Origin of the sequence: Pedobacter sp. UYP1 (genome assembly GCF_040547305.1) — a bacterium.
In the GTDB taxonomy this organism is placed as follows: domain Bacteria; phylum Bacteroidota; class Bacteroidia; order Sphingobacteriales; family Sphingobacteriaceae; genus Pedobacter.
In genome coordinates, this window is the sequence record NZ_JBEPPL010000004.1 from 230,686 (window position 1) to 288,356 (window position 57,671).

Consider the following 57,671-nt stretch of genomic DNA (forward strand, 5'->3'; position numbering starts at 1 on the left):
ACCTTCAGGAACTTCCATGTTTAAGTGTTCAAAGTACACTTTCCATACCGGAAAATAGGCACCCGACCCAGGTTCTTTATAAGTCATCGGGAATAATCTGAAAAAAGGTTTGTTCTTATTCGCCGCCTTGAATGCATCATATATCAATTCAGAACAATAGTATTTTCCATTATTATATAAATACTGATCATCATACAACACACCCATTTGTGCCATTGAAAATGCCAGTGCTGTAGGGATTATTTTCTGATAAGCTGGTTTTAATCTTCCAACATAGTGCGGATGAGTTGATTTAGATAAAAATATTTGGAGCGGCGTAAGGTGCACGTTTTTGCCTGAGGCCTCAATGACCAGAACACTATCATTTCTAAGCATGACCATTCCCATATGACTGAATTTATTACCCTGATAACCTTGTGTAACTGCATTGATTGCATCACACAAAGGGCCACAATCTAAATTCTGGAAAATCAGATCGCCAGATTTTAGTTGAATATTTTCCTGTGCTTTAGCATAAAAAGATAAAAGCACAGCTGATAAAACACAAATCAATAATTTACGCATAGTGGATTTTAGTAAGACATTTCTTCATTAATTGTATATTCCGGCGGAGGGATGAAAAAGCTTTCCGTTAAAGTTATCTGCTCAATCAGGTTCGCTTTGATGCCGATGTTCAGGCCCCTTGATAAGGTTCCGATAGCTAATGCACAACCCGGTATACTTTTTAAATAACTGTATTGTTGCCAATATAAACGGGGAAGTTCAGGAGCATACCAAACTGTAATCACATTTTCCGGAGAATGCGGATTAACAAAAATTGCTTTCTTGCAGGCTTTTCCTGCAATTACCATTGTACCTTCTTTCAATTGCATCACAAAGTCAGCAGAACTGATGACCATCATAGAATCTCCTGCCATGGCAGTTTGTATGTTAGGCATTGCTGCTGGATATTTCATGGCCGTTTTAGCCACGGTATCTAATAAATAGCTTACAGTATCTCTTTTATCGGCTATGGTGATTCCTCCGCCTAAACCTCTTTGCTCAACCCTGATATATTCAGGACTCAGGTAACAAATAAGAGGTGGGCTGTCATCTGAGGATCCGGATAGAGACATGGCTAATTCCATCATGGCCAGCTCTCCCTGGTCTTTTTTTGAAGAAGTCTCTTTTTGCTGCGGCTCACCGAAGTCCAGCGCATAGCTTATTTTCCATGCGGCAACATCTTTTACTTTCTTTAACTGCTGCCCATTAGCGAAAAATGCCAATAATAGAAGGAGCAGTGCGAGGTAGCTCTTTTTGTAGTTCAAAATAAGGTGTATTTATTATACAATGGTACAAAAAAAAGAGGTACTGTTTGATATTCACCAGGATCGGTTGAATGAAATCCGGATTTTTTACATTGTATTGTTTCTTTTTCAGTAGTGTACTGCAATTTCTATTCTAAAAAAGATTAATCTGAATAAAATATAGTTGCGTATTTTTAGATTACTTTTCTAAATACGCTCAAGCTGGATAGTTATTCTGTCTGTTTATGATGTTTTTATAGTTGTGGATTATTTTTTCTATGAATATTCTTAATTAATAGATTTTAATTAGGTTTACTTATAGTGTTTGGCTAATGTTAGCTGTTTTTTAAAAGAAAAGGTCTTCAATTGAATCCTTCAGATGAAATTTGTTGTATTTATTGTCGGATTATTATAAATTCATAGTTTATGGGAATGTATAGTGAGTATTCAGATAGTGAACTGATTGAATTATTGAAATCTGGTGACCGCTTTGCATTTACTGAAATCTATAATCGATACTGGAGTGTCCTTTATGCACAAGTTTATAAGATGCTCAGGGATGAAGATGAGGCTAAAGATGTCATTCAGGAAATATTCAGTAAACTGTGGATCAATGCAGCAGCTATTAAATCCAGCCATAATTTGGGTGGCCTGTTATACACTGCTGCAAGAAATAAAGTACTGAATAGTATTGAAAAAAGCAGAGTCCGCCATGACTACGCCAAATCCATCACTGCTTTTATCTCAGAAACAGATCCTGATACCATTGATAAACTGGATGAAAAGCGGCTCAGTAAAATTATTGAGCGTGAAATTCAGAGCCTGCCGCCAAAAATGCGGGAGATCTTTGAACTCAGCCGTAAAGAAAACCTTTCTCACAAAGAGATTGCTGAAAAGCTGAATCTATCAGATCAGACCGTCAAAAAACAAGTGCAGAATGCACTTAAAATTATCCGGCCAAGAATTGAGCAAATAGGTTTTAGTCTTGCTATTTTAATTATTTTCAGATAATTACTAATTCGTCTACCCCCTGATTTATCCTGAACGGTTATTGTTATAAATAAGCACTTCAGATGATGAATGAGAAAGAAGCACTAAATCTTCTTAGTAAATATAATTCAGGCACAGCTACAGCTACGGAAATCAAACTGTTGGAAAGCTGGTATAGTGCAGAAATTCTTAAACAAAATCTTTCTGAAGCTGAAGAAGATTTCAGCCACCTGAAAGACGAAATCTGGGCAGGAACATTGCATCGCGCAAATCTGACTGCAGAACAAGAGCCGGTTTCTGAGAAAAAAACAACCAGATCAATCAAACGCTGGTATCAATTCGCTGTGGCAGCGGCAGTACTCCTGGTAGGGATCAGTTATTTGCTGAACAAACACTCACAGGAACAGCAAAGCTTTTCAAAAACTCTTGAAATAGCGAACCAGATTACCGCAGGTAAAAATATGGCGACCCTGACACTCGCTAACGGACACCGGATTATCTTATCTGATGGCCTTAAAGGAAAATTGGCAGAAGAGGCTGGGACTATTATTACCAAAACAAATGATGGAGAATTGATATACACCATAGTCTCAAAACCCGGTAAAGCAACTTCGTCCAGCTCCGGATATAATACAATTTCGACTGCCGCCGGGGAAAACTACCAGGTGATTTTGCCAGATGGCTCAAAAATCATACTCAATGCGATATCCTCTTTAAAATATCCTGTATCGTTTGCTGCTCAGGCAGACCGCAGAGTTGAACTCAGCGGAGAAGCCTATTTTGAAGTGGCGAAAGACAAAAATCATCCTTTTAAAGTTAAGACCAGCTCCCAGGAAGTTGAAGTATTGGGCACCCACTTTAACATCTGCAGTTATGCAGATCATGTAAGTACTCAGACCACTTTACTAGAGGGATCAGTAAAAGTATCCCCATTGAACTATGCTGATGGAAAAGAAAGAGCTGCACATACAATTTTATTAAAACCAGGAGAACAAGCGATACAGAAAGCAAACAGCATTACGATGGTGCCTGCTGATATAGAAGAGGCTGTTGCCTGGAAAGAGGGCTGGTTCTACTTTAAAAGCACCAATCTTCATGAGGTATTAAGTGAAGCAGCAAAATGGTATGACCTGGAAATTATTTACCGGGGCGCTGTACCAACTGACCGTTTTACGGGGAAAATCCCAAAAAATGCCAGTCTTGGCAAGTTCATCAAACTATTACAGCTCAGCGATATCAAGTTTAATATCGAAGGCAGAAAAATGATAATCAACTAATCAATCAACCACAAACCAAATTTTACATGAAAAAATTCTACAGAGACGACGGGTTATATTAAACAACTGGGTACCCTGTGAAAAACAGAAACTCCGATGGCGATCGGAGCTTCTGAAATGACCGGGCCAACCCTTTAACAATTTCTGCAAACAGTTTAATCATCAACCCAATCCAAACAAAAATATGAATAATATTATTCATTGCCCCCTGCTGTCCAAAAATTGGCAGGGCCGTAACCTAATTTGGCGAACCATGAAGGTAACCTTCGTTCTTCTATTCTCGGTATTAATGCACGTAAGTGCAGCCGGATTAGCCCAAAAGATCAATCTCAATAAAAAAAATACCGCATTAACACAGGTCTTCACTGATTTAGGTAAACAAAGCGGTTATCAGTTTTTTTATAATGAACGTTTGCTGGAAAAAGCAAGTAAAGTTGACATTACCATTCTGAACGGAACCTTAGACGAAGCCCTAAAGCTTTGCTTTAAAAATCAGCCTTTTTCTTATGAAATCGTTGATAAAACTGTTGTAGTCAAAGAAAAGGAAAAATCTATCTTAGATAAGATTGCTGATTACCTGGCTATAATCGAAGTTAAAGGGCGGGTAACCGATAAGGACGGCCAGCCTGTTCCCGGAGTAATTATTAAAGAAAACGGGAAAACAACTTCTGTTACAACTGATGCAAATGGAGAATACCGTCTTAAAGTAGATGAAAATGCTACGTTGAAATTTTCTTATGTGGGATATAAAACAGAAGAGATTGCTGTTAACGGAAAAAACCAGATCAATTTAAGTTTAAAAGAGGATGTAAATTCATTGAAAGAAGTTGGGATCACTACAGGATATCAGACCATTAACAAAAAACTATTTACCGGCTCTTCAGTAACGCTAAAGGGAACGGATATTAAACAAGATGGTATTACTGATGTAAGCCGGATGTTGGAAGGACGTGTAGCTGGGGTATCTGTACAAAATGTATCGGGTACTTTCGGAGCTGCACCAAAAATAAGAGTAAGAGGGGCAACTTCTATTACCGGAGACAATAAACCTTTATGGGTAGTTGATGGGGTCGTATTAGAAGATGTCGTTAATATCTCTAACGAACAATTATCTTCAGGTGATGTCAATACCCTGATTGGTTCTTCAGTAGCAGGGCTGAATGCTGATGATATAGAGAGTTTTACTATTCTGAAAGATGCAGCTGCGACTGCTCAGTATGGTGCAAGAGCGATGAATGGTGTAGTTGTGATTACCACTAAAAAAGGACATATAGGTAAAACCAAGGTTTCTTATACAGGCAATTTTTCTACCAGTTTAAAGCCAAGCTATAGCAATTATAATATTTTGAACTCTGCAGATCAGATGTCAGTTTATTCTGAACTTGAACGTAAAGGATGGCTTAACCTGGGTAAAACGTCAAGGAATGCTGATGGTGGCGTTTTTACCAAAATGTACCAGGAAATTAATACTTACGATGCAAGTTCGGGGAAATTTGGATTAGAGAATACTCCTGCTGCTAAAAATGCATTTCTGCAGCGTTATGCAATGGCGAATACAGATTGGTTTGATCTTTTATTTAAGAATTCACTTCAACAGGAACATTCCTTAAGTATATCCACAGGAACAGAAAAATCACAATTGTATTTCTCTACCAGTTACCTGAATGATAACGGGTGGGCTATGGGAAATAAAGTAGACCGCTTCACCACAAATATGAATGCGAACTTTAACCTGTCTGATAAGCTGACCATAAATTTTATCACCACCTCATCTATCCGTGAGCAGAAAGCACCGGGTACTGTTGGCCGGGTAAGTAACCCGGTAGAAGGAAAATATTCCAGAGATTTTGATATCAATCCTTTCAGTTATTCCCTGAATACCAGCAGGACAATGACTGCTTTTGACCAAAATGGAAACAGAGAGTACTTTCCCAGAAACTTTGCACCATTCAATATCTTGTCAGAGCTGGAAAACAATACGCTGGATGTGAATTTATTGGATTTTAAACTACAGGGTGGTTTGAATTATAAGATTAATCCACATTTGAAATATGATTTTATGGCGTCAATGCGCTATGTGAAAAGTGGAAACGAACATAAAGTAAGAGAAGATTCCAATATGGCCAATGCCTACAGAGCTGCGGGAGATTCTTATATTCAGGAGAATAACCGTTTTCTTTACCGTGATCCTGAACATCCTGAATTGCAGCCGGTCGTTGTATTGCCTTATGGTGGTTTCTATGATACCCAGGACGACTATTTAAAAGCTTATATGGTCAGAAACTCCCTGGAATATAACAATACATTTAATGAAAATCATTTGATTAACGTTTATGTAGCCCAGGAAACCAGGATTGCTAATCGTCAATCCCGTAGTAATATAGGTTATGGTTATCAGTACAGTAAAGGGGGAGAACCTTTTATTGACCCGGATATCCTTAAACAAGCCATTTTAGGTAATTCCAATTACTATTCTATGGGGCATATCTATGATCGTTTTGCTGCTTTTATGGGTAGAGCCGCTTACTCCTACAAAGGAAAATATTCTTTAAACGCGACAGCCAGGTACGACGGTTCTAATCAGCTTGGTAAATCGGCTAATGCACGTTGGTTACCTACCTGGAATGTTTCGGGAGCCTGGAACGTGGATACAGAAGATTTTATGCAAAAACAAAGTCTGATCAGCCGTTTAACACTTAGAGCTACCTATGGCTTAACCGCAAGTTTAGGAAGTGCAACCAACTCTGCTTTAGTACTGAAAAATGCAAGTGCAATAAGACCCTATATCAATGACAAGGAATCTGTGATGAATATCAATTATATACAGAACGATGAACTGACCTGGGAAAAGCAATATGAAACAAATATTGGCGTAGATGTGGGACTGTTTAAAGACAGGTTAAACCTGACCGTTGATGTCTATAAAAGAAACGGTTTTGATCTGATCAGTCCAATCAGGACTTCTGGAATAGGTGGTCAGTATTTGACGACTGCAAATTATGCAAATATGCAAACTAAGGGACTTGAAGTTAGTTTAAGTGGCAAAATTATTGATCAAAAAGATTGGAAATGGAGAAGTAATTTCAATTTTGCTATCAATACCAATAAAGTTACCAATTTAAAAAGTCCTCAGAATATATTCAGCCTGGTTACCGCTGATGGTGGCCCTCAACAAGGATTTCCTTACAGAGGATTGTATTCTATAGATTTTCAAGGGCTCAACCACGACACTGGAATACCAACGTTTATTGATCAGGACGGGAAATTAAGCAATGATGTTTATCTTCAAAGTGATGTGACCAAGTACCTGAAATATGAAGGGCCTACAGATCCTAAATTAATGGGTGGGTTTATGAATACAGTCTCTTATAAAGGATTTACATTGAATACCTTGTTCACATTTTCTGCAGGTAACAAAATCAGGCTGAATCCATTCTTTGCCACTTCTTACTCGGATCTGGATGCCTTGCCAACAGAATTTAAAGATCGCTGGATTTTACCAGGGGATGAAGCTTTCACCAATGTGCCTTCTATACCTGATGTAAGCCAGGCTTCATCAATTTCTGGTAAATATCCATATAACGCTTATAATTATTCAAGTGCAAGAGTAGCTGATGGTGGATTTATCCGCTTAAAACAAGTCTCTCTGAGTTATAGCTTTAAAGATAGAATTGCTAAAATCATCGGTGCAAATAATGCCTCACTGAGTTTAGTAGCCAATAACTTCTGGTTGATCTATTCTGATAAAAAGCTAAGAGGACAGGATCCTGAATTTTTTGCTTCTGGAGGGGTGGCCTTACCAATTCCAAAACAATATACTGTTTCCTTAAAAGTTGGATTTTAATTTAAAAGAACCAAAATGAAATTACGTCAAATCTCTATATATACCCTGTTTTTTACTACACTGTCAATGAGCAGTTGTAAAAAAATGCTGGATCACCAGCCAGATGACCGGACTGAGTTGAACTCTCCTGTTAAAGTATCCGAATTACTAGCTAATGCTTATCCGCACCTCAACTATATCCCATTTGCAGAAGCAATGAGTGATAATTCGTTTGATAAAGGGACAACTACATTGGACAGAGTAAACGAGTATCCCTGGAAGTACATGGATCAGGTAGATGCCAATACCACAGATAACCCGCCTTCTTATTGGATGGCCTGTTATAAAGCTATATCTTCAGCCAATTACGCCCTGGATGCAATTAATACGGCAGGTGATCAGTCGGCAGCCGCCTATTCGGCCAGTAAAGGAGAAGCTCTTGTTGCCCGTGCCTATGCCCATTTTATGCTGGTTACTTTTTTCGCAAAAACATATGATCCTGCTACGGCATCGTCAGACCCTGGAATTCCATACGTTACCCAGGCGCAAAAAATAGTGGAGGGTAAATACGAGCGTGGTACAGTAGCGAGTGTTTACGATCAGATTCAAAAAGATCTGGAAACCGGGTTACCTTTAATTCAAAACAATAGCTACCGCATTCCTAAGTTTCACTTTACTACTGAAGCCGCACATGCTTTTGCCACCCGTTTTTTCTTATTCAAAAAGGATTATGCAAAAGTAATTGAACATGCAAATGCTGTATTTCCTGGTAGCACTATAAAGGATAATTTAAGACAGTGGAATACTGTTTATAATCTTTTAGGCTATTACGAGCTTCAGGCAACTTATACCAAATCGACTGAGCCTGCCAATCTCTTATTACAGGAAGCGGCTACTTCATGGGGAAGAAATTATGCGGGTTATAACTATGGTTTAGCCGGGGCTAATCTCTTACAAGTAATCGGAGCCTCAGGAAATGCTTCTGGTGCAACGTTAGCTATGGGTGATAAAGTTTTTGGTGATGACACGCATTATAACGTTCCTAAGTTTACAGAGAACTTTGTGAAACAGACATTGAGCGCTACTATTGGTGAACCTTATAACACAATCCCTTTGCTTACAGCAGAAGAGGTTCTGTTCAACCGTGCTGAAGCTAATATTATGCTGAACAAAAACCCGGAAGCAATTACCGATCTGGATACTTACTTATCAACCAGGATCATTAGCTACAGCGCAAGTGTTCACAAGTTTACAGAAGCAAAAGCGAAGGCCTTCTCGCCAACAGTTAGTCTTCAGAATGCTATGGTAAATGCAGTATTAAGCTTTAAGAAATTGGAGTATTTACATGAAGGTATGAGATGGCTGGATATTGTTCGTTTGAAAATTCCAGTTGTACACACTTCAGTTGATGGCAGAACCACTATTACTTTAGCTGCTGATGATCCAAGAAGAGTATGTCAGCTTCCGCAAGAAGCTATTGCATCAGGCCTTGCACCAAATCCACGTTAATTTTTTAAACCTAAGAACATGAAAAAGAATTTAATAGTAATTGTGGCTGCTTTACTGATCACCGGATATTTTACTGGCTGCAAAAAGAAAGAAGATTTAAATACGCCTCTAGTTGGACTGGGTGGTGATACCTGGGTAAAAGGACCTCTGGATGATTGGATCAGTACCAATTATACGACTCCTTATAATATGGAAATTAAATATAAATGGGATAGGTCTGAATTGGGTGAAATCAATAAAGATGTTGTGCCCATTTTGGAATCAAAAGTTATTCCGGTACTGGAAACCATTAAATCTGGTTGGATTGATCCATACGTTGCGATAAAGGGAGGCGATTTTTTCAAAAAATATGTGCAGAAACAAATCTATATGGTAGGTAGTGCTCAATACAATAGTAATGGGTCTATCACATTAGGGGTGGCAGAATCAGGCCGCAAGGTCACATTAATGGTTTTAAACGATTTTCAAAAAGGGAACAGGAGCTCGGTTGAAAGAATATTGCATACGATGCACCATGAATTTGGTCATATCCTGAATCAGAATATTGCAGTGACCTCAGACTATCAGCGTATTACTGCTGGTAGTTATTCGGCGACCTGGTTTAATATTGCTGAGGAAGATGCAAATTCTATGGGCTTTATTTCTTCTTATGCGATGGCGAGTAAAGATGAGGATTTTGTAGAAATGCTATCTATCATGCTGGTTGATGGAGAAGATAGATTTCAAGCGTTGCTTGCTACGCTGGAACCTGATGCTCAGGCAAAATTGCTAAAGAAAAAATCTATTGTGATTTCCTATTTGAAAAGTGCTTTTGGAATTGATTTCATTGCCTTGCAAAATAAAGTGCAAGCAGAAATCAATACCATGGCGCCGTTAAAAAAATAATGCTTTCTAATCCTTTAATTTCATAGAACGATGAAGAACTTAATATACATATTTTTATTGGCAGCGGTTTTTACTGCTTGCCGGAAAGACGATTCCAAGCCTGCCAACGGCACAGTTGATGAGCGGGTAGAGGCATCCATGACAGCGTATCAGACACAATTGGCCTCAGCCAAATTTGGCTGGAAAGGATTTTTAAACACAGGTTCAAATGGTGTTTATACTTTCCTGTTTAATTTTAATGATAAAAACAGGGTAACTATGTCTTCAGACTATGACCCTGCAGCGCAGGAGAGCTCTTATCGTTTAAAAGCTTTGCAACAACCGAGTTTATTATTTGATACTTATTCTACACTGCACAAATTGCAAGATCCTGATCCTTCAAAGTTTAACGGTGCTCCGGGAGCCGGCAAAGGTGCAGACTTTGAGTTTAGATTTGTTTCCGCAACTGCGGATACCATTAAACTGGAAGGTTTGTTTAACCAGACTCCGCTTATTTTGGTAAGATCAGTTTCTGAAGAAGAAAATAAAGCTGTCTTTCCTGGAATTACCCGGATGAAAACAGTATTAGCCAATCTTAAAACTTATTTTAAAAGAGTTACGATAGCTGGAACAGCTTACGAAGTGAGATTTGATATTCCAACCAGCACTATTTCATTTTCAAGTTATGAAAACGGGGCCCGTAAAACGGTAACCAGTGGATTTTATACTGATGGAACCAGAATTGCATTTTTTAAACCTCTGGTATTAGGCAGTATTATACTGAGTGAATTGAAAGATGTAAATATGGATTCAGGAGCTGGAATAGTGAATGCAACTGCTTTAGGAACTAAAGTTCAGTTTACGCAAGCGATAGCACCCCTGGTATATGATAAGACCGTGGTAGATTTTTTCATGAATAATCCTTCTAGTCTGGGTTTATACTGGGATGGAAGTGATGGATTTACAATTTCGGGCATACAGGACGCTTATAATTTAAAAGGAAGTATTCCAGGTTTTGCAGGATTATACTTCTTTCCAAAACTTAATGTGGGAGGGACCCCGACTCAGTCTTTTAGATTTTATAGTGCAGTTGGTTATGTGGGGTACGTTCTTGCTTACCCTGCAGTGAAAATTCAGGACGGTAAAATATTGTTTAGTGCTACAGCGCTTTATAGCAGTACTACGAATGCGAAGATAAGGACAGCTCAGGTAAATACAGCACTTATACTTCAGCAGCCAGAAGGCTTTTATTTAATCAATACAGGTTTACAAAAATATGATTTGGTGAATGTAAAAGATGCAACTGCATGGATGTCATTTAAGTAATGATCTTTGGCCCTATACCTACCTGTAATAGTTGCCAACCCTCCCGGGAAACCGGGATTTAATAAAAAAGGCTGATCATTTAATAATGGTTCAGCCTTTTTTTATGCGCAGATTATCTCAGTGTTTACATTCCTTTGGCATTTTGCATTGGATTACCACCTACAGATTGTCCACGTGTAGTAATCGATTTTTGTTTAAACAACTGGAATTTAGAAGTCTCTGCTTTTCCTCCCCAGGTATTATTACTTTCATCAATATCGGCGGTTTCACGCATCGGATCTAATTTTATAGCCGTTACTTCTTTATCCTGTACATAGAATTTAGATGCCTTCAATTCATTGTGTCTCCAAATCTGAGCTGGTATTCTGTCTGTTTTTTTACTGCCATCTGCAAAAGTGAACTCAACGATAACAGGCATAATCAAACCACCCTTATTGCTGAATGAAAGTTCGTAAAAGAATTTGCCTGCATATTTTGCCTGATCTTCCGAAGATAAAGCTTCCATCTGTTCGGGAATTTCCTGCTTGTGCTCTTTGTTATCATATTTTTCAATTCCACGATCATATCTCCAGTAAAAATCCTGCGTTGACTTGTCCTGGTCAGTATAAAAATGGATATTTTTATCAGCTCTGTTTCTTACTTTAGAAATATCATCGAAATCATTCACCAGGGGCGGAGTAAGTTTAACCATCGCTACCCTTGAAACCGGAACTTTAGAATTTACATCTGCCTTAGCGAATTTTACAGCATCCAATGAGATATCACAAGGATCTGTGGTATAAAACCAACCTCTCCAGAACCAGTCCAGATCTTCACCACTCGCATCTTCCATTGTTCTGAATAAATCTGCCGGAGTAGGGTGTTTAAAAGCCCATCTTCTGGCATATTCTTTAAAGGCATAATCAAATAACTCTCTGCCCATAATGGTTTCTCTCAGGATATTCAAAGCCGTAGCAGGTTTAGAATAAGCATTAGGGCCAAAACGTTCAATGTTTTCAGAGTTGGTCATAATCGGCTCCAGTTGGTCTTTCGGTAATTTCATGTAGTCCACTATCGTATAAGCAGGCCCTTTTTTTACCGGGAACTTATTGTCCCAAAGCTCTTCAGTCAGGTATTCCAGGAATGAATTTAATCCCTCATCCATCCACGTCCATTGCCGTTCATCACTATTCACAATCATCGGGAAGAAATTATGTCCCACTTCATGAATAATTACACCGATCATTCCATTTTTAGAACTTTCACTATAAGTACCGTCTTTTTCAGCACGTCCGTAATTGAAACAGATCATTGGATATTCCATTCCATTGGCCGCTTCTACACTTTGTGCAACAGGATAAGGGTAGGGTATGGTAAAATGCGAATAGGTTTTAACAGTATGCGCAACAGCTTTGGTAGAGTAAGGTCTGTATAAATTATAAGCCTCCTTACCATAAAAGCTCATACACATAATTGATTTGTCTTCGACTTTTTGTGCCATAGCATCCCAGATAAATTTCCGGGAAGAAGTCCAGGCGAAGTCACGGACATTGTTTGCCTGGAAAACCCAGGTTTTTGTTGCATTACTTTTTGAAACCTCTGCTTTTTTAGCTTCGTCCAGCGTAACAATTTCAACTGGTTCGGTAGCTGTTTTCGCTTTGTTATATCTGGCCAGTTCTGCCGGAGAAAGTACAGCGCTATAATTAATACATTCTCCTGTTCCGCCAATTACATGGTCTGCAGGAACTGTCATCTGTACTTTAAAATTTCCAAAGGTCAGTGCAAACTCACCTCTGCCAGTAAACTGGTGGTTCTGCCAGCCCTGGAAATCACTGTACACACATAATCTTGGATACCATTGCGCCATAGTAAACAGGTAATTGCCATCTTCAGGGAAGAATTCGTAGCCACCACGGCCTCCGCCAACAATACGATCTGTAATCTTATATTTCCAGGTTACATTAAAGATAAACTGCTGTCCTGATTTTAAAGGGGCAGGTATTTCTACACGCATCATGGTTTTGTTGATCGTATATTTTAATTCTTTTCCTGCAGCATCAGTGATTTTCTGAATAGCAACACCGTTTCCATTGTCAGGCTGATCCATTACAGCTTTATCTATTTCGTGGGTTGTTGTAGTTGCAGGGATTGTAGTACTGGTCTGGTAACCCGCATTCCTGATGTTACTGTGCTCATTTTCATCCAGCTGAAGCCAGATATAAGTTAGTACATCTGGCGAGTTATTGAAATAAGTTACTTTTTCTGAGCCGGTAAGTTCGAGTTTCTTTTCATCCAGCGAACACTTAATATCATAATCTGCCCGCTGTTGCCAATACTTTACACCAGGCGCACCACTTGCGGTCCGCTGTTCGTTAGGGGTAGAAAGGATAGTACCCAGCTGTTCAAATTTATTTCCGTGATTACTACCCGGATTATATTGAATGTTTTGAGCATAGGAGACCTGCAGGCCGGAGCACAGCAGCAGGGTAGCGGTTAATAATTTAGTCATTTAGCTTTTATAGTAGGAAGTCTAAATTTAAACCGTTTTTTTGTAAAGCAAAAATTATATTAGCACCATGTTATCCTTCCTTCACCATTCTCTATTAATTTGTTACGCAATTACCGGTATGTTTAAACCATTGGCAGCAGCTGATGCCGGGAATAGTCTTAAACATCCTTTACATCTGAGCGCTACAGAATTAAATTATAACCTCAAAGAGAGTACAATGGAAGTGAGCTGCCGGATATTTACAGATGATTTTGAAGATATCCTCAGCAAAAAATATAAAGTTAAAGCAGATTTGTCTCTGGAGTCCAAACATAAAGAAATGGATCAGCTGGTGCGTAAATACATTGGAGCTCATTTACAACTGGCGGCGAACGGAAAGGTCTTACCGCTAAACTATATTGGTTTTGAAAAAGATAATGAAGCCGTAGTCGTTTATCTGGAATCAGCAAAAGTTAAGAATATTGTTAAACTGGAAACCACCAGTACCGTATTATATGATCTTTTTGATGATCAAACTAATATCTTTCATTTAACCTTTAAAGGCAACAGACACAGTTTTAAACTGACTTATCCAGATAAAAGAGTTGCCTCTTCACTATAGAATCCTTAAAGTTATACTCTTTTACTGAACGTCTTCAACAGCTGTTTAAGGACGTCTTTGGCTATATTGTGCTGGACATTGATACGTACTTTAAGCGGGGTTGATACGGGTCGGGGCGTTTCAACTCCGTATCAACCCCGCTTGAAGTACGTTACAACCTGCAATAGAACACAGCCAGAAACGTTTGTGAAACTTGTTTAGATATTTACTCAAACAATTCTTATCATCATTTTAAACCTTCGTTTAACCGCCAATTTCAGCCCTTTTCGGAGTTGTGACAATACGCTGATATAGATTTTTAAAACTAGTTATACATTTGTCTAACAGTGTTAGATTATTTACACAGTAGCAAGATTACCATGGGTAGTAAAGAAAGAATTCAAAGGGTTAAGGAAGAAACAAGAGCTAACATACTTGATGCTGCCTTAGAAATCGTCAAAGAAGACGGTTGGCAGGCCTTAAGTATGCGCAAAATCGCAGATAAAATTGAATACACTGCGCCGATTATTTATGAATATTTTGCCAATAAAGAAGGCATTCTGCTGGAACTAACGCGAAAAGGAAATTTATTCCTGCTAATCGATCTGAAGAATGCAAAAGCAAAACACAACGATCCTAAAGAGCAACTGGCAGCCATGTGGATTGCTTACTGGGATTTCGCATTTGAACATACACATTTATATCAGGTGATGTTTGGTGTAGACATGATGTGTTGTGAACAGCAAAAAGCATTACCAGAGGCAGAAGCTTCACGTAAACTCATTACAGATACCATTGTAGAAATAATGAATGCTGAAAGTATCTGTGAAGATAGGGTTTGTAGAAAGTATTATACTTTCTGGTCTGTTATCCACGGATTGATTTCTATTAACCTGGTTAGAAGAGGCACTAACGATGAAATGAATCAGCACATTTTAAAAGATGCGATTCACGGAATTATACAAACAATCAACGATTAAAAATTTTTTTATGGAGTACTTAACACTGTTAGATTATTTATTTGTAATTAGCTCACCGCTAAGGAGAAAATCTGTCCGGACTATTTCGTTTTTTTTGCCTCATAACTTAACAGTGTTAAATAACCTATTTACGTTAAAAAAGCATTACCCTAATATTAATAAATAATACATTTTACCTATATCACACACAACAAGTTAAACAACAGATTAACGTTATGAAAATTTCAATTTTACTTCTCGCCGCATTATTTATTGGCTGTTCCAGCGATAAAGTTCAGGTAGCTGCTCCCGTAATACAATCACTTCCGGTTATTGCCTTACACAATAGTTCAGAAACCACTTTTACCGAATATCCAGCTTCCATTCAGGGAGCCGTTGATTTGGAAATACGCCCACAGGTATCGGGTTCATTAGATAAGATCTACGTGAACGAAGGCGCTCTTGTCCAAAAAGGACAACCACTTTTTAAAATTAATGAACTTCCATTCAAGGAAGCAGTAAACAACGCTAAAGCTTTATTACATGCAGCGCAGGCAGCAGTAACCAATGCACAGCTCGAAGTAGATAAACTTACCCCTTTGGTCGCGAACAAAGTTGTATCTGATTTCCAGCTTAAAAGCGCTAAAGCTACCCTTCAATCTGCACAAGCTAGCGTAGAGCAGGCAAGAGCAGGTGTAGCTACGGCAAATATCAACCTGGGTTATACGCTGATTAAAGCACCAGTAACAGGCTATGTAGGCAGGTTACCAAGAAAACAAGGAAGTTTAGTAGGTACTACTGATGCAGTTCCGCTTACGCAACTTTCAGATGCACACGAAGTTCATGTTTACTTTTCTTTAGGAGAGGATGACTTTATCAATTTCAATGCAACTTATCCTGGTAAAACAATCGCAGACAGACTTAAAAAATTACCTGGTGTTGCTTTAGTTTTAGCAGACCGTACAGTTTACGGACAAGAAGGTAAAATAGACATGGTTGACGGCCAGTTTGATAAACAAACAGGTTCCATTGCTTTAAGAGCTACTTTTCCAAATACTCAGGGATTGCTAAGATCGGGTAATACAGGTAAATTAAGACTGAGCATCAGTCACCCGGATGCGATCCTTGTTCCACAATCATCAACGATAGAAGTTCAGGACAAAATGTTCGTTTACACTGTGGATGCTGGAAATAAAGTGAGCAAAACTCCAATTACTATTCTTGGAACTACAGGTATCAATTACTTGGTTAAAGAGGGCGTAAAAGCAGGAGACAAAATTGTTTTTGATGGTATTGATAAATTAAAAGAAGGTGAAGTTATCAAACCTGAAAAACTAAAAGAAGAACCTATTAAAACTGCATTAAGATAATTTAACATATCATGTTTAAGAAATTTATAGACAGACCTGTCTTAGCCACTGTTATTTCCATATTATTGGTGATTCTGGGGGTATTGGGACTAACTAAATTGCCCTTACAGCAATTTCCAGATATCGCGCCTCCTGCTGTTCAGGTAACTGCGCTTTATCCCGGTGCAAATGCCGAAACTGTATTACGTTCTGTAGCGCCATCTCTGGAAGAATCAATCAACGGGGTTGAAAACATGAGCTACATGAGCTCAACAGCGAGTAATGATGGTTCACTGGTAATCTCGGTTTACTTTAAACTAGGTACTGACCCGGATCAGGCGGCAGTAAACGTACAAAATCGTGTAGCACAAGCTACAAGTCAGTTGCCTGCTGAGGTTGTACAAGCAGGGGTAACCACTGCAAAACAACAAAACAGCTTAATCATGGTGGTAGATTTACACACCGATAATGAGAAAAGCTATGATCAGACGTTCTTAGCCAACTATGCGCAGATCAACTTAATTCCTGAGTTAAAAAGGATTCAAGGGGTAGGTCAGGCAAATATATTTGGTGGTAGCAGGGATTATTCGATGCGTGTATGGTTAAACCCTGCACAAATGGCAACTTATAATTTAACGCCAAATGAAGTAATGGCGGTTATTAAAGATAAAAACTTAGAAGCTGCTCCGGGTAAATTCGGGGAGAGCAGTAAGAACGCTTTTGAATACGTACTGAAATATAAAGGTAAATTAACCAAACCAGAAGAGTATCAGAACATGATTATCCGTTCTAATGCTGATGGGTCATTTTTACGTCTTAAAGACGTAGCAAGAGTGGAGTTAGGTTCTTATACCTATTCGAATTTGACCCGTGTAAATGGTAAAGCAGGTCTGAATATTGCGGTTCAGCAGTTAAGTGGATCAAATGCAAATGAGATTCAGATAGCGATCACTAAATTCATGAAAAAAGCTGAAAAGGAATTTCCTAAAGGCGTATCTTATGATGTGGTTTACAGCACTAAAACTTCTCTGGATCAGTCTATTGATCAGGTAATCCATACACTGATTGAGGCATTTATCCTGGTATTTATTGTTGTATTTATCTTCTTACAAGATTTCCGTTCTACACTGATTCCAGCGATTGCTGTTCCGGTAGCGATTTTAGGTACTTTCTTTTTCATGAAGCTTTTTGGTTTCTCGATTAACTTGTTAACCTTATTTGCATTGGTACTGGCCATTGGTATTGTGGTCGATGACGCGATTGTGGTTGTTGAGGCTGTCCATGCGAAAATGGAGCATAAAAAAATGGGTCCAAAACCAGCAACGGCTGCGGCGATGCATGAGATTACAGGAGCGATCATCTCGATTACCCTGGTCATGAGTGCGGTGTTCCTGCCTGTTGGTTTTATGGAAGGCTCTACCGGAGTATTCTACAGACAGTTCGCCTTTACACTGGCAATTGCGATTGTAATTTCGGCTGTGAACGCGTTAACATTGAGTCCTGCATTATGTGCCCTGTTCTTAAAAGAAACACATACAGCGGATCATGGTACTGCTGCGGCTCCAACTAGTTTTAAACAACGTTTCTTTAAAGGATTTAACACTAGTTTTGAATCTTTAACTAACAGATATGTAGGTAGCTTGAAATTCCTGATCCGTACTAAATGGGTAGGTTTAGCTGGTTTATTAATCGTTATCCTTGCTACAGTATGGATGGTGAAAAGAACACCTACAGGATTTATTCCGTCAGAAGATCAAGGCTTCATCGCGATTTCGATGTCATTGCCAGCTGGTGCTTCGCTGGAAAGAAGTACACAGGTATTGAAAGAAACAGAGGTCTTATTAAGACCGTTAGCTTTTACCAAATTGTTTAACGTACTGGGTGGTTTTAACTTGCTTACACAGTCAAACAGTCCATCTGCTGGTGCGATGTTCGTATTATTGAAACCTACTGCAGAACGTGGAGAGGTAAAAGATATCAATGCGATCATGAATGTGATCAGAGGTAAACTTGCAGGTGTTAAAGGTGCGAACTTCTTCGTATTTACTTTCCCTACAGTTCCTGGTTTCAGTAACGTCGACGGTCTGGATATGGTGTTACAGGATAAAACAGGAGGTAACATTGGTAAATTCAGTGGTGTAGCCTATAACTTTATCGGTGAACTAATGAAACGTCCTGAGATTGCAGTTGCTTTTACTACTTTCAGAGCGGATTATCCGCAGTTGGAACTTCAACTGGACGAAGCTAAAGCTGAACAGCTGGGTGTGTCTGTAAGAGATGTGTTAACAACAATGCAGGCCTATTTTGGTAGTGCACAGGCTTCAGATTTTAACAGGTTTGGAAAGTACTACAGGGTAATGGTGCAGGCAGATGTTGCTGACCGTGCTGATCCTTCTTCGATGGATAATGTATTTGTGAAAAACAGAGCTGGTGAAAATGTGCCGATTAATACTTTGGTGAAATTACAAAGGGTTTATGGCCCGGAAACAGTGTCCCGTTATAACTTGTTTAACTCCATCGGTGTGAATGCGATGGCTAAGCCAGGTTATAGTTCTGGTGATGCGATCAGAGCGGTAGAAGAAGTAGCTGCACAGCAATTGCCTTCAGGTTTCTCTTATGAGTTTACTGGTTTGACTAAGGAAGAGATTACTTCTGGTGGTCAGTCTGTGATCATCTTTGGGTTGTGTTTAGTGTTTGTATACTTCCTTTTATCTGCTCAATATGAAAGTTACATCCTGCCATTAGCTGTTATTTTATCTATTCCAACTGGTGTGTTCGGTGTGTTTGTTGCGATCGGCTTAACTGGAATTGAGAATAACATCTATGTGCAGGTGGCATTGGTCATGCTGATTGGACTGCTGGCGAAGAATGCGATTCTGATTGTAGAGTTCGCGGTTCAGCGAAGAAGAGCGGGGAATACTTTGGTTTCTTCTGCTTTAGAGGCTGCTAAGTTAAGACTTCGCCCGATTATCATGACTTCCCTTGCTTTTGTGGTTGGGTTGATCCCGATGATGCGTGCAAGTGGTCCTTCTGCTTTAGGTAACCACTCCATTAGTATTGGTGCTGCTGGCGGGATGATTACAGGGGTTATCCTTGGATTGTTCATCATTCCTGTATTGTTCGTGATCTTCCAGTTTTTACAGGAAAAAGTTACGGGTAAACCACAGGATACAGTTGTAGAAGAACATGAAGAATCTATTAATATTAATGAATATGAAACCGTATAAAAGTATATATACTGCTCTTTTACTTGTACTCGTGCTGGGTGCTTGTAAAGTATCTAAAGATATTCCCTTACCAGTGAATGCTGCTCCTGAAAAATTCAGGGGTAGTGTTTCAACTGACACGGCGAGTATTGCAGCACTGCCTTATAAAGATTTTTTTAAGGAACAGACGATCAGAAATCTGATTGATACTGCGATCGTGAATAATTACGATATGCAGATTGCACTGAAAAATATGGAAGCTGCGGCTTTGTTATTTAGTCAGTCAAAATTGGGTAATATACCTGAGTTAAATTTAAAGGTTGGAGCAAATTCAAGTCGTCCTTCAGACAATAGTTTGAATGGTTTGCAGATTGGTCAGTTTTCTCAGTCTAAACATATTGAGGATTATAGTGTAACTGGCGGATTAAGCTGGGAGGCAGATATCTGGCGTAAAATTGCGAACCAGAGAAATGCAGCAGGCGCGGCTTTTATGCAGTCTGCTGAGGTTAAAAAGGCTGTTCAAACGAGATTAGTCTCCAATATTGCACAGAGTTTTTATAGATTGATCATGTTGGATACTCAACTGGAAATTGCTAAGAAAAACTTGTCTTTAAATGATAGTACGTTAAATATTATCAGGTTACAGTTTGATGCTGGACAGGTAACTTCACTGGCAATTCAACAAGCTGAGGCTCAACAATTGGTCGCTGCTGGTCTGGTTCCTCAATTGGAGCAAAGAATAGCTTTGGAAGAGAATGCTTTGAGTATTTTAACAGGTGCTTTCCCTAAGACTATTGCAAGGATCGGAACTTTAAATTCGATCAATGTTCAGGATCAGGTGAGTACTGGTATTCCTTCACGCATGTTAAGTTTAAGACCTGATGTGAAAAGTGCAGAGCTGGAGTTAGTGAAAGCGAATGCAAAGGTTGGAATTGCGAAAGCAAGTTTATATCCTTCTCTTGTGATTACTGCAAATGGTGGTTTGAATTCGTTTAAGGCGAGTAACTGGTTTAATATTCCAGGGTCATTGTTTGGTGTGGTTGCTGGTGGGATTACGCAGCCGATTTTTCAGCGTAAACAGTTAAGGACTCAGTATGAGGTTGCTTTAGTTGACCGTGAGAAATCAGTAATTCAGTTCAGGTCTTCGGTTTTGACTGCGGTTGGTGAGGTTTCTGATGAACTGGTTAAAATTGAAAAGTTGAAAGAGCAGTATGTGATTGCTGATAAAAGGGTTAGAACTGTGCAGAGTGGTTTGAGCAATGCGAATATGTTGTTTAAAAGCGGTATGGCGAATTATTTGGAAGTGATTAATGCACAGAGTAATGCGTTGCAGAGTGAGTTGGATTTAGCAACTGTAAAGACTGCGCAGTTAAATGCGGTGGTTGAGTTGTACAGGGCTTTAGGTGGGGGTTGGAAGTAAACTCTAAAAAAACAAGGATAATAATGTTCGGCGACATTGCCGTCGCTGAAGAGGCTCGGAACGGATGCCTTCACATTTATCATCCTTGTTTTTTTTCGAAGTCATATCTGGGTTGGAAGTAAACTCTAAAAAAACAAGGATAATAATGTTCGGCGACATTGCCGTCGCCGAAGAGGCTCGGAACGAATGCCTTCACATTTATCATCCTTGTTTTTTTTCGAAGTCATATCTGGATTGGATTATTTACAAGGGTTGTCCGGCTGGATTGCTTTATGTTAGAAGAATTTTAGAAGGGGTACATTACTTTGGTTTTGTATCCCTTTTTTATTGTTAACATAATTATTGAATAAGGTGTTTGATGTGAAAATATTTATATTTTTATTTAAGTGTATTTAATTTTGGTGTATAAAAAATAGCATTATTTTTGATAATATTTCAATTAATCTATCGCTATGAAAAAAAAATCGCCAAAAAAAGTGTCCTACCTCCTTGCAGTGCTGGGTGTTACATTTTTTATCACTATTGCAGGATGTAAAAAAGATCAAACTAATTCGGATGCGGCTACATTTGGTAGCGCTAAGAATGGTACTCTTTCTACTTTGGCTAACACCAAAAATGCATTAAGTAGCTTAAAAGGGGGATGTATAGATGACGTTATCAATGCCAAAATTGGTGATGACCCATTTGGGTTAACAGATGCATATTTTGCTTGCAAATTTGGCAGTAGCGTTTCAAAAGGCCCTGTCGTTACAGGTCACCCTCCGATCGGGGATACGCCCGAACTGGTGTTCAGGTCAAACTCAGATGAGGTAGAGGCACTCTTTATTAGTGCAGGGATGAATGCGGACGACAAAAATGATCCCGCAAAGGTGGCACAATTGAAACTTTTAATAGCCCCGTGCATCACTGTTATTAATAATGCAGGCGCAATGCTTCCCTTAAACTTTGGTGAAGTTGGTTTTGCAGTCGCTAATCCTTTAACGATATGCTATATTGTGAGAAATTATCCATCAGTATCATTCTCAGTAGTATATGTAGGAACGATGGATTTCATCGAGCAAATTATGACAACCTGGTATTATGCACAACCTAATGCATATCATGCCGATAAATGGACTCCGGGCTTTGTTTCCCATAGCTCTGGCCAAAAAGATAATCCGCTATGGAATCAGCTGGGGCTTGACAAAATCTTGCTGCCACAAAATAATCAGAACCTTTAATACACGCAATGCCTTGGTATATTTTGAAAATGGGCGGGGATAGGGTAAGTGATTTGAAGCTTACAATTCAGTCGGGTAAATTGGTCTGATGAATTGGATATTGTATTGATTTTCAGGACATGTTTTGAAGGTATTATCCGCGTTTGATTGATTCTGAGAGGGTTGAGATAACGAATGTAGATTGTGGAACAGTTGTTGATTACCGACATAGAAAACATCTTCTATGGAAAATACAAATACTCCTCCGCAAAAAAAGTCAAGAAGTAAATTCTGGGCTATATTAATATTGGTTGTCGTTTTATTTTTGGCCGGTTTTGGCTATTATAGATATTTCTTTGTTTTTGGTGAAGGTGTAAAGGCAGGTCAGCTGAATTACTTCGTGAAAAAGGGATATATGTTTAAGACAAATGAAGGACGTATCATTCAGACTGGAATACGTTCTCAGGCTCCGGGAAATATAGCTTCTAATGAGTTTATGTTTTCGGTAACAGATCCGAAGGTTGCTGAACAGCTGAATAAAAATGCAGGTTCTAATATTGAAGTGCATTATAAAGAATATATCAGTCCACTGCCCTGGAGAGGGGTAAGTGTTTTTGTAGTAGATAGTTTGATTTCTGCTGCACCTGGTAATGGGGTGAATATACAAAACTAATGGAACAGGCTTTGCCTAAATTAAACAATTGTCTGGGCAATTGTTTAATTTAGCAGGCAATGAGAATTCTTCATACGGCCGACTGGCACCTGGGAAAAAGACTGGAACAAAGTGAACGTACAGATGAGCATCAGGCTTTTCTTGACTGGCTGATACAGACTTTACAGACCGAAAAAATAGATGTTTTAATCGTTGCTGGTGATGTTTTTGACACTGGCAGTCCCTCTAATACAGCTTTTGAGCAGTATTATGGTTTTTTAAGAAGAGTAAAGGATACCAACTGCAGAGAAGTCATCATTATTGGGGGCAATCATGATTCTATCAGTACCCTGAATGCCCCTTCTACGCTGCTCAAGTACTTTAATGTACATATTGTTGGCGGTGTCCCTGAACAATTTACAGATCAGATTATAGAAATACACAATCCTTCGGGTAAACTGGAGCTGGTAGTTTGTGCCGTTCCTTTTCTGCGTGACCGGGATATCAGACTTTCTGTTTCGGGCGAGACTGCTGAAGAAAGAGAAAACCGTATCAAACAGGGGATTTGCGATCATTATCATCGTTTCAAAGAATATATTGTGGAATATAAGGCTAACCATATTCCGGTAATTGCTACAGGGCATCTTTTTGCTGCTGGGGCCAGTACTTCGGATAGTGAAAAAGAGATCCATGTGGGTAATCTGGGGCAGGTTGGTGGAGATCAGTTTCCGGTTGAGTTTGATTATGTTGCATTGGGGCATATTCACCGGCCTCAGGTGATCAATGAAATGAATCATATCAGGTATTCAGGTTCCCCAATTCCATTGAGTTTTTCTGAAACTGACGATAAAAAACAAGTTATTGTTCTTGAATTTGAAGAGGGTGAGTTAGTTAGCCTCGTAGAAGTTGAAGTGCCTGGTTATCGCAAGCTGATCCGGATTAAGGGCGATTTTGAAAAGGTGAAGACTAAATTGGTTTTACTGGAAGATCCTGGAACATTATATCCGGCATGGGTAGAGGTTCAGGTGGAAACAGAAGCCTTCATTTTTGATTTAGAGGAACAGTTGAATACGCTGATCGTCAATAAGCCTTTTATAGAGCGGCTATTTCCCCGTCAGCTCAGAACAAGAGCAATCCGGAATCTGGATGAACAAACGCATGAGGCTATGGCATTGACTGATCTTGATCCGCAGACCGTGTTTTTAAAGCGGTGTGAGGCGGAATATCCAGAAGAGGATCATGCAGATTTGCTGCTTACTTTTAAAGAGGTTTTGGAATATATGGCACAAAAGGAGGATAAGGGATGAAGATTATAAGTATCAAATTTTTAAATCTTAATTCCCTGAAAGGGCAGCATGAGATTCGTTTTGATCAACCTCCTTTTACTGAGAGCGGAATCTTTGCGATTACCGGGCCCACTGGTGCTGGAAAAACAACGATACTGGATGCGATTACGGTCGCTTTGTATGGACGGGTACATCGCCATACCAAAGATGTATTTGAAATTATGACGCGGCATACAGGCGAGTCCTTTGCGGAAGTAGAGTTTGAAGTCAAAGATAAATTATACAGGGCCAAATGGTCTATCAGGCGTAGCCGCGGAAAAGCAGAAGGTGCATTGCAAACACAAAAAATGGAGCTCGCCGAAGCGGTTAGTGGCACCATTATTATTGAGCATCCTTTGCAGGAAGTGAGAGATAAGATTGTAGAGTTATGCGGACTGGATTATAACCAGTTTTTACGTTCTGTAATTTTATCGCAGGGAGATTTTACACGCTTTTTGAAAGCGGATGAGAATGAAAGAAGTGAACTGCTGGAAAGGATAACCGATACTGGTATTTATTCGCAGATTTCTATGGATGCTTATGAAAAAGCAAAAGAAGAACGGGCGAAACTGGATCAGCTAAGAGGACAACTGGATCATGTGGTTTTACTGGCTGCTGAGGAAAGGACTATTTATCAGGATAGTTTATTGGCACTTTCTGAGCAGGAGAGCGATTTGAAAGTGCAGGAGGCATTATTGAGGACTAAAATTGACTGGCTGAATACGCTTGGCAAATTAGAAACCAGGAAAACGGAATTGCTGCAGAGTTTGTCTGCAGATGAGCTTTTTTATGCTTCACATGAAGATCGTTTTTTCAGGCTTCAAAAGCATTTATCTGCATTGGTTCATCGCCCTGCATTAGCGGAATTAGCCACCATAGAAAGCCAGCAACTTAAAATCAAGAGTGATTTGCAGCAGGCAGAAGCAGCGCATCCGGATTTAGTTAAAGAGGAAGCCGTGATGAAAACTGCTTTAGAGCAGGCCAAACAGAAAATTGGATTAACAGAACAAACTATAACGGAGTCGGAACCGGTTTTTGAAGCAGTAGCAAAGAAAGATTTGTTAATTGAACAGGCTAAAAGTGAGCTGAATAAGATCAGGAAGTCTTTTGATGACGCTAATTTAAGTCTTCAAACCATTACTACTGACCGGCTGCGTATGGATCAGCAGTTAAAGGCTTTACAGCAACGGATCAATCTACTTTCAGAGTGGCTGAAAGGTAATTCTAAAGAACGTGAGCTGGATAAGGAAGTGATTGTATTTAGCCAGATGGTACAGCAGCTGAAGAGTTTAGAAGCAGGTGCTGCGGGCAAGCAGAAACATTTGCTGGAGTATAAAACCCAGGCAGAAAAAGGTAAGCTGATTGTTATGGAGGCCGAAAAAAACAGTGGTTTGCTGGAACTGAAGCTGGTTGAATTTCAGGCAGCAATAGCCAGGTTTAGTCAGGAGTTACAACACACTTTGGCTGGGAAAACTGTAGAAGAACTAGAAGCAGATTTTAGCACATTGCCTGTGCTGATTCAGACTTCCGAACAACAGTTACGTTTGTCTGGCCAATACCATAAGCTTTTGACAGAGCAAGATGCATTGACTGCGGCTTTAGAGACTTACGAAAAGCAAAAGATTGCTGTCGCGCAAGTAATAGCTAAACTGGAATTGGAAAGTGCGGATGGCGCAACCCAGCTAGACTATTTGCAGCAAATTTATGAGCTGGAAGTAAAAGTGCAGAAGTATGATGCAGACCGTTTACAACTGGAACCAGAACAACCTTGCCCGCTTTGCGGCTCGGTACATCATCCCTTTGTAGAGGGAAAATATACCAGTAAGTTAACGGAGTCGGCAACCAGACGTAATCAACAACTGGAGCAGGTTAATTTGCTGAAAAAGAATTTAAATCAACAGCTGATCGCGCTGAATACATTGGATCATCAAGTGCAGACCAGTGAGAAATCTCTGGCGGTTTTAAAGGAAGCTATTGCACAAAGTCTTTTGGAGTTTAATGCAAATAATAAGAAGTTACCTAAGCCTTTAGAGCTTGTTAAGCCTGCAATTATAGAGGCAGTAATTAAGAGAAAGAAATTACAACAGCAAGCTTTAGAAGTTCAATTAAAGGCCGTAAAGAATACGCAAGCGCAAATCATTGCAATGGAGCTACAAGTTAACACGCAAAAAGAAATTTCAGCACAGGAGCGGAATAAGATTGAGCAAGCAGGTTTAACTATTAGTTTTGCTGAAAAACAATTAAACTTAACTAGTCAGGAGCTTGAAGCAGCCGGGCAGGAGATTAAAGTGGTCGTGGCTAAAGCTGTTCAATTGACTAAGCCATTCGGGATTCTTTTTGAGGCAGAACGTGCTGAGGAAATTATATCGGAAATGAAGGAAAGGTTTGAACGTTATCAGACCTCTGAAAGGGAGTTAAACCAGTTACAACCTGATCTTCGTCAGCAGGAAACGGAACTTAAGAACAGCCTTTTGGTATGGAATGAGAAGAAGGATCAGATCGAATTGCTAACTGGACAATTGAGGGAAGAAGAAAAGGTTTGGCAGCAATTGCAAGAAGATCGTATTGAACTTTTTGGTTCAAAAGATCCTGTGCAGGAAAGAATGCAATTGGTCAATGCTTTAAAGAAATATAGGGAAGAGGCCGAGAATTTTCAGCGTGCATTACAAGAGAAGCAAGCTAAAGTGCGAATTATTGAAGACCGGAAAGCAACACTGCATGTTTCTTATTTATCGACTAAGGAGGTGTTTAATACCCATTTAGCCAAGCTCATGGGCAAGCTTACTCAAGAAGGATTACAAAGTTTAACGGAGTTGAAGCAATTGTATTTACCTGAACAGGAGGCTAAGGCTGCAGAGGAGTTACAGAAAGAGGCTGCTCAGAAAATAGCATCTGGCAAAAGCCTTTTATTGGCAGCTGAAAAGGATCTGCAAGTGGAACGACAAAAAGCACTAACAGAAGAAACCACTGAGGTCATCAGTCCTCAGCTGGAAGAATATAGCCAGCAATTGAGAGTGTTAGTAGAGCAGATGGTGAGGTTAAGACATCAGCTTGCTGAAGATGATCTGCTAAAATTAAAACATAGTGAAGTTGCCGGGCAAATTGCTGAACAGCAAAAACAGTCGGATCGCTTCCAGAAACTGGCCGCTTTGATCGGATCTGCTGATGGTAAAAAGTTCAGCCGCTTTGCGCAGGGACTTACTTTAGCAAGGCTGACAGAATTGGCGAATCGTCATTTGCTGCGGTTAAGTGATCGGTACAGTATTCTGAAAAGTCCTGAAAAAGATCTGGATCTGCAAATCATTGATGGGTACCAGGCAGATGTAATCAGGCCAATGTCCACGCTTTCTGGTGGAGAGAGTTTCCTGGTCAGCCTTTCGCTGGCTTTAGGTTTATCAGATCTGGCGAGCCGCAAAGTACAGATCAATTCGCTGTTTATTGATGAAGGATTTGGTACACTGGATGCAGAAACGCTTGATGTCGCGATTACGGCATTGGAGAACCTGCAGGCGAATGGGAAGAGTATAGGTATTATCTCGCATGTCGAGACTTTGAAGGAAAGAATTGGTACACAGATACAACTGAGCAGACAACCGGGAGGATCAAGTAAAATAGCATTGTTTAGCTATGGGGAACTGATAAGTCATGATGCTCAATAAAACAATTGAGCATCATGACTTGATCTGCCTAAAAAGTTATTTATATACGGGCGATTAAACTACTGTCTTGCATAGGGACAACGATATTTGCTGCAAGATGCACGTCCAGATATTTTGAAAAATAAGATTGATGTGTTCCATTGATGAAAATAACAGTTCTCCCTTCAATGGTATTGATTACTTTATCTGATAGCTCTGCTGGCACGGCCGGGCAACCCTGGCTGCGTCCTAGTCTTCCTAACTCATTAATCGTTCCCTGGCTTACATAAGGTGCGCCATGAACCACAATAGAGCGTCTTCTGGCGTTTGAATTGTAACCTTCGTCCATACCATCCAGACGAAGTGAGCGTCCATGTTTTCCTTTATAAACTTCGGCAGTCACATAAAAACCAAGACTGCTTTCGTAAGAATCAGTAGCATCAGAGAAACGGGTCGCTAAATCATCACCACTACGCTGACCATGCGCTACCCAGGTATTTAATAGCAGGGAGTCTGTGGAAAGATCAATGATCCAGAGCCGCTTTTTTGTACTGTTCTGGTCGAAGTCTGCGATGGTTAAAATAGATTTTTCACTGGAAACCTTCCCAACATTTTTAAGGTTATAAAATCCAGTCAATGCTTTCTCAAAAACCTGATGACTAAGACCTGTTTGTTCCAGATGGGCTGCATGATAGATTTTGTTTACATGCAAATTGTAAAGGGAGTCTTGGGTAACAACTTTGTCCGGTAAATTCCGGTTTGAACAAGGTATCCAGCTAATTATAATGGTCAGGGCAAGTATGCTAAATGTTATTCCTGCTCCGCCTAAAAGGTATTTTCTCATAGATTGGGGTTTAAGTGCTATGTTTGATACGATTAATTAGGTAGTTTTTTTCTTCAGATAATGTAGGTTTTGAGGAGGTTTTTTTAGTTTTAGTTGAACAAAGGTACTGAAATCTAAATGGTTAGAACAAAAAAGTGGTATAATTACTTCATGATGACTTATATAAATATATAAAAATAGTCCTGTAAATACGATTTATGTATTTTTACTGCCCGGTTAAATTATCTTTTTATGCGGCAGTTTTTTATGTCAAAGCTCACCAATTCTTACGCCCTGTTTCTTTCCTTTCTTTTACTCTTTACCGGGCTGAACCTGGCCTCAGCTCAGGAAAAATGGACTTTATCTGTTAATAAAGAAGGTATTCAGGTGTATACCAGGCCAATTGAACATTCTAAAATCAGGGCAATTAAAGTAGTCAGCAACATACCAGCTGCTTGCTCACAACTGCTCGCTGCTATTTTAGATATACAAACCTGTGGTGAATGGGTTTACCATAGCAAAGAAAATGTGTTGATTAAACAGGTTTCTCCACTGGATCTCATCTATTACTCCCTTGTTGAAGTGCCATGGCCAGCAGAGGATCGTGATTATGTAGTGCATATACAAGCGGAACAAGATCCTCAGACTAAAGTGATCACCGTAAATTCTCCATGCATCCCAGGTTACGTGGACGAAAAGAAAAATATAGTCAGGATCAGCCATTCGGTTGGGAAATGGACCATTACACCGGTTAGTAAAAATCAAGTGAGGGCGGAATATGTACTGGAGGTTGATCCGATGGGAAATATACCAGCCTGGTTAATTAATCTTTTTGCTACCAAAGGCCCGCTGGAAACGTTTAGAAACCTGAAAGCGCATGTGCAGAAGGACGTGTATAAAAAAGCACACTTTAAGCTTATTAGTGATTAAAGAAAATATATTATCGCTGCTGTAAAACATTTGGTCGTATTTGGAGTTATACTTGTAAACAGAAAACTATAGGTATAATGAGAATCGAAAGTGAAATTGTAAGTGCAATCCAATCCAGAGACTTTGAAAAAGCGAAATCCTTACTCCAGAGCGGAGAGAAAATCTCTAAAGAAGTAACCAGTCAACCCAATTTCACCCTTCCTTTCAGTCAGGTTATCAAAGCTAAAGAATTTGATATTATTGACCTTTGGGTTGCGGATAAAACTATTGAAACTGATATTTACGAGTATGACTCTTTCCGGAATACAATTTTTGAAACTATAATCAGAGAATTTCCAGCAGATGAGGAATCAATTGCCTGGTTATCAGTTTTTCTTGGAAAACTGGACAATCTTAATGATGAGATAGGGAATGTTACCTTATTAAGTTATGCATTTGAAAATGGGGCGGATGTGAAAATTATCCAATGTCTGATTGATGCCGGCTGCGATGTTAATTACACGAATAATGCAGAACAAAGCCTGCTTTATGAGGTAGTCAATAAAAGAATGATGGCTCCTGAAAAAGCGATCGCTTATATAGAGGTTTTAATTGATGCTGGTTTAGATGTCAATAAAGCCAATGTAGTCAGAGAAACGCCGCTGATGGCGGCTATTAATAACAATAAAATTGATTACCTGGATTTGCTTTTAGAAAATGGGGCAGATGCAAATGTGCAGGACCAGAAAGGCAAAACTGCTTTTACCCGTGCGGTAGTAGACCAGTGCAGTGAAAAGCTGTATGATAAACTCGCAGCCTATACTACGCCAGATTTCGATCAGGTTGATGACACTGGAAATACATTGCTATCTTCTTATTTAAGCCGTCTGAGTAATAATTCCTATATCAGTATGCTGCCAAAGCTCTTAGAAGCAGGTGCAGATATTAATCAGAAAGCACCACATTATGATCAGCAAAAATCCGGTCTGGACTGGTTAGCTGAGAAATCCTTCGAAACTTTAGAAATAGCACTGGAAACAGGTAAAATAGAGATTAATGAACAGGATGATCTGGGCGAGACGATCTTGCACAAGGTATGTGGTTATAATACTGTGTTAGATGAACAGAAAGCAAAGGATATTTATAAAAAGGTAAAGTTGCTGATTGAATCGGGAGCGGATGTGAATGTGGTTAACAGTAACGAAGAAACCCCTTTAATGCTGGCATCCAACAACAATATCAAGATAAAAACAGTACAATTATTAATGTCCAATTCAGCAAAATAATTAACGTATCAAATGTCAATGTCATTCCTGATTGCCTGCGAAAATGGCAATAGAAAAATAGCGGAGTTATTACTCTCTTCCGATGAAACGGATGTGAAATATACAGATGAAAGAGGCCGGACAGCCTTGCATTATGCAGCCCATAGAGGATATCTGGATATTGTGAAAATACTGGCCGATAAAGGCTCTGATATTGATTACGAAGATCATAATGGAGAAACGCCGCTTTATTTTGCGCTGGTTCAGAAAGAGAAACAAACTGCCCTGTTTTTGATTGAAAAAGGAGCTAAGATCAATATCAATGATAATCAAGGCAACAGTTTCTCTCATATTACAGCCAGAACAGCGCAGATTGAGGTGCTTAAAAAGCTTATAGATCTCGGATTGGAAGTAGATTTAGAAAACAATGATGCGGAAACTCCTCTGCTGATTGCTGCGGGTTGCAGTAACAGAGAGATTGTCAAGACACTTTTGGAACATGGCGCAGATATTCATAAAACCAATAACCTTGGAGATCATGCATTGTTGATTGCTGCGAAAGCTAAAAATAGCCAGATGGCAGAACTATTAATTGATAATGGTGCTGATGTCAATCATATCAATGACGCAGGTGAGAGCGCGTTATTAGTGGCTTGCTATGATAATAATCAACTGATCGTTAAATTACTGGTTAAAAGAGGAGCGGATATTTTTATCTCTTCAAAAGCTGGAATGTCACCGATCTGGTATGCTGTTGCCCACAATCAAAAAGAAACTGTCAGGTTATTTATTGAGAATGGACTGGATTCCAATTATGCCAGACCATTTAATAAATCAGATGGAGCAATGGATTCTTACCTGGACTGGGTGGAAAGTGCTGTGGAGACTGCGTTAGATAATAACTTTAACCTGAACAATGAGGTTTGCAGTGGAGAGAGTTTATTGCAGTTGGCTGTAAAGTGTGGTGCGCTGAGCATGGTGAAATTGCTGGTAGAGAAAGACGCTGCTGTAGATTATCAGGATGAATCGGGTAATACCGCTTTACACTATGCAGCTTTGAATGGCAAGAAAGATATTGTCAAATTCCTATTGGAGCATGCTGCCGATGTGAATGTTGTCAATGTCAAAGAACAAAAGGCAATTGACTATTCCAACATCAAAGGATATAATGAAATCACAGAGCTGATTATGAAATTCAGTGCTCCCGGAACTGTAGTGACCCCGGTAATTAAAGCTGATGCACCTGCCGCTGCTCCTGTAAATGATCTGGCTTCTAAAAAGCAAGCTTTAATGGATTTGAAAGAATTGCTCGATGCGGGTATACTTACGCAGGAGGAATTTGATTTGGAAAAAGGCAAAATTTTAAAAGGATAATATACAAAAATGGGCTGGTTTCTATGAAGGAACCAGCCTTTTTATTGAACTCAGATGGACGAATTTAGTATAAGGTTTTTGCACCACACCGTTACTGTTACTTCAGCAAATAATGGACAGTATATTGTTTCTTATGATGAAACGATAAATGGTGTTGTGGTTCCATTGGTGCTTGGTGTCATCTATCCCAAAGAAGACATTGAGCTTGGTATCAGGTGGATTACCGATGACGATTTATCTGACGAACTAGTCCAGTTACTGGGTGAGATGATCCGCGACAGGGGCATGTAATTAACCTGCAATGCTATACTACTGATCCTTCTTTCATTAATTCCCTGTGTTTTGCACCCCACTGACTGAGCTGTTTCCAAATTGGGATGAGTTCTATTCCTATAGTTGTTAATTCATACTCTACTCTTGGCGGAACTTCTGCGTATACAGTACGCTTAATGATACCGTCAGCTTCCAATTCTCTTAAATGTAAAGTCAGCATACGCTCAGTAATGTTGCAGATTTCTCTTTTCAGCTCACTGAACCTGAGTTTTCCCGGTTCTAGTTTACAAAGAATTAATAGCTTCCATCTTCCACCTACCATACAAATTGAATAGGTTAAGTCACAGTCATTTGTGATGTATTTTCTATTTAAATTATTCGTTGAATTTTCCTTGATATTTCCCATTACTTACTTTTTTGTATGTACCATACAATTGGTGTATTGCCCGTAAAAGTAAGGGTTACCATTTAATTTAGCCAGCTCAATTTAAATAAACCATGATTGTAAATAAAAAAACAGCTTATATAGGATGCCTTGGAATGGTTGGTATCATCAGTACAGAGTTTGGTGTTATTGGTGTATTGCCTCAATTGGCTGAACATTACCAGATTACGATTGATAAAGCAGGTGTTCTGCTGAGTGCATTTGCGTTGGTTATTGCGCTAACAGGTCCTTTTATGACTTTAATAGCCTCAGGCTTCGACCGTAAAAAAGTGATGCTAACGGCTATTGCTATATTTTTGATTACGGGTATTGTATCTTCTTTTGCACCACCTTTCTGGCTGTTGCTTACGGTACGCATATTACCTGCATTCTTGCAGCCGGTTTATATTTCTACGGCTATTGCAGCTGCTGTAGCTTCTGGTCAGCAAAAGGATGAACATCAGTTGATGGGGATTGTATTAGGGGGAATTGCTATTGCAATGGTTACTACTGTTCCGCTGGCAACTTATCTGGCCGGGTTATTTACCTGGAAAGCTTCATTTATGGTACAAACTGCGGTCAGTGGGCTTGCGCTCCTTGGGATATGGAAGATGTTGCCGCCGATGCCGGTTTTAAGCAGGAAATCGTATGGTAGTCAATTGCTAATTCTGAAACGCCCATCTTTTCTGATCAGTACAGCTATGAATTTCTTTATGATTGCTGCCTGGTTTTCTACTTATAGCTACTTCGCTGATTATCTGGGTAAAGTGAAGCAAATGGACGAAAAGATGATTAGCTATATGCTCTTCTTATTTGGGATTACCGGGATTGTTTCCAATTGGATTTCCGGAAAAATGCTGAGTAAAAATATTCCATTAACTACGGCAGCTTTTTTGTCAGGGACGATACTGATCCCTTTCGCTTTGCAATATTCGGGTGGGAATACGGGGTTGACTATTTTAATTGTCGCGGTCTGGGGCTTCTTATATGCTCCTTGTTTTCTCAATGCATCTGCTTACATGATTTCTGCTGCACCCAATGCGCTTGAATTTGCCAATAGCCTGGCTACTTCTTTCGGAAACCTTGGGGTCTCAGTAGGAACGATTGTGAGCGGCTGGATTATTGCAACAAGCGGAATAGCGATGTCCCCATGGGTTGGAATGGGTTTTGGTGTATTGTCTTTGGCAATGATCGCACTGAGAAGCCTGATTGAAAGCCGGCAGCAACAAGTGAAATGTTATACTTGATTTATCGCTTAAATTAAATAGCTTCTTCCTATATTACAACTATGAAATGGTTCAATCAACCCGGCACATGGAATGGAGATGCCGCCCTTTTAAATTTTACTGTAGATCCGGACACGGACTACTGGCAAGTGACACATTATGGGTTTAAACGTGATAATGGCCCTTTTTACTATCAGGAGGTTACTGGTGATTTCCAGGCAAGCGTGAAAATTACCGGTCAGTATCAGGAACTTTTTCATCAGGCCGGATTAATGATCAGGATAGATGAAAAGAACTGGATTAAAACGGGAATAGAATATGTGGACGGCGTTCAGAATATCAGTGCCGTGGTGACCAGGGAGGTTTCAGACTGGTCTGTGGTGCCGCGTCATGATAGTCCAGAGTCTGTTTGGCTGAAATTATTGCGCAAAGGAGATTATGTAGAGATCAAATATTCATTTGATCAAAAGAAATATGATATGTTGCGTCTGGCTTATTTTCCTCCGGGAGTAAAAGTGCAGATTGGTATGGTTGCTGCGGCGCCTGGGAAAGAGAGTTTTTCGGTGACTTTTGAAGATTTCAAGGTAGAGGCTGTATAAGCAGGTATAAAAAAAGGGAGCCACTGGAAATGGCTCCCTTTTTTTATAATTTGAGTTTACTCGCTACAAACGGGGCTTTTTTGATATAAGTTGTATCCGTAAGCTGAGCGATCAGGAAATCAGCAAGATCTGTTGTGCTGATGAGCTCTTCCAGACAATCTTTCAAATCGACTACCAGGCCCCGTCTTTCTGTAGCTTTCTCAATCCAGGGCAATCTGACAACTGTCCAGTCTATTGAACTGTCGGTCAGGATTTCATAAGCTTTTTGTTTATCTGCCACAATCACTGGAAAAGTTGCCTTCATCCAGGCTGTACCTTCTAAATTTTTGGCGCTTTTCTGATCTCCTGGAACTTCAAGATTAGAACCTGTCAACAGGATGTACCTCCTGATTTTAAACTCTTCCATAGCTTTGATGATATTTTCAGTAGCCAGGCTTGAAATGAGTACCTCGTCTTTATTTTGTCCAATTGTACTAATGACCGCATCACAGCCTCCAATTAATTGTTTTGCGGTTGTGAGGTCTTTGATATCGCCTGCTACAAGTTCCAGGGCAGGATGTGATACGGTGTAGTCTTTTGGTTTTCTGATCAGAGATTTTACCTGATATCCATTATTTAATAATTCCTGAAGCAGGTACTGACCCGCTTTTCCTGTTGCGCCTAATAAGGCAACTTTTATAGCTTGTTTCATTGATTTCTTTATAAAATTATTGAAAATATTGTGCCTTCACCACTAGTCAGCTGACCTGATGAATACACGGATTTTGGGAATCCGCTTGAATAAGCGATATTTTATAAAGACAGTAGAATAGGTTAAATTTACATAGTTTATCAATCACTTGTACATGAAGTTTCATCATTTAGAGCCGGTTACCAAAGGCGAATTCCATTTAACTATTAATGAAGCCGGTTTTGACCGTTCTTTTTTTCAGCGTGACCGGACAGATAAATTTTTAACGATTGCATGGAATAAGGGAGTACAGCAGGTAATTACGATCGATGGGGTTAAATATGATTTCCCTGAGCAGAGTATTTTACCTTTAATGGTAAATCAGTCTTTCCAATTTGAAAAGCCTGAACAAGTAGTCGCGTGGCAGTATAACAGGGATTTCTATTGCATTGTTGATCACGATAAAGAGGTGAGCTGCGTTGGGTTCTTATTTTACGGATCGACAGGTAATCTTTTTATCAGGCTGAATGCGCAGGAGCAGAAAAAGATCACCTTGCTTTTTGAAATCTTCATTGAAGAATTTGATACTGTAGATAATATTCAGCGGGAGATGTTGCAGATGCTGCTGAAAAGATTAATCATTATCATTACCAGGCTGGCCAAAAGTCAATATCTAACGGATAAGAACCTGACAGATGATAAGCTTGATATCATCAGACGTTATAATCTACTGGTGGAAGAGCATTTTCGTTTGCAACATCAGGTTCAATTTTATGCCGAACTGCTAAGCCGTTCACCAAAGACATTAGCTAACCTTTTTGCAATTTATAATCATAAATCGCCACTGGCTGTTATTCAGGAAAGAGTGGTTTTGGAAGCAAAGAGGCTCTTGATTTACACAGATAAGTCTGCGAAAGAAATCGCTTATGAGCTGGGTTTTGATGATGCGGCCTATTTTAGTAATTTTTTTAAGAAGCATGCTTCCTTTTCTCCTTCGGATTTTAGAGCTGCTAAATTAGTTTCATAAGACTGATTATTTCAGGCATTAATTACAAATCATCGGGAAGTTTCTCTATGGCTGAGGTTCCATGGAAGGCAGATATTTGTGGTGTTCAATATTCAAGAACATTAACTGATAAACACATGAAAATATTCACAGTTCCAACCAGAGAAGAAGTAACTCCAGCTAACCAGGCTATTTTTGATAATTTAAACAAGATGGTAGGTTTTGTTCCAAATCTATATGCTGCATTTGCACATTCTGAAAATGCCTTAGGGAACTACCTGGCGCTGCAAAATGCAAAAACCTCCCTTAGAGCTAAAGAGCGTGAGGTAATCAATTTAGTAGTCAGTCAGGTTAATGATTGTCTGTATTGTCTGAGCGCACATACTGCTTTCGCAAAAATGAATGGTTTTACTGATGCTCAGATTTTAGAAATCCGTAAAGCTGAGATTACATTCGATCCAAAGCTTTCAGCTTTAGCAAATGTGGTTAAAAGCATTACAGAGAACAAAGGTCATGCAGATGCACAGCTTTTACTGGAATTCTATGCGGCAGGTTACAATGAAGGAAACCTGGTTGATATTGTAATGGTAATCGGCGACAAAGTAATTACCAATTATCTGCATGCTTTAACTGATATCCCTGTAGACTGGCCTTTAGCGCCTGCCTTATAATAAATGATTTAGCATTGATAATATTAAAATATTAATCTATTTTTATATAGAATAAAAGATTAACAATGAAGATATTATCAATGCTTTTCTACTTCTTTGCGCATCATGGAGCCTGGTCATTCTTTGTGTTACTGATTATTGGCATTATTCTTTCTTTTTGGCGCAGTAGTGTTTTTTACGTGATCCTGGGCTTTGTTTTAGCACTGGCTAATGTTTTTACTGGTCAGTTTGTCAATGCAGCTTTTCTGGCACATTATGGCGTAAGAGGATCTGCGGTTGTTACGCTGGAGCAGGAAACCAGCTCTACCCTAAATGATTCCCCGATCTGGGATTATGATGCAGTGGTCCAAACTGCCGATGGCAAAGATGTGGTAATAGATTTTTCTACCACTACCGCCTCGATCTATCCAATTCGCAATGAAATTATTATTCCACCACGGGGGGAACGTTTTATCGTTAAATATATACCCGGTTTTGAAAGGAATATTGTGATTATGAGAGATGAATCACCTTATGGCATTAAAAGGAAAATTGCCGAAAATTTACAGCCATTATACAAAGCACAAGGCGAGTACAATTCAAATACGAAGAATAAGTCTTTCCGTAAAGCATATATACAAGCCCTCAAAGATTATGTGGAGAATCCGGAAAATGCAAGAGACAGTCTTCATATTAAGACTTTCAAATCAATTATCCAGAATTTAACTAATCCTTCATCAGTAAATCAACCGTAGCATTGGCATCAGCAATCACTGCTGCCGGATAATTATTAATTTCCAGGATCCTGATTGCATTCCTTGTTTTTAAGGGGCCTTTTTTAATGGTATGGTCAAAAATCAGTTCTGCTTCTGCAATAGTTTCAGAGAAATGATAGTGTTCATATTGAGTTTTTAGCAACTCGTTAAGTTCGGTGTCATGAGTAGAAACAAAAACCTGGTTATTGCCTTTGGCCAGGTAGGAGAGGATTGCTTTTCCGGCCGAAACCCGCTCAATCGTATTGGTTCCTTTGAAAATCTCATCCAGGATGAAAAAACATGGTTCTTCGCTCACTGATTCTTCGATAAAGTTTTTGATAATCCTCATTTCTTCAAAATAATAACTCTTTTCTTCCAGTAAGCTATCCGAAATGGTAATAGAAGAGAATATTTTTGAATATGGCATACTAAATTCTTTAGCCATACAGGTAAATAAGGTTTGACCAAGAATCAAGTTTACACCAACAGACCTGATAAAAGTTGTTTTACCAGACATATTGGAACCTGTCAGCAATAAGTTTTTATACTGTAAATCAAGATCATTCGGTACACAGTTTACAACCAGCGGATGTTTGACACCTGAGATATGGATACAGTTTTCCTGGTTGAATACTGGTTTACAATATTCTCCATCCCACGAATGTCTTAGCGAAGCAATTGAAATAGCGGTATCGACTGTTCCTATGAATTTGAAAAGCCTTTTTAGCAGGTCTTTTTGTGATCTCAGGGAATCAATGATAGAGTAGAAGAGGATGATTTCTACATTGAAAGCAATCTTTAAAAGCTCGAACAGCATATAGCCAATCATCACTGTATCTGCTTCAGCCATATTATCCAGCTTTACACCAAGCATTTTCCTTTTCAGTGGAGTCAGCTCTTTAATGAGGTTGGTTACTTCCGGAAATTGTGCATTGATCTTTCCATCTGCATCTAGTTTTTTAGCGGTATCAAACGCTTTTAGAAATTCACCGAGAGAAGAGGTATGTACACTGACTTTGTTTTTATTCCAGTAATGAATTCCGGAATTGATGATGAATATTCCAAAAAAGACAAGTAGAAAACCTGGATGAAATATCGCGGCAATCAGGGAAAGTACATTCAGAACAGAAAGAATGTAAACGATAGGCATAAATGTAGGTGCCTCTATTTTTTTTGCGTAAATCAGGTCCTGGAAGTAATAAGAATCGTTTTTCTCCAGTATTTGTAAGGTGGCCTGTGTATCAAGTCTCAGTTTTTCATCATCGGTAATCAGATCTGCAAACTTATCCAGAAAGATCAGGTCTGTTTGTTCTTTATCAATTGTTCTGAGCCTGGCATATAAAAACTGCTGACCTACTCTGGATATTGTCCTGTCAATCAGTTTAAAGACGTCATTGATATATAAATCGTCGGCTATTTTATCAGAAATCAGTTGTAGTTTTTCTGAAGATTCAGTAATTGTATTTAAAAAGTAGTTTTCTATTAAATCTATATCAATGTATCTGCTGTTTTTTGCGCTTCCCCAATCTCGTTTAAGTTCTTCCCGTTGGGTCTGAACAGCAAAGTTTTTTTTATAAAGATAAACAAGAAGGTAAAGTGCTACCAGGGCAAGAATAATGTAAGCTAAAATCAGCATGAGGTGTAGGATAGTATGAAAAGATGCGAAATTTAAATAAAAATAAGAGCATTACGAACAGGTTATCCAATTTTAACACTGACTTTATATAAGGCTGGTATGTTTGTGCCAGTAAAATATTTGGTTAGTATTTTCTAGTTAAGGTTTAGTTGATAAAAGAAATACCCGGGTGGATGTCCGGGTATTTTTTTTGCCCTTTTTTCTGGTAATAAATATTTATAAATAAAAGTTGCATTAGTTAAATACTTTAATACATTTGTAGTGTATTAGATAACTAATACACTTAGACGCTACAACCATGATAGAGATTACTAACTTAACCTTTGGCTATAGTAAAAACTCATTATTGTTCAAGAACCTCAACCTGAAACTGGAAGCTGGCCATATTTATGGATTGCTTGGGAAAAATGGAGCGGGGAAATCTACATTACTGAAAAACTTAGCCGGACTCGTTTATCCTTTGGCAGGTCATTGTACATTGAACCAATACAATGCTGCTGATCGTTTACCAGCTTTTTTACAAGAGCTTTTTTTTATACCTGAAGAGCTTTTCATGCCGGCACTTACTGCTATAGAGTTCATGAAGAGTACAGCGCATTTTTATCCGAATTTTAATGCAGAGCAATTCCACAAAATGCTTAAGCAATTTGATGTGCCTGATGACAAGCAATTGCACAAGTTATCTTTTGGGCAGCAGAAAAAGATCATGATCAGTTTTGGTCTGGCAACTAATACCTCCTTGCTGATTATGGACGAACCCACCAATGGTCTGGATATCCCTTCAAAAATACAATTCAGAAAAATCATTGCTTCTGCCCTGACTGAAGAAAGATGTGTGATTATTTCTACGCACCAGGTTAGAGATCTGGATAGTTTGATTGATACTTTGGTTGTGCTGCATGAGAAAGAAATTGTACTAAATGACTCTCTGGATAACATTGCAGATAGATTGCTGTTTACCACAGCCGCTCAGGCAAATACTGAAGCCATATTATATACGGAAGAAAATTCAATTGGTGTAAATACAATCAGCACGAATACTTCACAAAAATATAGCAGAGTAGATATGGAAATGCTTTTTAATGCAATCATTTCTGGTCATCAATCAATTATTGACAGCTTAAAATAAATCAAATGAACAACATATTTAGTTTTCAGCGTTTTTTCAAGCTGCTGAGTAAACATACAAGAGAGCAGTATAAGACCTATTTAATTTCCACAGGTGTTTTAATAGGAATTTTATCCTTAATGCTGGGTTTTACAGCTTACCTGGGCGGTGGAGCCCTGGATGTAAAGGCGCAATTTGCTTATTTCTATATTTTTCTGTTTTTATCAGGTACAATTTTCACGAGTATGGTATTCACTGACCTCGGCGATAAAAAGAAATCTATCCCGGCACTGACCCTTCCGGTATCTAATTTTGAACGTTTTTTTGTTGGGTGGGTTTATTCCTATGTAATATTTCAAGTAATTTTCATTAGTTGTTATCTTTTAGTAGACTCGATTGTGATCCATCTGGGCAATGTGAACCCTAATGTGAAAAATGAATTGTTTAGTGTGATTGAGGGTAAGAATAAATTTTTGATTGCATTTATGATTTTCGGCTTGCTGCATGCAATTGCCTTCCTTGGAGCAGTATTTTTTGAGAAGCTGCATTTCATCAAAACAGCTTTTGTCATTTTTATTATGTTGGGTATCCTTCAATTAATTAATGTACCATTAATTAGCTTTTTCTTTAAAACAAACGCACGTATGCAGCCAATATTTGCTGGTGTGTCACTACAGGAAAAAGATAATTTTTATTTTATAAATCCAGTAGATCAATCTTATGCAATATTGATTACCATGTTCCTTGCGGTATCAATTATATTATGGGCGGCAGCATTTTTTAAACTGAAAGAAAAACAAGTATAGGATGGAATTTAGAGAGAACGAGGCCATATATCTGCAAATAGCAGCTTTTGTGGGAGATAATATACTTATAGAGAAGTGGATTGAAAAGATTCCATCAGTAAGGGAACTTGCAGTAGATCTTCAGGTGAACCCGAATACAGTAATGCGTGCATATGAGTTTCTTCAAGTCAAAGAAGTAATTATCAATAAGCGGGGAATTGGCCTCTTTGTGGCCAGCCAGGCAAAAGAAAAACTGAAAACCTATAGAAAAGAAAAATTCCTGGGACAGGAACTTCCTGAGTTTTTTAGAAATATCTCTCTGCTGGAGATCAGCATAGAAGAAATTAAACAACGCTATGAAGCTTTTATCCAAACTAATAATAAACCTGAATAACCATGAAGAAAAGTAACATGTTAATCATCACAGCTATCCTCATTGTAATGGGGTCTTTAGTAGCTTTTAATTATACTCTTAAAGCAGTTTATTTAACCGGAGATTATAAAAGCCGTTTTAATGGGATGGATTTCACACCTTTGAATGGAATAGAAAAACTCATTATACAGACTGAAAGATTGTCGAATGTCCATGTGGAGTATGGGGAAAAGGAAGGTATATGGGTTGACCGGGATATCAAAGAAAAAGTGAAATTCGAAACCAGTCAGCATACACTTAACTTAGGTGAATCTGATGCTAGTAAGCAAGAGAAATCCTCCTGGATCAATGGCCGTATTGTCATTATTACCAAAAATCTGAATGCTATTGCAACAGTTTCAAATTTTAAGCCTAAAAAGGGAGAACGCTACCCCTATGGTTCAAGCGAGATCAGTTTGAAAGGATATCACTTAGATCAGCTGGATTTGCAGATTGAATCTTATGTGAGTGTTTATCTGCACCGTATGGAAGTACAGACGTTAAATGCAATTGTTGGGACTAAAACAAGTGAAGGTGCAGAACTTACGCTCTCTTCAGACACCAAAATCAATAGTGCTACATTAAACGTCCCTGGAAACAGTAAATTGACTATGCTGGACCCGAAAATTGTAAAAACAAACTATTTGTTGTCGGATAGTGCGACAGTCTCGCTGAACGGAAGAGTTGTGCAAATGATTAAATAAACCTATTCTTGTCATTTCAAAATTAAGCCGCTGTCTTCTTGAACAAAGACAGTGGCTTTTTCTTTTCTCCAAACTAGGTTTTATCCTTTTAAAATCAAAATAACCATTTAATGTGCTTTTAATGAGTGTAGTTAGTCTTTTTTTATATTTAATACTACTAATTCTATGTATAATATATATCTTTGGAATAATCGACCATGAAAACGTCTTTTAAACAAAACAATCCTTAACCAAGATTTATTGACATGCAAAGTTTTAGAACGGAGCTGGAGAACCCGGTAGTAGAAAAAGATATCATAGATCTTGAACAAAAGATCCGTGCCTTCCGTGAAGGAAAAATACACGACGAAAAGTTTCGCAGTCTTCGGCTTGCGCGTGGTGTTTATGGTCAGCGGCAGCCGGGCGTACAAATGGTGCGTATTAAATTGCCATTCGGAAAAGTTACCTTTAAACAGTTATTGCGTATTGCCGATGTTTCTGATGAATACGGTAGTGGAAATCTGCATTTAACTACTAGGCAGGACATTCAGATTCATTATGTGAGTTTGGATCGAACACCAGAATTGTGGGCAGAACTGGAACGTGATGACATTACTTTACGTGAAGCCTGTGGTAATACCGTTAGAAATGTAACTTCTTCGCCTGATGCTGGGATCAACCCTGAGGAACTTTTTGATGTTTCTCCTTATGCACAGGCTGTATTTAAATATTTTTTAAGAAATCCTATCTGTCAGGAAATGGGCAGGAAGATTAAGATATCTTTTTCAGCAACAGAAAAGGATACTGCTTTCAGTTATATTCATGATTTAGGTTTTATTCCTAAACTGAATGAAAAAGGAGAGCGTGGATTTAAAGTCATGTTTGCGGGTGGTTTGGGGGCACAACCTTTTCTGGCCAGTGTAGTGCATGATTTTTTACCTGAAGATCAATTGATTCCTTACTCTGAGTCTGTTTTGAGGGTTTTTGACCGTCATGGAGAAAGAACGAACAGAAATAAAGCAAGGTTAAAATATCTGGTTCAAAAACTTGGATTGGAAGAAGTAACGCGCTTAATTGCTGAAGAAGTAATCGCCAATAAATCAAAATCTTTTCAGGTTGATCTCGGTACTGTACCTCTTCCCGCGTTGCCAGAGGCTATTGCTGCCAATGATCAGCGCCCGGCAGATGAGACCCATTATAAAAGATGGCTGGATACCAATGTATTCCCGCAAAAACAAAGTGGTTTTTATGGGGTATATATTAAAGTACCTGTAGGTGATATTAAAACTGATAAAGCACGCTTATTTGTAGCGGCTATACGTCCTTATGTAGCGGATGAAATCAGAATTACGCAGAATCAGGGTTTGTTGTTGAAATTTGTCAGAGCAGAAGCATTGATCCCATTATATACGGTATTAAATGAGCTGGACTTTGCGGTTCCTGGGTTTGATAGTGTGGGTGATATTACGACCTGCCCGGGTACAGATACTTGTAATTTAGGAATTGCAAACAGCATGTCCCTTGCGGCGGTATTGGAAGGAGTAATTCATGAAGAATATCCTGATCTGATTTACGATAAAGACATTAAGATTAAAATAAGCGGCTGTATGAATTCATGTGGTCAGCATGGTCTGGCACACATTGGATTTCATGGAAGTTCAGTCAAAGCAAACGGAAAAGTTGTGCCTGCAGTGCAGGTGATGATTGGTGGCGGAACAGTAGGTGATGGCGAAGGCCGGGTTGCCGAGCGTGTAATTAAAGCACCAACTAAACGTGCACCAGCTATTTTGCGCACAGTTTTGGACGACTACAGTGCGAATTCAGGTGAAAATGAAAGTTTCCACCAATATTATGATGCTAAAGGTAAGGATCACTTTTACCAGTTATTGAAACCACTGGCAGACCTTACTGCTTTAAAAGATGAAGAGTATGTAGACTGGGGCCACGAAGAAACTTTTGTGACTGCAATTGGCGTAGGCGAATGTGCAGGCGTAGTGATTGATTTGGTGGCTACCCTTTTACTCGAAGGAGAAGAAAAGTTGTTATGGGCATGTTCAGCTTTTGAAGGCAAGGCCTGGTCTGATGCGATTTATCATTCCTACAGTGTATTTGTGAATACTGCAAAGGCTTTATTATTAGATAAAAGTATCAGTAGTAGTACTCAAACTGGTGTGATCAGAGAGTTTGATACCAATTTTGTAGAAACGGGTGAGGTAGTTTTACCTTCAACTTTTAACGGGTTGGTATTGCAAATTAATAAAAACGAGCCGACAGAAGAGTTTGCAACAGCTTATCTGGAGCAGGCAAGACAATTTTATTCAGCAATGAGAGCGAAGAGGGAGGCGCAGGTAAATGTTAATTAATTCGGGAACAAAAAGAGAAATCAGAGAGCCAAGAATTACGCTTGTTGGCGCTGGACCGGGAGATCCGGAACTGATTACGATGAAAGGTGCAAATGCATTGAAAGATGCGGATGTGGTTTTATATGATGCATTGGTGAATGAAAAGGTATTAGAATACGCTGCTGCGGATTCTATCAAAGTATATGTAGGAAAACGTTCTGGTGAACATTCTTATTCGCAAGAAGCGATCAATAAACTGATGGTAGATTATGCGATCAATTACGGACATGTAGTTCGTTTGAAAGGCGGTGATCCATTTGTGTTTGGCCGTGGTTATGAAGAATTGAATTTTGCAGCGGGCTATAATATACCGGCGCAGATGATTCCAGGATTGTCAAGCTCTATTTCTGTACCGGGTTTGCAGCAGATTCCGGTTACACACCGCGGATTAAGTGAAAGCTTTTGGGTGGTTACAGGATCTACGGCTTCCGGAGCAATCTCCAACGACCTTTATGAGGCTGTCCGTACTAAAGCAACGGTAGTGGTATTGATGGGGTTAAACAAACTGAAAGAGATTGTAAAGTTGTATAAGCAGGAAGGAAAAGCAAATTTACCTGTTGCTGTGATTCAAAGCGGTTCTACTGAAGAAGAAAAACTGGCGATTGGTATTGTCGATACGATTGAAGAAGTTGTACTGGAAAAAGGAATCGGAGCACCAGCTATTTTAGTGTTTGGTGAAGTAGTTTCTTTACACCCTCAATTCCAGCCAATCAAAGATTTTTTTGCAGCCATTAAAGAAGAGTTATAAACTGTGGAAGAACTAAAAGGCAATCAACTATTTCCTGTTTTTTTAAAGCTCAATCAATTGCATACGGTCATTATCGGAGCAGGACCTGTGGGGCTTGAAAAGCTGAATGCCGTGCTTGGTCAGAGTGAACAGGCAAAAATTACAGTGGTTGCTGAGGAGATAACCAGGGAGGTTTATGAACTCGCTGAAAGGTTACCTCAAGTTAAACTTGTGAAGAAAAGTTATACAGCAGCCGATCTTGATCAGGCAGATATAGTGATTGCAGCCACCAACAATAATGGATTAAATGAAGTGATCATACGTGACGCCCATGCGTTGAAATTACTGGTAAATGTGGCTGATAAGCCTGATTTATGTGATTTCTACCTCGGTTCTATCGTGAAAAAAGGAGACCTGAAAATAGCAATCTCTACCAATGGCAAATCACCAACCATTGCTAAAAGATTAAAAGAATTGTTTAATGATAACCTACCGGGCGAACTGGATATTACTTTACAGCAAATGAGTTCATTACGTAATACTTTACAAGGAGATTTCAGTTCGAAAGTAAAGACGCTGAATGAGGTGAGCGCGGTACTTGTAGAATCTGCTGTTCAGAAAGCTGTGGAACCTGCTGTTCAGAAAGCGGTGGAACCTGTTGTTCAGAAATTAGTAAATCTTACCGTTCAGAAGACTTCGTATCCTAAGTTTAAATGGCTCATCTGGTTAACAATTGTTTTGTCAATTGCTGTCCTGATTGCTGTTTTCTGGCAAAGAGAGCCGGAGTTTCAGGCTTATGTAGCGGAGATTAATCCTATGTTTTACTGGTTTTTAGCAGGAGGTTTCATTTTTGCTATGGTCGATGGTGCCATAGGGATGTCTTATGGGGTTACTTCTACAGCTTTTTCATTGTCTATGGGGATTCCACCAGCCTCGGCCAGTATGGGGGTCCATCTTTCTGAAGTACTAAGTAATGGTATAGCCGGGTGGATGCATTACCGGATGGGAAATATCAATTGGAAATTGTTTAAATTATTGATTATTCCGGGTATCCTTGGTGCGGTAGCGGGTGCTTACCTGTTGTCTTCATTAGAGCATTATGGGACTTATATCAAACCATTTATCTCTTTATACACCTTGATACTTGGTGGGGTGATCCTTTCCAAAGCTTTTAATGTATCCAGAAAGAGAGTTGGCGGAAAGATTAAGAAGATTACTTTATTGGGTCTTTTCGGTGGTTTTATTGATGCTGTAGGTGGCGGTGGATGGGGTTCTATTGTTTTATCCAGCCTGATTGCTGGTGGCAGAAATGCCCGGTTCTCTCTGGGTACAGTAAAACTGACCCGTTTTTTTATCGCACTGATGAGCTCATTGACTTTTATCACGATGCTGAAGTCTGCACATTGGGAAGCGGTAGCCGGGTTGGTTATCGGCAGTGCCTTAGCTGCGCCGATAGCAGCAAAAGTTTCTAACCGTATTTCGGTCAAGAGCATTATGGTTGCTGTAGGGATTATTGTTATTGCGGTGAGTTTAAGAAGTATCATTATGTTTATTATAAAAGTTATATAAAATGAAAGCGTACCTGGAAGAAATAGCTGTGCAGATTAAAGACATGGGCCCTGTAGAAGCCTTAACTTTCCTTTCGCAGAAATTTGCGGGACAGATTACCTTTTCTACAAGTTTTGGCTGGGAAGATCAGGTCATCACAGATTTAATATTTGCTAATGACTTGCCAATAAAGGTGTTTACGCTGGAAACTGGCCGTTTATTTCCTGAAACTTATTATGTCTGGAACAGGACTTTGGAAAACTATCAAAAGCCTATTCATGCTTATCATCCGGATGAAGCGGCACTGGAAGCTATGGTTTCTAAAAAGGGGCCGAATAGTTTTTATGAATCAGTTGAAAATAGAAAAGAGTGTTGTGCTATCCGGAAGATAGTTCCCTTAAAAAGAGCACTCCAGGGGAATAAATGCTGGGTAACCGGGATCAGGGCAGAACAATCTTTAAACCGTACAGACATGTCAAATCTGGAATGGGATGAAGAAAATCAGCTGATTAAGTTTCACCCCATCTTTTATTGGAGCCTGGATGAGGTCAAAGCCTATATTAAAAAGAACAACATTGTATACAATACCCTTCATGACAAAGGATTTCCCAGCATTGGCTGTGCTCCCTGTACCAGGGCAGTTCAGGAAGGTGAAGATTTCAGAGCAGGAAGATGGTGGTGGGAAGATCAGTCAAAGAAGGAATGTGGTTTGCACGCCACAAAATAACGAGAAACACATGAGTAAATATAATTTAGATTATTTAGACGAATTAGAAGCAGAAGCAATTCATATTCTGCGTGAGGTTGCGGGGCAGTTTGAAAAGCCGGCACTGCTTTTTTCTGGCGGAAAAGATTCTATTACGCTGGTAAGACTTGCTGAAAAAGCTTTCCGTCCAGGTAAATTTCCTTTTCCGCTGGTACATATTGATACCGGGCATAATTTCCAGGAAACGATTACTTACCGGGATGAAATGGTTGAACGTTTAGGCGAAAAACTGATCGTAGGTTATGTGCAGGAGTCAATTGATAGTGGTAAAGTCATTGAGCAGAAAGGTAAAAATGCAAGCAGAAATTCTTTGCAGACTATTACTTTACTCGATACGATCGCACAGCATGGTTTTGATGCTTGTATCGGCGGTGCCAGAAGAGATGAGGAAAAAGCGAGAGCTAAAGAACGTATTTTTTCGGTAAGAGATGAATTTGGCCAATGGGATCCTAAACGCCAGCGTCCTGAGCTTTGGAATATCTATAACGGCAGAATCCATAAAGGAGAAAATGTAAGGGTATTCCCAATCAGTAATTGGACTGAGCTCGATGTTTGGAACTATATCCGCAGAGAAAAAATGAGTCTGCCATCTATTTATTTTGCACATCACAGGGATTGTATCACCAGAAACGGACAATTGATGGCTGCATCTCCTTTTCTGAATATGGATGAGGCAGATATCGTGACCCACCGCAAAGTGAGGTTCCGCACCGTAGGAGATATGAGCTGTACTGCAGCAGTAGAATCTGAAGCTGATCAGATTGATGATATTATAGATGAAATCAGCGCATCAAAAATAAGTGAACGTGGTGCCCGCCTGGACGATAAAGTGTCTGAAGCAGCCATGGAAGACCGCAAAAAAGGAGGATACTTTTAATGAATATACTTAAGTTTTTTACAGCAGGAAGTGTTGACGACGGGAAAAGTACCCTGATCGGCAGATTATTATATGATACCGGTTCTATTCTGGCAGATCAGCTGGAAGCTTTACAGCAGTCGAACCGTAAAAATGATGACGGTACAATTGATCTGGCAATTTTAACAGATGGGTTGCGCGCAGAAAGAGAACAGGGAATTACTATTGATGTGGCTTACAAGTATTTTCAGACTGAGAAAAGAAAGTTTATTATCGCAGATACGCCTGGTCATATTCAGTATACCCGCAATATGGTTACGGGTGCATCAACGGCTAATCTGGCTATCATCCTGGTAGATGCAAGAAATGGTGTGGTAGAACAGACTATCAGGCATTCTTACCTGGTTTCGTTGCTGGGGGTAAGCCATGTCGTGATTTGTATCAACAAAATGGATATGGAGGGTTACAGTGAAGAGGTATTTAATACGATCACTGAAAACTATAAAAAAATGGCTGCGAAGCTGAATTTGCAGGATATTACTTTTATCCCGGTCAGTGCTTTAAAAGGCGACAATATTGTGCATACTTCTGAGCATATGCCTTGGTATAAAGGAACTAGCTTACTGGATTTTCTGGAAACAGTAGAAGTTACGGTGAACCAGGATCTGCATTATGCAAGGATGCCGGTACAATGGGTTATCCGTCCTCAAACTGAGGCATTGCATGATTACAGAGGTTATGCCGGCCGTATTTTGAGCGGTGCTTTTAAGGTAAATGATAAAGTCACTGTTTTACCTTCGGGTAGCAGTTCTGTGATTGACAGGATTGAAATCTTCGAGCAAACCCCTCAGGAAGCTACTGCAGGACAATCTGTTACATTACACTTGAAAGATAATATTGATATCAGCAGGGGAGATGTACTCGTGAATTCAAGTTATCTGCCACAGCGTTCTCAATTGATAGAGGCAGATTTGTGCTGGATGGACAATAAGCCAATGGATGATTCTATTACTTATTTCTTACAACATAACAGTAAGCTAACCAAATGTAAGATCAGAGAAATTCTGCATAAAGTGAATATCAATACTTTGGAAAAAGAGGAAACACATGAGTTCAAATTAAATGATATAGGACGTGTGGTGATTAAAACGGCCGATGAACTGGCTTTCGATTTATATACTGAAAATAAAGCCAATGGTTCAGCAATTTTGATTGACGGACGTACGAATTTAACTGTAGGTGCACTGATGTTCAGAGCTATAGTTGAATAAAGATGAATAGCATTCAATGATATTAAAGAAGGGATAAACCAAAGTGTTTGTCCCTTTTTTGATAGAAAAGGATTTTATAGTTATATAGTGAGAAACTGGCATTATATTTAGATATTGTTACAAGAATGGATTTTAAATTATTTAAAGAGATGTTAAAAAGAATATTAGTGGCAACTTTTATCGCGGCAGTCATAGCCTGCCAGGCTACTCCAAAGCCACAAAAGGTGGTTGAGGGTATTCCAAATATTATGCCCGATGAGAAGCAAAGCTTGGTAGCGAGGCAAATTGTTGCGCTGATAGAAAACTACAATTATAAAAAGATAGTAGTCAATGATTCTATTTCTTCGATTGTACTGGATAAATATATAAAGGCATTGGATCCCTACCGCAATTATTTCCTGGCCTCTGATATCAAGGATTTTGAACAGTTCAGAACCACATTGGACGATTCTTTTAGAGATGGTGATCTGAGCGCCCCATTCTATATCTTTAATATTTATTCCAAAAGATATAATGAAACGCTGGATTATGCCTTGGCGCATATCAAAGATAAGTATGACTTTAACCAGCAGGATACCTATGTTTTTAACCGGGAGAAAATGCCTTGGGTAACTTCCATTGCAACGTTGAATGATATATGGAAGAAGAAGGTTAAATATGAGCTGGTTAATTTAAAGCTGGCGGGAACTTCGGACGTTAAAAATGCAGAAACATTAACCAAAAGATATAAAAACCTGAAGTTACAATCTTCTAAATTGAATAATCAGGATGTATTTCAGTTATTGATGGATGCTTTTACAGGTGCTATAGATCCGCATACCAATTATTTCAATCCATCGAATGCCAGCCAGTTCAATGAACAGATGTCCCGTTCTATAGAAGGGATTGGTGCTTACCTGCAGTCGGAAAACGATGTTTTGAAAATTGCAGAAGTAACGCCAGGCGGGCCGGCTTATAAAAGTAAACAACTGCATGCAGGAGACCGGATTATTGGAGTTGCACAGGCAGATGGTGAATTTGAAGATATTATTGGCTGGAGACTTGACAATGCTGTCGCAAAAATTAAGGGGCCTAAAGGAACTGTAGTCCGATTGAAAATTATCCCTGTTGGGCATGATATGTCTTCAAAACCTGTCATTATAGAGATCACCAGAGAGAAGATTGTAATGGAAGATCAGTCTGCTAAAAAAGAAGTAAAAACGATACATACTAACGGCAAACCTTACAAAATAGGAATCATTAATGTGCCTGCGTTTTATATCGACTCTAAAGCCGCAATTGCTAAAGAAGCGAACTATAAAAGTACAACACGTGATGTTAAACTATTAATTGATACGCTGAAAAATAAAGATAAAGTTGATGCAATTGTGATGGATCTTCGCGGTAATGGCGGAGGTTCTTTATTAGAAGCTATTGATCTGACTGGTTTGTTCATTGACCAGGGGCCTGTTGTTCAGGTGAAGGATCAAAAAGGAGAAGTTGAAGTGGACAGCGACGAAAATCCTGGCGTAGCCTGGAGTGGCCCATTTGGTGTTTTGGTAGACCGTACAACGGCCTCTGCTTCTGAAATTTTTGCAGGTGCAATACAAGATTATGGAAGAGGCGTAATTATCGGTACACAGACTTACGGTAAAGGGACTGTACAACAGCCAATTGATTTAAATAAACTAGTTAACCCTTCTATTTTAGAACGTTTAGCTAGCCTGGTGAAATTAGATAGTACAGGTAAGCCTGTTCAAAAAGCTGAAGTTCCTCAGTTAGGACAAATCAATTTAACCATCGCTAAGTTTTATCGTGTAAACGGTAGCAGTACACAACATAAAGGGGTGATGCCGGATATTACTTTACCTTCTTTTTATCCAATGGATAAAGTGGGTGAGGATACGGAACCTTCTGCTTTGCCTTGGGATGAGATTCAGAAATCTGATTTTGTAGCGGTAGCCAACCTGGGAACACTGAAAACAGAGCTGGCTAAATTGCATGAAACAAGAATGGAGAAGTCATTGGATTACAAGATTCTGGTTCAGGATATTGCGGATATGAAAAAGCGTAATCTGGAAACCTCAGTTACCTTGAATGAGGCGAAATTAAAAGCAGAAAGAGAAGTTCTGGAGGTTAAATCTTTAGAAAAGATCAATAAACTGAGAGCTACCAGAGGGCTGGCTCCTGTTAAAAAAGGGGACAAAATCAAGAAAAGTGAGAATTTTGATTTCTTAGAGGATGAAACTTTAAGGGTAATGGCTGATTATATTCAACTGAAGCCCACAGTTTAAGCATAAAATACTATCTTAAGAAGCCGTTTAAAATTGATTTTAAACGGCTTCTTACATTTTAACTATTACTGAACAAGAATAACCAATCACTATGGACTTATTACTAGTACTATTTGGGATAATTATCCTGCTGATCCTGATCCTTAAGAAAGTGAGCCCTATGCTTGCACTGCTGATCGTAGCGGTAGCTACGGGACTGATGTTAGGTTTGCCTGTAGAGAAGGTGATGAGTTCTGTAAGTAAAGGTATAGGCAGTACCATGGGGGATATGGTTATGGTACTTGCCTTAGGGGCAATGGTTGGTAAACTGGCCGAGGATAGTGGAGCGGCAAAGAAGATCGTCTTCGTACTGGTCCGGATTTTTGGAATTCAGAATATACAATGGGCAGTACTGCTGACGGGAATCCTGGTTGGTATTCCGTTATTTTACAATGCTGGTTTTGTAGTCTTGATTCCGTTAGTATTTACGATTGCTTCGGCTGCTAAACTTCCTAAATTATATGTTGGAATCCCAATGGCTGCTGCACTGTCAGTAACGCATGGTTTTCTTCCGCCTCATCCTGGCCCGGTTGCTTTAGCCAGTATTTTTCACGCTGATATTGGCCGTACTTTAATTTATGGTTTGATCATCAGTATTCCGGTAGCTATTATTGCCGGGATCTTTTTTCCAAGAGCAATTATCAAATTACCTAAAAGAGATAGCGCACATCAGAAACTGGATTTGCAGGGAGAAGAAAATTTACCATCTGCACTGAAAAGTTTTATCATTGCGCTTTCACCGATATTTTTTATTGTAGTAGGAACCGTTGGAGTCTTAATCACTCAAAATCCTTCGATCCAGCATGTGCTTGTTTTTATTGCAAATCCAACAGTGGCATTAACTATGGCTATTCTCATTACGATTTCTATTCAGCGTATTCCGATGCAAAAAGCAATGGATTCTTGTGTAGAAGGAGTAAAGAGCATTGCTATGATTATTCTGATTATAGCTGCGGGCGGGGCGTTTAAGCAAATCCTGGTAGACAGTGGAATTGGTGAACAAGTGAAAACATTGACTGGTGATCTGCATGTTTCTCCGCTCATTCTGGGCTGGCTGATCGCTGCATTATTACGGGTTACTTTAGGGTCTGCTACAGTAGCAGCACTAACAGCTTCGGGAATGGTTATTCCTTTTATCACCGCAGGAGCGTCACCAGAGTTAATGGTATTGGCGGTAGGCGCAGGAAGTTTAATGCTTTCTCATGTGAATGATACAGGCTTCTGGATGTTTAAAGAATATTTTAACCTGAGCTTGAAAGAAACTTTTAAAACCTGGACAGTGATGGAGAGCCTGGTCTCTGTACTGGGACTGATCGGGGTAATGCTGATGAGTCAGTTTGTATAAATTAACTGCTGTGAAGATAGCTATTGATAAGGCCTGTTTAGATGAACCGTGAACCAGTAAATCTAAACAGGCCTTTGATTTAAAATCTGGTATATACTGCCAGTTGAATTACATTGTTTATCGAATTGGTATTTACTCCTTTTACAGCCTGATTTAAATAACCTGCCTCCAGATCGAATTTCTTACTGAACCGGTAGCCCAGTGCTGCATAAGCCCGGTTCTGATCAAAGAAGTGACCACTCAATTTATCTTTATGCTGAACATTGAAGAAAAGTTCGTTTTGCAATGCTGCAAAAAGTCCCTTTTCAAACTGCTGTGCTTCTTTCTTTAATGGAATAAGGAAGCGGACAAAGTATCTTAAACGCTGTGCAAATACGTCCTGATCACGCACTTTCTCTACAAACCGCTGCTCTAACCTGAACCGGTGGCTCACGTTCACTGTACTGATCTTGTGCTTGTGGATATACTGCTGCCAGATGCGGTGCTCCACAAGTTTATGTTCGCCAAGATCATCGACCTGATTGTGGGTTTCACTTAAGAGGTAACCCAGTGTCACCTCATTTTGAGGATTGATAAAATAAGTTATCCCCGGTCTGAAAAGGAAGTTCTTTACGTTTTTCCAATCGTCTGCAGATCTGACCTGAACATCCAGGTGAGTCCCCCATTTTTCATTAATTTTAGTATTATTAAGCAGAAATAACCAGCCACTATTCTGAGAATTGGTCTGGGCAATGACGGTGGTGCCCAAAAAGCACAGGGCTGTCAGCAAGAAAATGTAAATACGGATCATCTGATTTTATTTGTGTGTCTCGCTAAAATAATAACAATATTGATAACACCCCATAAAAAAACGGGATTAAGCTTAATACTTAATCCCGTTCAGTTGAAATTTCTTTCTATTTTGTAGTCAGACCACGGTTTTTCTCCATAGGACCGATTTTTGGATCATGTCCTCTGAATTCGCGGAACAACTTTCCATAATCTTCTGTATTTCCTTTGGATAAGATCATATCGCGGAAACGCTGACCATTTACCCTGTTTAAGCCTCCATTTTCTTCAAACCATGAATAAGCATCGTCATCCAGCATTTCGGTCCATAGGTAGGCATAATAACCTGCACCATAACCTCCGCCCCAGATATGAGAGAAATAACTGGTGCGGTAACGTGGTGGAACTTCAGTAAGGTCAAGTTTCAATTGATGTAAAGAAGCCTTTTCAAATTCGTCCGTGTTTTGCAGTGCTGCGCTGGCCGGGATTTTATGCCATGCCAGGTCTAAAGAAGCTGCAGCAAGGATCTCGGTCAGGTTATATCCCTGGTTAAAAGTGGCTGCTTTTTTGATTTTATCCACTAAAACCTGTGGCATCAGCTCACCTGTTTTATAGTGAACAGCGTAGTTTTTAAATACTTGCGGATTTAATGCCCAATGCTCATTGAATTGAGAAGGGAACTCTACAAAGTCACGCGCTACATTAGTACCTGATATAGCTGGATATTGCTGATTTGCAAATAAACCATGCAAACCGTGTCCAAATTCGTGGAACATCGTCGTTACATCACTGAAGCTGATCAAAGCAGGTTGTCCTTCGGCAGGTTTGGTGAAATTACATACATTGTAAATTACTGGCTTAGTACCCAATAATTTAGACTGTCCAACAAAATTAGACATCCATGCACCTCCTGATTTATTATCACGTTTGAAATAATCACAATAGAAAAGACCGATTGTAGTTTTATCCTTGTCAAATACTTCAAATACTCTGACATCTTTCTGGTAAACCGGAAGGTCATGACGTTCTGTGAAAGTGATTCCGTACAATAAATTTGCAGCGTAGAAAACACCCTTCTCTAATACCTTGTTCAATTCAAAGTATGGTTTAACCTGGTTTTCATCCAGATCATATTTTTGCTTTCTGACTTTCTCCGCGTAATAATCCCAATCCCATGGCTGGATTTTAAAACCTCCTTTTTCCAGGTCTGCCTGCGCTTGAATGTCGGCGGCTTCAGCTTTGGCTTTAGCAGTTGCAGCAGGAACTAACTGCGCGAAAAATGCATCAACGGCTGCTGGCGTTTTAGCCATCTGGTCCTGCAGTTTCCAGCTTGCATAATCAGGGAATCCCAACAGTTTAGCTTTGTCGGCCCTTATTTTTGCAATACGTACAATCGTGCTGCGTGTATCATTGGCATCTTGTTTTTCTGTACGGTTCCAGGAAGCCTTAAATATCTTTTCGCGTGTTGTGCGATTGGTTAGAGACCGCAAAATAGGCTGCTGTGTTGTATTTTGCAGTGAAATTAACCATTTGCCTGGCTGTTTATTTGCTTTTGCATCTTGTGCTGCTGCATCCAGCTCTCCTTGTGAAAGTCCGGCCAATTCTGCTTTGTCTGAAAATAAAACTGCCCCTGCTTTGTTAGCTGCCAATAACAGGTTAGAGAATTTTGTACTTAAAGAAGCTTCTTCTTCGTTCAGTTTTTTAAGTTTTGTTTTATCCGCATCAGATAATTTAGCGCCTGCTAACTCAAATTGCTGTTCGTAAAATTCGGCCAGGCGTTTAGACTCCGGGTCAAGTTTCAATTGTTCGCGTTTCTCGTAAATTGCCTGTACACGTTTGAATAATTTGGAGTTTAAATAGATGGCATCCTGGTGTGCTGCTTGTTTAGGCGCGATATCCTCTTGTACTTTTTGTAGTTTAGGATTCGTATTTCCACTGGTTAAGGCACTAAATACATTATTTGTCCGGGTTAACATTTGTCCGCTCTTTTCCATTGCAACCAGCGTGTTTTCAAAAGTTGGAGCATCTGGGTTGTCTGCAATTTTCTGCATTTCTTCTAACTGGATTTTCATTCCCTGCTCTAAAGCAGGTTGAAAATCATCATCCTTGATCTGATCAAATGCTGGTGTCTGATAAGCAAGTTTACTCGCTTCAGTAAAAGGGTTAGCAGAAGAACTTGTTTGCTCGCTGCCGGATTTCTCCTTATTATTTCCGCAGGATGCGGTCACTGCAATGACGGCCAAAAGTGGCATGATGAATATTTTATTCATTTTCTATGATAATGGTTTAGCCGAATTTACATAAAATACTATAAGATGCTGATTCAGGAACTGGTAATAATCTGGTTACGGCAAGCAGACTGGTAGCTCATTTCAATATTTGCGCATCACAGATAGCAGGTGTTCAATGTCAAAAGGTTTGCAGATATAGTCATCAAAACCATAAATGGCGTACTGTTTCCGGATGTTATAATTACAGCTCAATGCGAGGATTGGAAGACAGGGGAAGTCCTTTTTGATAGCTGCACATAAACAGGTGCATTCTTCGCCAGAGAGCCTGAAATCGAGCAAAATCAGTTCGGGATTAAAGCTGTTGATTTTCGAAGCCACATCTTTATAATGGGGCACGGCAAGCACTTCAAAACTGGCATCTTCCAGCAGGAAGGTCAGTATGTTGAGCAGGTCAAGGTCGGTATCCTGTACAATCACTTTCTTCATCGCGACTCATTTTTATCAGAATCAAAAAATGAGTTTGAGAGCACTTGTTGATTTAAATTAAAGATAATGTTTTTTATGAATAAAAGGATAATAGAATTTTTCGCGTATATTTTAGCCTCATTTAACGAAAAACCGATATAATATGCCTGAATTACCAGATTTAGAAATTTTCAGCCGCAATCTTGAACAAAAACTAAGTGGCAAACTGCTGAAAGAAGTTATTGTGACAAATGGTAAGAAACTGAATGTTTCTGCGAAAGAACTAAAGTCTGCTATTGAAGATCAGAAACTTAGCGAGGTATCCCGTGCCGGAAAAGAATTGTATTTTGGATTTGAAAATAAGGCGATATTGAGTATACATATGATGCTGAAAGGCGAACTTCATTTGTCTAAACAAGAAACGGTTCCAAAACATGCTATTATTGAACTGCTTTTTAAAGACGGTACTCAATTTTGTCTGACTGATTTCC

Annotated in this window: 47 protein-coding genes (2 of these 47 only partly in view); 37 read left to right on the forward strand and 10 right to left on the reverse strand. The window is 39.3% G+C overall.

The genetic code is table 11. The annotated features are described in order from the left end of the window. Both ABIB30_RS11140 and ABIB30_RS11145 read right to left on the reverse strand, forming a co-directional pair. Positions 1-564 carry the 5' portion of a YiiX/YebB-like N1pC/P60 family cysteine hydrolase gene (locus ABIB30_RS11140; protein ID WP_354301989.1) on the reverse strand. It extends 69 nt beyond the left edge of the window, so only the first 564 of its 633 coding nucleotides appear in the window; its start codon is at positions 562-564; the stop codon falls past the left edge of the window. Positions 565-572: 8 nt separating this feature from the next. Further along, entirely contained in the window at positions 573-1,307 is a 735-nt protein-coding gene (locus ABIB30_RS11145) for a hypothetical protein (protein WP_354301991.1), read from the reverse strand. Between the two features lie 405 nt (positions 1,308-1,712). On the opposite strand from ABIB30_RS11145, the gene ABIB30_RS11150 reads away from it, so the two are divergent. The 6 genes from ABIB30_RS11150 to ABIB30_RS11175 all read left to right on the forward strand — a co-directional run bounded on the left by ABIB30_RS11150 (position 1,713) and on the right by ABIB30_RS11175 (position 11,075). Further along, positions 1,713-2,297 carry an RNA polymerase sigma factor gene (locus tag ABIB30_RS11150; RefSeq protein ID WP_354301993.1) on the forward strand — a complete coding sequence of 195 codons (585 nt, stop codon included), beginning with the start codon at positions 1,713-1,715 and terminating at the stop codon, positions 2,295-2,297. Between the two features lie 62 nt (positions 2,298-2,359). Next, entirely contained in the window at positions 2,360-3,553 is a 1,194-nt protein-coding gene (locus ABIB30_RS11155; protein WP_354301996.1) for a FecR family protein, read from the forward strand. A gap of 253 nt (positions 3,554-3,806) precedes the next feature. Beyond that, positions 3,807-7,397 carry a SusC/RagA family TonB-linked outer membrane protein gene (locus ABIB30_RS11160; protein WP_354301998.1) on the forward strand — a complete coding sequence of 1,197 codons (3,591 nt, stop codon included), beginning with the start codon at positions 3,807-3,809 and terminating at the stop codon, positions 7,395-7,397. 15 nt (positions 7,398-7,412) lie between these two features. Further along, positions 7,413-8,885 carry a RagB/SusD family nutrient uptake outer membrane protein gene (locus tag ABIB30_RS11165; RefSeq protein WP_354302000.1) on the forward strand — a complete coding sequence of 491 codons (1,473 nt, stop codon included), beginning with the start codon at positions 7,413-7,415 and terminating at the stop codon, positions 8,883-8,885. A gap of 18 nt (positions 8,886-8,903) precedes the next feature. Next, the gene (locus ABIB30_RS11170; protein WP_354302003.1) at positions 8,904-9,770 is read left to right on the forward strand and encodes a zinc-binding metallopeptidase; all 867 of its coding nucleotides are present in this window, start codon (positions 8,904-8,906) and stop codon (positions 9,768-9,770) included. A 30-nt stretch (positions 9,771-9,800) separates the two neighbouring features. Further along, positions 9,801-11,075, forward strand: a complete 1,275-nt coding sequence (locus ABIB30_RS11175) for a DUF4302 domain-containing protein (RefSeq protein WP_354302005.1) — start codon at positions 9,801-9,803, stop codon at positions 11,073-11,075. Between the two features lie 124 nt (positions 11,076-11,199). On the opposite strand, the gene ABIB30_RS11180 is transcribed toward ABIB30_RS11175, so the two are convergent. After that, entirely contained in the window at positions 11,200-13,563 is a 2,364-nt protein-coding gene (locus tag ABIB30_RS11180; protein ID WP_354302007.1) for a M1 family metallopeptidase, read from the reverse strand. Positions 13,564-13,630: 67 nt separating this feature from the next. Between ABIB30_RS11180 and ABIB30_RS11185 the strand changes: the two genes are divergently transcribed. From ABIB30_RS11185 to ABIB30_RS11225, 9 genes are all read left to right on the forward strand, one after another. Next, entirely contained in the window at positions 13,631-14,164 is a 534-nt protein-coding gene (locus ABIB30_RS11185; protein WP_354302009.1) for a DUF6702 family protein, read from the forward strand. A gap of 359 nt (positions 14,165-14,523) precedes the next feature. Next, positions 14,524-15,123, forward strand: coding sequence for a TetR/AcrR family transcriptional regulator (locus ABIB30_RS11190; protein ID WP_111631785.1), 600 nt, complete (start codon positions 14,524-14,526; stop codon positions 15,121-15,123). Positions 15,124-15,338: 215 nt separating this feature from the next. Continuing rightward, the gene (locus ABIB30_RS11195) at positions 15,339-16,472 is read left to right on the forward strand and encodes an efflux RND transporter periplasmic adaptor subunit (RefSeq protein ID WP_354302011.1); all 1,134 of its coding nucleotides are present in this window, start codon (positions 15,339-15,341) and stop codon (positions 16,470-16,472) included. Positions 16,473-16,483: 11 nt separating this feature from the next. Then, positions 16,484-19,678 carry an efflux RND transporter permease subunit gene (locus ABIB30_RS11200; protein ID WP_354302014.1) on the forward strand — a complete coding sequence of 1,065 codons (3,195 nt, stop codon included), beginning with the start codon at positions 16,484-16,486 and terminating at the stop codon, positions 19,676-19,678. Further along, entirely contained in the window at positions 19,665-21,077 is a 1,413-nt protein-coding gene (locus tag ABIB30_RS11205; RefSeq protein WP_354302016.1) for a TolC family protein, read from the forward strand. Before ABIB30_RS11200 ends, ABIB30_RS11205 begins: the two co-directional genes overlap by 14 nt. A gap of 452 nt (positions 21,078-21,529) precedes the next feature. Next, positions 21,530-22,297, forward strand: coding sequence for a hypothetical protein (locus tag ABIB30_RS11210; protein WP_354302018.1), 768 nt, complete (start codon positions 21,530-21,532; stop codon positions 22,295-22,297). A gap of 223 nt (positions 22,298-22,520) precedes the next feature. Next, complete coding sequence (locus ABIB30_RS11215; protein ID WP_354302020.1) at positions 22,521-22,949, forward strand: flagellar basal body-associated FliL family protein; 429 nt, start codon at positions 22,521-22,523, stop codon at positions 22,947-22,949. A gap of 59 nt (positions 22,950-23,008) precedes the next feature. Continuing rightward, positions 23,009-24,235: an exonuclease SbcCD subunit D C-terminal domain-containing protein gene (locus ABIB30_RS11220; protein WP_354302022.1), complete on the forward strand. Its 1,227-nt coding sequence runs from the start codon at positions 23,009-23,011 to the stop codon at positions 24,233-24,235. Next, positions 24,232-27,912: an AAA family ATPase gene (locus ABIB30_RS11225; RefSeq protein WP_354302024.1), complete on the forward strand. Its 3,681-nt coding sequence runs from the start codon at positions 24,232-24,234 to the stop codon at positions 27,910-27,912. Before ABIB30_RS11220 ends, ABIB30_RS11225 begins: the two co-directional genes overlap by 4 nt. 40 nt (positions 27,913-27,952) lie before the next feature. Here the strand turns inward: ABIB30_RS11225 and ABIB30_RS11230 are convergent, their stop codons facing one another. Beyond that, positions 27,953-28,735 (reverse strand): murein L,D-transpeptidase catalytic domain family protein, encoded by a 783-nt coding sequence (locus ABIB30_RS11230; protein ID WP_354302026.1) that lies wholly within the window; start codon positions 28,733-28,735, stop codon positions 27,953-27,955. Between the two features lie 246 nt (positions 28,736-28,981). On the opposite strand from ABIB30_RS11230, the gene ABIB30_RS11235 reads away from it, so the two are divergent. The 4 genes from ABIB30_RS11235 (at position 28,982) to ABIB30_RS11250 (ending at position 32,553) form a co-directional block, all read left to right on the forward strand. Next, on the forward strand, positions 28,982-29,644 hold the full coding sequence (locus tag ABIB30_RS11235; protein WP_354302028.1) for an START domain-containing protein: 663 nt from the start codon (positions 28,982-28,984) through the stop codon (positions 29,642-29,644). A gap of 77 nt (positions 29,645-29,721) precedes the next feature. Next, entirely contained in the window at positions 29,722-30,909 is a 1,188-nt protein-coding gene (locus ABIB30_RS11240) for an ankyrin repeat domain-containing protein (RefSeq protein WP_354302030.1), read from the forward strand. A gap of 12 nt (positions 30,910-30,921) precedes the next feature. After that, positions 30,922-32,262: an ankyrin repeat domain-containing protein gene (locus tag ABIB30_RS11245; protein WP_354302032.1), complete on the forward strand. Its 1,341-nt coding sequence runs from the start codon at positions 30,922-30,924 to the stop codon at positions 32,260-32,262. A gap of 54 nt (positions 32,263-32,316) precedes the next feature. Beyond that, positions 32,317-32,553 carry a hypothetical protein gene (locus ABIB30_RS11250; RefSeq protein WP_354302034.1) on the forward strand — a complete coding sequence of 79 codons (237 nt, stop codon included), beginning with the start codon at positions 32,317-32,319 and terminating at the stop codon, positions 32,551-32,553. 13 nt (positions 32,554-32,566) lie between these two features. On the opposite strand, the gene ABIB30_RS11255 is transcribed toward ABIB30_RS11250, so the two are convergent. After that, entirely contained in the window at positions 32,567-32,941 is a 375-nt protein-coding gene (locus ABIB30_RS11255; RefSeq protein ID WP_354302036.1) for a winged helix-turn-helix transcriptional regulator, read from the reverse strand. 92 nt (positions 32,942-33,033) lie between these two features. Between ABIB30_RS11255 and ABIB30_RS11260 the strand changes: the two genes are divergently transcribed. Further along, positions 33,034-34,206 carry an MFS transporter gene (locus ABIB30_RS11260; RefSeq protein ID WP_354302038.1) on the forward strand — a complete coding sequence of 391 codons (1,173 nt, stop codon included), beginning with the start codon at positions 33,034-33,036 and terminating at the stop codon, positions 34,204-34,206. A 41-nt stretch (positions 34,207-34,247) separates the two neighbouring features. After that, entirely contained in the window at positions 34,248-34,784 is a 537-nt protein-coding gene (locus tag ABIB30_RS11265) for a DUF1349 domain-containing protein (protein WP_354302040.1), read from the forward strand. A 43-nt stretch (positions 34,785-34,827) separates the two neighbouring features. Here ABIB30_RS11265 and ABIB30_RS11270 read toward each other — a convergent pair whose 3' ends face one another. Beyond that, positions 34,828-35,475: an NAD(P)-dependent oxidoreductase gene (locus tag ABIB30_RS11270; protein WP_354302042.1), complete on the reverse strand. Its 648-nt coding sequence runs from the start codon at positions 35,473-35,475 to the stop codon at positions 34,828-34,830. A gap of 154 nt (positions 35,476-35,629) precedes the next feature. On the opposite strand from ABIB30_RS11270, the gene ABIB30_RS11275 reads away from it, so the two are divergent. The 3 genes from ABIB30_RS11275 to ABIB30_RS11285 all read left to right on the forward strand — a co-directional run bounded on the left by ABIB30_RS11275 (position 35,630) and on the right by ABIB30_RS11285 (position 37,865). Beyond that, entirely contained in the window at positions 35,630-36,481 is an 852-nt protein-coding gene (locus tag ABIB30_RS11275) for a helix-turn-helix domain-containing protein (RefSeq protein ID WP_354302044.1), read from the forward strand. Between the two features lie 116 nt (positions 36,482-36,597). Further along, positions 36,598-37,131, forward strand: coding sequence for a carboxymuconolactone decarboxylase family protein (locus ABIB30_RS11280; RefSeq protein ID WP_354302046.1), 534 nt, complete (start codon positions 36,598-36,600; stop codon positions 37,129-37,131). 65 nt (positions 37,132-37,196) lie between these two features. Next, positions 37,197-37,865: a hypothetical protein gene (locus tag ABIB30_RS11285; protein ID WP_354302048.1), complete on the forward strand. Its 669-nt coding sequence runs from the start codon at positions 37,197-37,199 to the stop codon at positions 37,863-37,865. Here ABIB30_RS11285 and ABIB30_RS11290 read toward each other — a convergent pair. Continuing rightward, the gene (locus ABIB30_RS11290; RefSeq protein ID WP_354302050.1) at positions 37,837-39,501 is read right to left on the reverse strand and encodes a MutS-related protein; all 1,665 of its coding nucleotides are present in this window, start codon (positions 39,499-39,501) and stop codon (positions 37,837-37,839) included. The two genes, ABIB30_RS11285 and ABIB30_RS11290, sit on opposite strands and share 29 nt — an antisense overlap. 298 nt (positions 39,502-39,799) lie before the next feature. Here ABIB30_RS11290 and ABIB30_RS11295 point away from each other — a divergent pair, with 298 nt between their 5' ends. From ABIB30_RS11295 to ABIB30_RS11350, 12 genes are all read left to right on the forward strand, one after another. Beyond that, positions 39,800-40,630 (forward strand): ABC transporter ATP-binding protein, encoded by an 831-nt coding sequence (locus tag ABIB30_RS11295; protein WP_354302052.1) that lies wholly within the window; start codon positions 39,800-39,802, stop codon positions 40,628-40,630. 5 nt (positions 40,631-40,635) lie between these two features. After that, entirely contained in the window at positions 40,636-41,415 is a 780-nt protein-coding gene (locus ABIB30_RS11300) for a hypothetical protein (RefSeq protein WP_354302054.1), read from the forward strand. 1 nt (position 41,416) lies between these two features. Continuing rightward, the gene (locus ABIB30_RS11305; RefSeq protein ID WP_354302056.1) at positions 41,417-41,788 is read left to right on the forward strand and encodes a GntR family transcriptional regulator; all 372 of its coding nucleotides are present in this window, start codon (positions 41,417-41,419) and stop codon (positions 41,786-41,788) included. Between the two features lie 2 nt (positions 41,789-41,790). Beyond that, positions 41,791-42,510, forward strand: a complete 720-nt coding sequence (locus ABIB30_RS11310) for a hypothetical protein (RefSeq protein WP_354302058.1) — start codon at positions 41,791-41,793, stop codon at positions 42,508-42,510. 245 nt (positions 42,511-42,755) lie between these two features. Next, positions 42,756-44,852: a ferredoxin-like domain-containing protein gene (locus ABIB30_RS11315; RefSeq protein WP_354302060.1), complete on the forward strand. Its 2,097-nt coding sequence runs from the start codon at positions 42,756-42,758 to the stop codon at positions 44,850-44,852. Next, complete coding sequence (cobA, locus tag ABIB30_RS11320) at positions 44,842-45,639, forward strand: uroporphyrinogen-III C-methyltransferase (protein WP_354302062.1); 798 nt, start codon at positions 44,842-44,844, stop codon at positions 45,637-45,639. Before ABIB30_RS11315 ends, cobA begins: the two co-directional genes overlap by 11 nt. A gap of 3 nt (positions 45,640-45,642) precedes the next feature. After that, entirely contained in the window at positions 45,643-47,187 is a 1,545-nt protein-coding gene (locus ABIB30_RS11325; protein WP_354302064.1) for a TSUP family transporter, read from the forward strand. A gap of 1 nt (position 47,188) precedes the next feature. Next, a complete protein-coding gene (locus tag ABIB30_RS11330; RefSeq protein WP_354302066.1) occupies positions 47,189-47,893 on the forward strand; it encodes a phosphoadenylyl-sulfate reductase in 705 nt (234 codons plus the stop codon). Between the two features lie 10 nt (positions 47,894-47,903). Next, the gene (gene cysD, locus ABIB30_RS11335) at positions 47,904-48,809 is read left to right on the forward strand and encodes a sulfate adenylyltransferase subunit CysD (RefSeq protein WP_068401224.1); all 906 of its coding nucleotides are present in this window, start codon (positions 47,904-47,906) and stop codon (positions 48,807-48,809) included. Then, on the forward strand, positions 48,809-50,059 hold the full coding sequence (locus ABIB30_RS11340) for a sulfate adenylyltransferase subunit 1 (RefSeq protein ID WP_354302068.1): 1,251 nt from the start codon (positions 48,809-48,811) through the stop codon (positions 50,057-50,059). Before cysD ends, ABIB30_RS11340 begins: the two co-directional genes overlap by 1 nt. 149 nt (positions 50,060-50,208) lie before the next feature. Continuing rightward, positions 50,209-52,332, forward strand: coding sequence for a carboxy terminal-processing peptidase (locus ABIB30_RS11345; protein ID WP_354302070.1), 2,124 nt, complete (start codon positions 50,209-50,211; stop codon positions 52,330-52,332). Positions 52,333-52,423: 91 nt separating this feature from the next. Next, complete coding sequence (locus ABIB30_RS11350; RefSeq protein ID WP_354302072.1) at positions 52,424-53,716, forward strand: gluconate:H+ symporter; 1,293 nt, start codon at positions 52,424-52,426, stop codon at positions 53,714-53,716. 79 nt (positions 53,717-53,795) lie between these two features. On the opposite strand, the gene ABIB30_RS11355 is transcribed toward ABIB30_RS11350, so the two are convergent. The 3 genes from ABIB30_RS11355 to ABIB30_RS11365 all read right to left on the reverse strand — a co-directional run bounded on the left by ABIB30_RS11355 (position 53,796) and on the right by ABIB30_RS11365 (position 57,201). Continuing rightward, on the reverse strand, positions 53,796-54,506 hold the full coding sequence (locus tag ABIB30_RS11355) for a DUF2490 domain-containing protein (protein WP_354302074.1): 711 nt from the start codon (positions 54,504-54,506) through the stop codon (positions 53,796-53,798). Between the two features lie 106 nt (positions 54,507-54,612). Next, a complete protein-coding gene (dcp, locus tag ABIB30_RS11360) occupies positions 54,613-56,754 on the reverse strand; it encodes a peptidyl-dipeptidase Dcp (RefSeq protein ID WP_354302076.1) in 2,142 nt (713 codons plus the stop codon). Positions 56,755-56,856: 102 nt separating this feature from the next. After that, positions 56,857-57,201 (reverse strand): response regulator, encoded by a 345-nt coding sequence (locus tag ABIB30_RS11365; protein ID WP_354302078.1) that lies wholly within the window; start codon positions 57,199-57,201, stop codon positions 56,857-56,859. A 142-nt stretch (positions 57,202-57,343) separates the two neighbouring features. Between ABIB30_RS11365 and ABIB30_RS11370 the strand changes: the two genes are divergently transcribed. Continuing rightward, positions 57,344-57,671: the beginning of a DNA-formamidopyrimidine glycosylase family protein gene (locus tag ABIB30_RS11370; RefSeq protein ID WP_354302080.1), read on the forward strand. It continues 452 nt past the right edge of the window; the window shows 328 of its 780 coding nt (coding positions 1-328); its start codon is at positions 57,344-57,346; its stop codon lies off the right edge, out of view.

What these genes read in the sequence shown, in the direction of transcription:
- ABIB30_RS11355 (WP_354302074.1), bottom strand. Translation starts at nt 54,506, where the DNA reads ATGATCCGTATTTACATTTTCTTGCTGACAGCCCTGTGCTTTTTGGGC.
- ABIB30_RS11225 (WP_354302024.1), top strand. Translation starts at nt 24,232, where the DNA reads ATGAAGATTATAAGTATCAAATTTTTAAATCTTAATTCCCTGAAAGGG.
- ABIB30_RS11270 (WP_354302042.1), bottom strand. Translation starts at nt 35,475, where the DNA reads ATGAAACAAGCTATAAAAGTTGCCTTATTAGGCGCAACAGGAAAAGCG.
- ABIB30_RS11210 (WP_354302018.1), top strand. Translation starts at nt 21,530, where the DNA reads ATGAAAAAAAAATCGCCAAAAAAAGTGTCCTACCTCCTTGCAGTGCTG.
- cobA (WP_354302062.1), top strand. Translation starts at nt 44,842, where the DNA reads ATGTTAATTAATTCGGGAACAAAAAGAGAAATCAGAGAGCCAAGAATT.
- ABIB30_RS11150 (WP_354301993.1), top strand. Translation starts at nt 1,713, where the DNA reads ATGGGAATGTATAGTGAGTATTCAGATAGTGAACTGATTGAATTATTG.
- ABIB30_RS11330 (WP_354302066.1), top strand. Translation starts at nt 47,189, where the DNA reads ATGAAAGCGTACCTGGAAGAAATAGCTGTGCAGATTAAAGACATGGGC.
- ABIB30_RS11265 (WP_354302040.1), top strand. Translation starts at nt 34,248, where the DNA reads ATGAAATGGTTCAATCAACCCGGCACATGGAATGGAGATGCCGCCCTT.
- ABIB30_RS11255 (WP_354302036.1), bottom strand. Translation starts at nt 32,941, where the DNA reads ATGGGAAATATCAAGGAAAATTCAACGAATAATTTAAATAGAAAATAC.
- ABIB30_RS11215 (WP_354302020.1), top strand. Translation starts at nt 22,521, where the DNA reads ATGGAAAATACAAATACTCCTCCGCAAAAAAAGTCAAGAAGTAAATTC.
- ABIB30_RS11185 (WP_354302009.1), top strand. Translation starts at nt 13,631, where the DNA reads ATGTTATCCTTCCTTCACCATTCTCTATTAATTTGTTACGCAATTACC.
- ABIB30_RS11190 (WP_111631785.1), top strand. Translation starts at nt 14,524, where the DNA reads ATGGGTAGTAAAGAAAGAATTCAAAGGGTTAAGGAAGAAACAAGAGCT.
- dcp (WP_354302076.1), bottom strand. Translation starts at nt 56,754, where the DNA reads ATGAATAAAATATTCATCATGCCACTTTTGGCCGTCATTGCAGTGACC.
- ABIB30_RS11175 (WP_354302005.1), top strand. Translation starts at nt 9,801, where the DNA reads ATGAAGAACTTAATATACATATTTTTATTGGCAGCGGTTTTTACTGCT.
- ABIB30_RS11230 (WP_354302026.1), bottom strand. Translation starts at nt 28,735, where the DNA reads ATGAGAAAATACCTTTTAGGCGGAGCAGGAATAACATTTAGCATACTT.
- ABIB30_RS11315 (WP_354302060.1), top strand. Translation starts at nt 42,756, where the DNA reads ATGCAAAGTTTTAGAACGGAGCTGGAGAACCCGGTAGTAGAAAAAGAT.
- ABIB30_RS11160 (WP_354301998.1), top strand. Translation starts at nt 3,807, where the DNA reads ATGAAGGTAACCTTCGTTCTTCTATTCTCGGTATTAATGCACGTAAGT.
- ABIB30_RS11305 (WP_354302056.1), top strand. Translation starts at nt 41,417, where the DNA reads ATGGAATTTAGAGAGAACGAGGCCATATATCTGCAAATAGCAGCTTTT.
- ABIB30_RS11245 (WP_354302032.1), top strand. Translation starts at nt 30,922, where the DNA reads ATGTCAATGTCATTCCTGATTGCCTGCGAAAATGGCAATAGAAAAATA.
- ABIB30_RS11235 (WP_354302028.1), top strand. Translation starts at nt 28,982, where the DNA reads ATGTCAAAGCTCACCAATTCTTACGCCCTGTTTCTTTCCTTTCTTTTA.
- ABIB30_RS11310 (WP_354302058.1), top strand. Translation starts at nt 41,791, where the DNA reads ATGAAGAAAAGTAACATGTTAATCATCACAGCTATCCTCATTGTAATG.
- ABIB30_RS11350 (WP_354302072.1), top strand. Translation starts at nt 52,424, where the DNA reads ATGGACTTATTACTAGTACTATTTGGGATAATTATCCTGCTGATCCTG.
- ABIB30_RS11180 (WP_354302007.1), bottom strand. Translation starts at nt 13,563, where the DNA reads ATGACTAAATTATTAACCGCTACCCTGCTGCTGTGCTCCGGCCTGCAG.
- ABIB30_RS11290 (WP_354302050.1), bottom strand. Translation starts at nt 39,501, where the DNA reads ATGCTGATTTTAGCTTACATTATTCTTGCCCTGGTAGCACTTTACCTT.
- ABIB30_RS11170 (WP_354302003.1), top strand. Translation starts at nt 8,904, where the DNA reads ATGAAAAAGAATTTAATAGTAATTGTGGCTGCTTTACTGATCACCGGA.
- ABIB30_RS11240 (WP_354302030.1), top strand. Translation starts at nt 29,722, where the DNA reads ATGAGAATCGAAAGTGAAATTGTAAGTGCAATCCAATCCAGAGACTTT.
- ABIB30_RS11155 (WP_354301996.1), top strand. Translation starts at nt 2,360, where the DNA reads ATGATGAATGAGAAAGAAGCACTAAATCTTCTTAGTAAATATAATTCA.
- ABIB30_RS11205 (WP_354302016.1), top strand. Translation starts at nt 19,665, where the DNA reads ATGAAACCGTATAAAAGTATATATACTGCTCTTTTACTTGTACTCGTG.
- ABIB30_RS11200 (WP_354302014.1), top strand. Translation starts at nt 16,484, where the DNA reads ATGTTTAAGAAATTTATAGACAGACCTGTCTTAGCCACTGTTATTTCC.
- ABIB30_RS11300 (WP_354302054.1), top strand. Translation starts at nt 40,636, where the DNA reads ATGAACAACATATTTAGTTTTCAGCGTTTTTTCAAGCTGCTGAGTAAA.
- ABIB30_RS11275 (WP_354302044.1), top strand. Translation starts at nt 35,630, where the DNA reads ATGAAGTTTCATCATTTAGAGCCGGTTACCAAAGGCGAATTCCATTTA.
- ABIB30_RS11295 (WP_354302052.1), top strand. Translation starts at nt 39,800, where the DNA reads ATGATAGAGATTACTAACTTAACCTTTGGCTATAGTAAAAACTCATTA.
- ABIB30_RS11260 (WP_354302038.1), top strand. Translation starts at nt 33,034, where the DNA reads ATGATTGTAAATAAAAAAACAGCTTATATAGGATGCCTTGGAATGGTT.
- ABIB30_RS11280 (WP_354302046.1), top strand. Translation starts at nt 36,598, where the DNA reads ATGAAAATATTCACAGTTCCAACCAGAGAAGAAGTAACTCCAGCTAAC.
- ABIB30_RS11220 (WP_354302022.1), top strand. Translation starts at nt 23,009, where the DNA reads ATGAGAATTCTTCATACGGCCGACTGGCACCTGGGAAAAAGACTGGAA.
- ABIB30_RS11195 (WP_354302011.1), top strand. Translation starts at nt 15,339, where the DNA reads ATGAAAATTTCAATTTTACTTCTCGCCGCATTATTTATTGGCTGTTCC.
- ABIB30_RS11345 (WP_354302070.1), top strand. Translation starts at nt 50,209, where the DNA reads ATGTTAAAAAGAATATTAGTGGCAACTTTTATCGCGGCAGTCATAGCC.
- ABIB30_RS11165 (WP_354302000.1), top strand. Translation starts at nt 7,413, where the DNA reads ATGAAATTACGTCAAATCTCTATATATACCCTGTTTTTTACTACACTG.
- ABIB30_RS11285 (WP_354302048.1), top strand. Translation starts at nt 37,197, where the DNA reads ATGAAGATATTATCAATGCTTTTCTACTTCTTTGCGCATCATGGAGCC.
- ABIB30_RS11340 (WP_354302068.1), top strand. Translation starts at nt 48,809, where the DNA reads ATGAATATACTTAAGTTTTTTACAGCAGGAAGTGTTGACGACGGGAAA.
- ABIB30_RS11250 (WP_354302034.1), top strand. Translation starts at nt 32,317, where the DNA reads ATGGACGAATTTAGTATAAGGTTTTTGCACCACACCGTTACTGTTACT.
- cysD (WP_068401224.1), top strand. Translation starts at nt 47,904, where the DNA reads ATGAGTAAATATAATTTAGATTATTTAGACGAATTAGAAGCAGAAGCA.
- ABIB30_RS11365 (WP_354302078.1), bottom strand. Translation starts at nt 57,201, where the DNA reads ATGAAGAAAGTGATTGTACAGGATACCGACCTTGACCTGCTCAACATA.